We start from the raw sequence: 57,671 nt of genomic DNA on the forward strand, positions 1-57,671 counted from the left end.
ACACATCACCTGCGATGTTATGGCTGATCGCCATCGAACGGTCCATCGACATATCGAGCAAGGTCATCGCCAAATATTGCTCATTGTCGGTATTTTGAATAATTTCACCAGCACCACCCAGCAACTCCGAATGCTTCTCTTTTTGCTCTAACCAACGACCAATTTCACTGTTAGCTCGTCGCATAGATAAAACCCAAACTGAAGCCCCACGAGGTTGAGGAGAAGTAAAAGCATCAGCGTGAATAGAGATCAACAGATCAGCTTTACTGGTGCGGGCAATCTCTGAACGGCGATTCAAATTAACGAAATAATCACCCGTTCTGGTCATTACCGCCTTCATTCCGGGGGTGGCATTAATTTTTGCCGCGACCTTTTTTGCTATCTGCAGCACCACTTTCTTTTCATACATGCCTGAAGGGCCAATTGATCCAGGGTCATCTCCACCATGACCTGCGTCGATAGCGACAATGACATCACGTAAAGCTGTAGCGGGCTTACTCGGCTTGCTTTTAGCCTTAGTGCTTCCACCGTCCAAATCAACAACCAATCGGTTGCCATAAGGTGCCGTTGGTGGCAATGCAAACAGGTTTGCTTTAAGCGGTTTTGTTAAGTCAATAACAATCCTGAGTGTGCCTTTCTCTGGTGGCGAACTCTTTCTTATTCTTTTAACTAGCTTGCTGTTGTTGGCGATTTTAGCTAAATCGACTTTATTGGAAGACTTTTTTAAATCAACAACTAAGCGATACGGATTGGTTAATGTGAAATGGCTGTAGTTCGGAGATTCGCTCAAATCAAAAACAATACGTGTCGATTCAGGCGCCGCCCACACTCTTACGCCTTCGAGTTTATTCGCGCTCTGCGCAAAAAAGGAAGTACATAAGGTAAGTAATAGTAGAGCTAACTTAAATATATTATTGTTTATTATCATTATTATTTAAACACGCCAATATTTCTTCGCCCTTAGTAGAGAGAGCCTGTAATTCTATTTGTCGTCCAGTATTAACATATTTAATGTAGATATGTATATCAGCCTGCGGTAATAGACCATGTCCACGATCAGGCCACTCTACGATACACAAACTACGTTCAGTGAAATAATCACGTATGCCCATGAACTCCAACTCTTCTGGATCATAGAGGCGATAAAGGTCAAAATGAAATACGTCAATATCAGCAATTTCGTAGGGTTCAACCAAAGTATAAGTAGGGCTCTTTACTGCACCGTCATGACCTAAACTTTGGATTAACCCACGACTAAAAGTCGTCTTACCAGCCCCTAGATCGCCACTCAAATAAAGCGTCAACGGCGGCGTAATCAAGGCTGATAACTTATTGCCTAAGCTAACTGTCGCCTGCTCGTCTTTAAGATCTAAGGTGATTGATTGTATATTCATATTAATTTTAAAGGATGCCCTAAATAACACATTTCCCAGAATGCGCTACTTTAACCTAATCACCTAAATTTCTAAACTAGATTTGATTAACCAGCTGATGAATATAAGGCATGAGGTCACTTGCAAGCATTCCTCTCTCCCCTTCTTTAGCCGCCAGATCTGCAGCATCACCATGAATGACAACCGCTAAACAAGCTGCTTGCATATTGTCATAGCCTTGCGCCATCAAAGCACCAATAATGCCGGATAGAACATCACCACAGCCCCCGCTCGCAAGCCCAGGGTTACCAACGGGTGCAACAATACACTCTTTTCCATCATAAATTAGCGTACCAGCGCCCTTTAATACAATAACGCCACCGTATTTAGTCTGCAGCTGCCGAACCGCATTAAACCTATCTTGCTCGATTTCAGCAATACTGACATTTAATAGTCTAGCGGCTTCACCAGGATGAGGCGTCAGTACCCAGCTTTTACTGGTTAATGGAAACTGACTTAGTAAATTTAACGCATCTGCATCTATCACACAGGGCTTATCAGCTAGGTCGACAGCTTTCAGTAAATTGTAGCCCCAGTCAGCGGTCCCGAGTCCCGGCCCGATAACCAATACATCTGCCCAACCTAATTTTAGGTACACTTCCATATCCACTAGCTCACAACCCCAGAACATCAATTCTGGCCGGGTAGTGCAAATCACTAGCTGATGGTCAGGTCTAGAAATCACGGTGACCAAACCGGCTCCGCTTCTTAAACTAGCTTCTGAAGCCAATCTCACCGCTCCCGACATCCCCTTATCACCACCGATAACCGTAACTTTGCCGCTCTTTCCTTTATGAGAATCTCTTCTTCTTGGCTTAAACACCTTTGGCAGATCTTTGCTCACTAGCTTTTTGAGATAACTTTTAGGTAAGAAAGAGGTTAAGCCAATATCAGCTAAGGTTAACGTTCCGCAAAAGTGACGTGCCTGACTGGTCAGTAAGCCTTGCTTAATAGCGCCAAAAGTCAGTGTCATATCGGCTTCTATAGCCACCTGTCTCGCCATCCCTGTATTAGGTTCAATTCCAGATGGAACATCGAGTGACAATACCCACGCTGCACTGTTATTTACAGCATTAATTATAGAGACGAGTTCATCACTTAGCTCTCCTTTGACTCCTGTGCCTAGCAGGCCATCAACAATCACACTAGCTTGAGTAACCTCCTCGATATTGAAAGGAGAACTGTGACCACCGCTCAGCTCAAACTCAGTAATAGCTTGCAATAGTTCCTCTGAAGGCCTTTGGGCAGGTGAGGCCTGTAAACAGACAGACCAACCTGCTTTAATCAACATTGCCGCAGTGGTATAAGCATCCGCTCCATTATTGCCATGTCCAGCGAGGATCAAAACAGATTGAGTAGCAAGCTCGAGTGATTGAAGTTGTTCAAAAGCCGCCGATGCGGCTCGCTCTACGAGATTAAAAAGGTTTATATCACTATCTTTGACAGCAGTAATTTCAGCCTGCCTCACTTGCTCGACTGAATACACTGGTAATAATGCAGATAAATACTTTTCGCTCATTAAGCTTTTCCTAGAATTGAACTTCAACTAATTTAGAATATTAGTCAATAAGACTGAAACTCATATGAATTGTTCACTTATAAGACCTTTAAATCTCCATAGTTTGATCTAACACAAGTATGGCGATACTTTCATTTTCCTAGATATCAAAAAAGGCACCACTAGGTGCCTTTAGCATTAGCGTAACTGAACCACAGAATTAGATATCGTCCATACGAATACTGCTATGTACTAGACGCTGTTGTTGGATTTTCTCCACTCTAACTAAATCTTCAAGTGCGCCTTTAGTCTCGCTACAAGCTGAAGATAAAGAGGTTTTCTCAATTAAGCCTATGAGCTTATTATCGAGTTCTAGGTGCAACTCTAAAACATCATCTTCAGTCATATTGGCAGGCATAGTCTGTTTTTGACAACGAGCAACGAAATCTTCGAAAACAATATCTTTGTACCAGGTATCAAGTATTTTCTTAGGCGCTTCATCGATATAATTTTCAATTTTTTCAGCGGTCTGACGCTGATGCTGCTGAAAGTATTCCAGCATTAGTTTGACTCGAGATGAATCAGCTTGAGTATGCAAACGACTATACAACTGAGCCATCTCAAGACGGCAAGTCGCTACATAATCTAAAAGCTCACTAAGTTGTTGAATACGCATATACCGCTCTCCTATCGCTCGCACTTTAGATGACAAGCTAAAAATTAGTCTGATGCTATTATGGTCTGAACAAACAATCGAAGATTTGAAGGTTGTCATGTTTTGTCTATTCCAAACACGCCTACTTTAGAGATTATTAAAGAAACTAGCGCTCGATCACGCTATCGCAACAGACATTCCGACTCAGCCTTAACTAAAAATCAATTCAACCTCGATATATAGCTTAGCTGAACAATGACTGCGCCGAAGCAAAACCGCTGACCGCGCAACTTGGAATGCAGAAAGAAAACAAGCAAGTTCAAAGTAGTGCAGCTGTAGATTGAAGTCATGACCAACAAAAAGGGGATCAACTTTATCTGCATGCACAACTGAGCTACAGGAGTATTTTGCTCTAGTGGGTTTTGACATGATGAGGTTTTGAGGTTTTGAGGTTTTGAGGTTTTGCTAGAGGAAGATTGGAGCGACATATCGGGTTCGAACCGATGACCTATACCTTGGCAAGGTATCGCTCTACCAACTGAGCTAATGTCGCGTAATCTTTTTACTTACCGAATTTGGTCATTCCATAAGTTTGTAATTGGAGCGACATATCAGGTTCGAACTGATGACCTATACCTTGGCAAGGTATCGCTCTACCAACTGAGCTAATGTCGCTTAACACTTTTTATAGCTGTTTAGCTTTATACATTGACTAAAGGTATCGTTCCTTCCTTTAGCAACTGAGCTAATACCGCTTAAAACTTTTTTACTTACCGAATTTGATCATTCCATAAGTTTGTATTTGGAGCGACATATCAGGTTCGAACTGATGACCTATACCTTGGCAAGGTATCGCTCTACCAACTGAGCTAATGTCGCTTAACACTTTTTATAGCTGTTTAGCTTTATACATTGACTAAAGGTATCGTTCTTTCCTTTAGCAACTGAGCTAATACCGCTTAAAACTTTTTTACTTACCGAATTTGGTCATTCCATAAGTTTGTATTTGGAGCGACATATCAGGTTCGAACTGATGACCTATACCTTGGCAAGGTATCGCTCTACCAACTGAGCTAATGTCGCTTAAAACTTTTTACTTACCGAATTTGGTCATTCCATAAGTTTGTAATTGGAGCGACATATCAGGTTCGAACTGATGACCTATACCTTGGCAAGGTATCGCTCTACCAACTGAGCTAATGTCGCATTTCAACTTTTTGACTTAATCACTAAGTTTACCGCTTAGCGAAAAGTTGAGGCCGCATTATATGAGAATTTCACTGCTCTGCAACCCCTTCTTGCAAATAAACTGACTGAATGGTCAAATTTTAAATACTTTTGCGCGATAAAACTGCAATTCAGCAATAGATTCTTGAATATCGAGCAACGCTTGATGGGTATTTTGTTTAGTAAAGCCTTTCATTGCTGAAGGCTCCCAGCGACGTACAAGTTCTTTAACTGTACTGACATCAATATTTCGGTAGTGGAAAAAGTCTTCAAGTGCCGGCATATAGCGATTTAAAAAACGACGATCTTGGCCAATACTGTTACCACACATAGGCGAAGCACCAGCGGGTACATATTGCGACAAAAACTCAATTGTCTGTGCAATAGCGTCTTCTTCGCTAAATTGGCTGGCTTTTACTCGCTCTACCAGTCCAGATTCACCATGGTGTTTTTGGTTCCAATCATCCATTAATGCAAGTTGTTCATCAGTTTGATGAATCGCAATAACAGGACCTTGTGCGATAATATTTAACTCTTTATCGGTTACTATAGTCGCAATTTCAATAATCCTATCAACAGCAGGCTCTAGCCCTGTCATCTCAAGATCGACCCAAATAAGGTTGTTTTCATCTATAGCCATAAAGCGACCTGTAATCCCTGTTAGCCTAAATTCAGGCTTTTTTGTTTAAGACGGTGTATCATACTGCTTTTTTAAGCGACAAAAAATCACCTTTATCATTGAAGGCAAATTACGTGAGTAATACGTGAGCAAAAAGAAACCATTAAGCCAAGGTCAGTTACGCAGAATGCGCAACAACCAAAAAAAGAAATTGCAAAGCAGCGAAGCTAGCGACAATACGCCTGAACTACAGGACAACTCGTTAGGGCCAGAGCAGCTAGGTACCATTATTTCTCGTTTTGGGCAGCATGCAGATGTTGAGACCGAAACAGGCCACCTTGCGCGTTGTAATATACGCCGAAACATTAAAAGCTTAGTTACCGGTGACAAAGTCATTGTTCGCTTAGCCTTGACGAGTGAGTCTGGTGCTAGCCGAATTGAAGGCATTGTAGAAGCCGTCCATCCAAGGCACTCGCTTCTATCTAGGCCTGATCTGTATGACGGTGTAAAAATCATTGCCGCTAATATCGATCAGATCCTCATTGTCACTTCCGTTAAGCCTGCCTTTACTACGCAGATTATCGACCGTTATTTGGTTGCTTCTGAAGATACTGGTATTGCGCCAGTTATCGTACTCAACAAAGTTGACTTGATAACACCTGAGGAGCTACCGGAGATTGAAGCTGCACTACAGCGTTATCGTGATATTGGCTATGAGGTCTATAAAGTCAGTAGTAAAACTGGCGAAGGCGTCGAGCAAATCAACCAATTAATGGATGGTAAGGTCAGTGTATTTGTCGGTCAATCTGGTGTGGGTAAATCATCTATGATTAACGCCATGATGCCAGATGCAGAGCTGCTGACTGGCGATATATCGGAAAACTCAGGTCTTGGTCAACACACAACCACCACAGCTAAACTACTGCACATTTCAACTGGCGGTGATTTAATCGACTCTCCAGGTGTTCGTGAGTTTGCACTTTGGCATTTGCCTGCAGAAAGAGTTGGTCAGTGCTTTATTGAGTTCAGAGATTATTTAGGCACCTGTAAGTTTAGAGACTGCAAGCACTTAAATGATCCTGGCTGCTCAATAGCAGAAGCATTAGAGGCTGGAGAAATCAGCCAAGATAGATACCATAATTACCACAAAATCATTGCCAGTCTGGACGAGCAAAGACACGCTCGTCACTTTAGAGCCGGTCCAGACGAATAGAACTAGAATAGAAAGGAATTTGAAATTGGATAAAGTTAAAATTGCGCTGCAGTATATGATGCCAAAGCACCTTGTTTCACGTCTAGTTGGCAGACTAGCCGCAGCAGAAATGGGCTCAGTCACCACGGCAGCAATTAAATGGTTTATCAAGCAATACAAGATTGATATGAATGAAGCGGCACAGCCTGCACCAGAGGCTTACCCGACTTTTAATCAGTTTTTCACTCGAGCTTTAAAACCTGGCATTCGTCCGCTTTGTGAAGATAAAGATTACATCATTCACCCTGTAGATGGCGCAGTCAGTCAGTTAGGGCCTATTGAAGATGGTCGTATCTTTCAAGCTAAAGGCCATGATTACTCATCTTTGGCACTACTGGGTAACCAAGCAGCAGACGCCAAACGTTTTGAAGAGGGTGACTTCGCGACCATCTATTTAGCCCCTAAAGATTACCACCGCATTCATATGCCAATCAAAGGTACTTTGTCGAAGATGACTTATGTGCCAGGTGAACTATTTTCAGTTAATCCGTTAACTGCGCAAAATGTACCAGGCTTATTTGCTCGTAACGAACGTGTAGTGGCGATTTTCGAAACCGAAATTGGCCCGATGGCAATGGTGCTTGTGGGAGCCACAATTGTTGCAAGTATCGAGACAATTTGGGCTGGTACCGTCACCCCACCAACCGGTAAAGATGTGTTTACTTGGGACTATCCAACCGAAGGTCCTGATGCATTAACTCTTGAAAAAGGCGCTGAGATGGGTCGCTTCAAGCTAGGCAGTACAGTGGTAATGTTGTTTGCTAAAGATGCGCTCGATGAGTTTGCTGACGGTGTAGAACCGCGCAGCGTCACTCGTATGGGTCAGGCTTTTGCAAAAATAGAAGACTAAATTCACATTGAATCCCAATGATAAAAAAACAGGACTGGTTGAACTGCATTTAGCAGTGCTGCTTTTCGGTGGCACCGCTCTGTTTTCTAAGCTCATCCCCTTAAGCGCCCTGGATATCACCGTTTTACGCTGTGTTGTTGCGGCCGCGGTTCTCGCACTGATCGTCAAACTCAGTAAACAAAAAATAGCACTTGAAGCTGCAAAAGATTATCTGATAGCCATTGGGCTAGGTGTGATTGTGAGTTTACATTGGGTGACCTATTTTGCCTCTATGCAACTATCCTCAGTTGCCATTGGCATGATTGCGTTTTTTACCTACCCAGTAATGACCGTATTAGTTGAGCCTTTAGTGACTAAATCAAAACTACAACTCGCCGATGTTATAAGCGGCGTTTTAGTTTTGATAGGGGTTAGCCTGCTTATTCCTGAAGCGAGCCTTGGTAATGACGTTACTCTTGGGATAGTCATAGGCGTTGTTTCTGCAGCACTTTTCACTACCAGAAACTTATTACACAAGCGCTATTTTTCTCAATATAGCGGCCAGCAAGCAATGCTTTACCAAACTGCTGTAGCAGTGGTTTTTCTTGCACCTTGGTTGTCGGTCGAAGTCAGTACCATTGAATCTAATGTTTGGTGGTTAATCATACTTCTTGGCACTATATTCACTGCGGCTCCACACGCTCTATTCACTTCTGCTCTGCGCTTACTCAGTGCAAAAACAGTTGGCCTTGTCTCTTGTTTACAGCCCTTCTATGGCGCTGTTTTGGCTTTACTGCTTTTAGGTGAAGATCTCGATATTAAGACTATTATCGGCGGGACTCTCGTCGTTGCTACTGCATTATTTGAAACCCAACAGAGTCACAAGTCACAACGGGTTAAAAAGACTGCATAGTTCGATTTCTTTATTCTGATAACTTGGCTACTATAAGTTAGTCTTTTTCGATTTATGCAAGCTGCTAATCATGCATCGTTTTTTATTGGTTTTCCTGTGTCTATTTTGCTCCATTGCCAATGCAAACCAACCCACTTCTCTTGAAAAAAAGTTGGGGCTAAACCCTACAACTAGTGAAACGAAGACTCCGCAACAGCAGTTGCTTTTACTACAGTCAAAAATTCAAGAGCTAGCACTTACCGAAAGAAATGCTAAAACGCTGCTAAGTAATTTTGAATTACATAAAGCAAATCTATTGCAGCAAATAGCAGAAGCAAAGGGAGCGATCACGCTCTCAACAGAGCAAGATATTAGCCAGCAAGGTTCAATGGCCTACCTGCGACTTTCTGAATCCAAGGAAGTTGAAATCAGTTTGAGCAATAAAATTAATGAGCTGAATAGCACATTAAATAATTTGCCAAAAACCTTAAATAGCGCACGCGCAACGCTAAAAAAACATAAAAAAATTAAAATATCTAATGAGCAGAGTCTAGCGAATGAATTACTACTCGCTCAAAGAGAGCTATACCAGCAGCATGTTGTCACTCTTGAGGCAAGCTTAGCCAGCAGTCAGAAAGAGATTGATCTCAACCAGCTGCAGTTACAACTCGTTCGCGAGCAGTTGTTACAACAAGAGCAGTTTATTGAGCGCATCAACCAACAGCTAGATTTACAACGCCACATGCGTACCGAAGCTGCAATAGCCCAGAGTTTAGTTCCCGATTCTACCGCTACCGATCCTATTGCTCAGGCTCTTAATGAATCTAATCAACAATATGGCGAAACATTAAAAGCGCTTAACCTCAAAATAAGCCAAGCGCTGACCCAGCAAGAGCAAGCTGAGGCGCAGTACCAAGATCAAGCTAAGCAGCTCACTAATATCCAACAGCAGATAAGTTGGCTCAAGCTCAACTCCGCATTCGGTGAACGTTTTCTGCAGATGCTGCAGACATTGCCCAAACCACCAAGCCAAGATAGGGTGCAATCAGAGATTGCCGACGCACGATTAGCCCGCTATCAAATAGAACAATCACAAACCGTCAATGAACAGCAGCTTGGTGGTTCACCAAAACCAACGCAGTTGCATGCTAAACTGCTTGTTTCACAAGAGTTATTACTGCAACAACTGCTGCAAAGCTATGACCAATATTTAAGTGAGTTGGCTGATTTAAGAGTAAGTAACGAGCAACTTAACCAGCAATACATTACTTTAAGAGATACCCTAAATGAGCATTTATTTTGGGTGCCGAATGCAAATCGGATTGGTGGCTTATGGTTAACTGATCTGCATCAAAGCGTGCAATGGATGATACAACAAGCCCCCTGGAATCAGCTGCAAAACTCATTCAGTGAACAGGGTAGCTTATGGTCTTGGTGGCTAATTTTGCTTGTCATTAGCCTAGTGGCACAAGATATTCTCACGCCAAGGTTTAAAGCCGCAATGCGCCGTGAACTGCCATTTGTAGGTAACGTTACTCAAGATAAGTTTATTTATACTTGGCATGTACTACTTAACTCTGCGAGCTATAGCCTGCTCAAACCGCTGCCTATTATCCTCGCTGGTACAATTTTCTATCTATCTAGCATCAATTTTGTTTCCGCCATAGGTATGGGCATTTTAGCGGTGGGCATTTTCTATCAGCTATATCGCTTGGTGTTTTTACTCGCTTTAGATAAGGGGTTGTTAATCAATCACTTCAAAGCGCAGCGAAGCATTGTACGCGCCGGACAAGCGAAGTTTAAGCAACTTACCTTTATGGTAACCCCATTTTTAGGCATCACAGCATTTGCCGAAATCATTGATACCTCGCTAGTTAGAAATAGCTTAGGTCGCGGTGCATTTATCATTTTCTGTTTAATGTTATTTTGGTTCTATAAGGATATTTTAGAAATATCCAACCGAGAGAATAAACACCATCATGGCGATAAAAACAGAAAGCTTATCCAAAAACTACTGTGGGCAATGCTAATAATAACGCCAATAGCTTGCGCTGTATTGGCCTTCTTAGGTTACTACTACACAGCCGTACAAATGTTCCTGCAGTTGCAGCTATCATTGATTTTTGGCCTAGGATTTTTATTGCTCTATCAGTTAATAAAGCGCTGGATGTTAATAGAGAGGCGTCGTATTGCCTTTGAACGCGCTAAAACAAAGCGCGCTGAAGTACTCGCACAACGTGAAAAAGGGGAAGTTAATTCACCAGAACAACTTGATACCTATGAAGAGCCAGAGGTCGATTTAGAGACGATTTCAGGGCAATCTTTAGGTTTGGTTCGTTCGCTCTTACTATTAGCCTTTTTAGCCAGTATTGTAGGCCTCTGGACCCAAACACATACAGCATTGTTCTCTTTGCTCGATGGGGTAACCTTATGGTCTAGTAACACCACCATCAACGGTATTGAGCAGCAATTACCGATTACCTTAAAATCACTGTTACTCTCGCTTATCATTGTCGGGTTTTCGATGATGATTGCCACCAACTTACCAGGCTTGATTGAGTTAACGATTCTTCAACGATTAGATCTCAGCCAAGGCACTGGTTTTGCACTGACCACCGTTTGTCGCTATTTGGTGATTTTCTTTGGTGTATTAAGCGGGTTTTCTACATTAGGGATGGAGTGGTCAAAGCTGCAATGGTTAGTCGCGGCTCTGTCAGTAGGTTTAGGTTTTGGCCTGCAAGAAATTTTTGCTAACTTCATCTCAGGCCTCATCATCTTATTCGAAAAACCGGTTCGAATTGGTGATACGGTTACGATTAGAGATCTCACTGGCACCGTCAGTAAAATCCAGATCCGTGCCACCACCATTATCGACTGGGATCGAAAAGAGATCATTGTGCCCAATAAGGCCTTTATTACTGAGCAGCTAATTAACTGGTCGCTTTCAGATCCGATAACCCGAGTTATCGTGTATGTGTCTGTAGCGCGAGACTCCGATCCCGCACGCGTAGAGGCCGCTCTTTATCAAGCCGTGCAAGAGTGTGATGATGCACTACTTACTCCAGAACCCGAAGTATGGTTCGCAGGATTTGGTCAGCATACCCAAGACTTTGAAGTCAGAGCTTACGCAAAAGATATGGGTACACGTTGGCCGCTGAGACATAAGCTACATAAGCAGATCAGTAAGAAATTACGCGATAACAATTTGGAGCTTGCCTACCCTCAGTTAGAGGTTCATTTGTCTCCTGGACAGGCCAAAGATGTGCAAAACTTAATACGGACTTAATCCCCTATGATTAGAGAAACTCAGCAATGAAGGTATTTGCTCATCGCGGCGCCAGCGGCAGTGCCCCTGAAAATACCTTAAAGGCTTTTGAGAAAGCTATTGAGTTAGGTGCTACAGCTGTTGAACTGGATATTCATTTAGTCGAAGGAGAGCTCTATGTTTTCCACGATCGTAGGCTCGAAGCCACGAGTTCTGGTTGCGGACTTATTGATACTGTCAGCGCAGACTATTTGCATAGTATTACTGTATCCGGTGAAGCAATTCCTACACTTATGGATGTATTAGCGCTGCTCAAACCTCACAATATAGAAGTTAATATCGAGCTTAAAGGGCTATCAGTTCTGCCTGCTTTTATAGCGCTATATGCAAAATTTATCGATGAACAGATATATAATCCAGATCTGCTGTTGATCTCCTCTTTTAACCACCGCCAGCTTTATGCTTTCAAGCAACAATATCCACAAGCAAGAGTCGCCCCTCTGATTGAAGGTGTGCCTTTTGACCTGGCAAAGATTGTTACAGAGTTAAATGCTTACTCGATTCATTTGGGCCTCAGCTTTGTCACCCAAGAGATGATTGAAGACGCTCATAGACGTGGTGCAAAAGTGTACGTCTATACGGTGGATTTTATTGATGATATCGAGATGTTAGCGAAGCGAGGGGTCGACGGCATCTTCAGTAATTATCCCGATAAAGCACTTGCTACAATGACACAAATTAATGCAGCAAGCGACTGAGTATTGAGGGTATGTTATCGGTAGTCGTTACCATTCTTTACATATCGATTCCCCAAACTGCAGTATTATAATCTACACTGAAATTAACGGCTTAAACTTGTTTATTACGTTGGGCCCAGCTACCAATAGCAAAGAAAATGGCTAACACCAGTAGAAACAACCAGTGTGATGGAACACGCGCCATATATTGCGCTAGTAGCGGACTTAATTTCACTATAATTAAGCCATAACCAAATGCGTTGACGACAACAAAAATCAGCGTTCGAATAATGAAAGAACGCCCGGCAAGATAACGTCGTAAAAAGCGGTTAATATCGCTGCCAAATACAACCAGTGCACAAGCAACGATTGCCGTTGAAGCTTCTGTTAGCCAGGGGTAAATAAACGAACCTAAGTAGCTCAGAAATTCAATCAACTTGGACATAAACGTACTCTAATTTAATGACATATAGCTAGGATAAAGGGAGTCAGCATGGGACACAAGTTACTATTGCTCACCAGAGAAAATGAAAAATATCGTCAGCTTCTGACTTCTTGCCATCTACCAAATGTGCATATTTTGGATGATAATCCGCAAAACATATTTAACGCTGACATTTGGCTTGCAGAACCAAGTCTTGCAGCCCCAATACTGCCCCATGCTACAAATTTAAAATGGATGCAGTCGACTTTTGCGGGCGTCGACGCATTAGTTAAACCTAGACAGCGACGAGACTATGAACTTACAAATGTACGAGGGATCTTTGGTCCATTAATGAGCGAATACCTGTTTGGCTATTTACTCGCTTACCAACGTGAACACGGCCGCTATAAAACTCAACAAGCGCAGAAAATATGGCTACCAGGCAGCTATAAGACTTTACAAGGGCAGAACCTACTGCTTTTAGGTACCGGCTCTATTGCAAAGCATATAGCCCAAACCGCCAAACACTTTGGCATGCATGTGATTGGTATTAATCGCGGTGCAAAACCCACTAAAGGTTTTGATGAAGTCGACACCTTGGCCAACTTGACTCGTCATCTACCGAGAGCCGATGCGGTTGCGAGTATCTTACCGAGTACCCCAGAGACACGTGGTGCTCTGAACCAACATACATTATCTCTGCTAAAAAAAGAGGTGGTGTTGTTTAACTTAGGCCGAGGCGACGTACTTGATCTTGATTCACTCTATATCCAGCTGATTCAGAATCAGCAACAGCAAGCAATACTCGATGTATTTAATCAAGAGCCATTACCAGAAGATCATCCTATTTGGTCGTTAGATAATGTTGTCATCACCCCACATATTGCGGCTCCAAGTTTTCCTGAGCAAGTGGTAGAGATCTTCTCTGAAAACTACCATAAGTGGATAAAAGGCGAGGAGCTAGCCCATCGGGTTCATTTTGAACGCGGTTACTAGGCTGACTTTAAACAATCAAGAAATAGCTTTTACCACGCAAAACATGACCAAGTGCCCACACAGGTGCTTGGTTGTGATCATCCGCAATGTTTTTAATAACTACCAAACTATCGAATGATTGATAACTATTCTCATCAGTTATTAGCATTGAGAATCGTTTTCATTTATACTTCGTGCATATTCGATAGTTGGATCATTATTTATGTACGTTTGTCTTTGTCATGCGATTACAGATACTCAGATTAAAGAAGCGGTTAGCCAAGGCGATGCTTCATTAGCTGATGTAAAGAAGCGTTTAGGCGTGGGCGATCAGTGTGGAAAATGCGTTAAAATGGCCAGTCAAATTATCCAAAGACAAGTCGATATCGAACCTAACTGCTATGAAGTTGCTTAGCTAATACCAAGCAATTAATAGATAAAAAAATGCAGCCTATTGGCTGCATTTTTTATTTTAAGAAATTAGATGACAGCTTCACCATCTCCGAGCTCTACACTATCAACACGTTGTAATCCACGTGGTAGTTTAGCGCCTCTGCGGCCCCGCTCTCCTCGATAATGCTCTAGATCACTCGGCTTTAACGTTAGCTTGCGCTTACCTGCCCATAGTGTGACTGGCATATCCTCAGGGATGACGTTGAGGTGAATTAGCAACTCTTCTCGATTCTTAGCTCGCTCGGTCGGTATACCGATAATCTTGTTACCCTTACCTTTAGTTAGCTGCGGTAATGCATCTAAGGAGAACAGTAACATTCTGCCTTCGTTGGTAATGGCTAAGATTGACTGAGCTTTCGATTTATCTACTTTCTGTGGCAGTAAAACCTTAGCATTCGCTGGCAGACTTAACAGTGCTTTACCCGCCTTATTGCGCGATATCATATCTTTATTGGCAGCAATAAAGCCGTAGCCGGCATCGGATGCCAATATGTAACACTGACTTTCATCAGCAAGTAGCACATGCTCCATCGTCGCACCAGGTGCCAAATTGAAACGAGTCGTTATCGGCTCTCCTTGAGAACGTGCAGATGGAAGTGTATGGGTCTCAGTTGCAAATGCCCTACCGGAGGTATCAATAAACACACTAGGCTGATTACTGCGTCCTGGAGCGGAACACAAGAACTCATCACCCGCTTTATAAGATAAGCTCTTACCATCAACCTCGTGTCCCTTAGCACACCTTACCCAGCCCTTTTCTGACAAGACAACAGTCACTGATTCAGCAGGCACTAACTCTTGCTCAGTTAATGCTTTTGACTCACCGCGCACCACAAGTGGTGAACGGCGATCATCACCATAATCTTCGCCATCTTTGATCAACTCTTTCTTAATCAACGTCTTCATTCGACGCTCAGAGCTTAGCAATAACTGTAACTTATCTCGCTCGGCTTCTAACTCACTTTGCTCAGACTTGATTTTAAACTCTTCTAACTTGGCTAAGTGTCGAAGTTTCAGATCCAAAATCGCATCGGCTTGCTTATCAGACAGTTCAAACCGAGTCATTAACTCTGCTTTGGGATCATCATGAAAGCGAATGATCTCAATCACTTCATCGATGTTCAAAAATGCGATCATTAATGCATCAAGAATGTGCAATCGAGCTAATATTTTATCTAATCTAAACTCTAAACGGCGCTTAACCGTGGTCATACGGAAAACAAGCCATTCCGTTAACAGTTCACGTAGCCCCTTAACCTGCGGACGACCATTCAGCCCTAACACATTCAGGTTAACTCTGTAGCTCTTCTCTAGGTCAGTCGTAGCAAATAAGTGCGCCATCATCTGGTCGCAATCGACACGATTTGAGCGAGGCACTATCACCATGCGTACCGGACTTTCGTGATCAGACTCATCACGTAAGTCAGTTACCATAGGTAACTTCTTAGCCTGCATTTGCGCCGCGATCTGCTCTAAAATCTTACCGCTACTGGCTTGATGTGGTAGCGCGGATATCACCACCTCGCCATTTTCAACAGTGTAAACCGCCCGTGCTTTAATAGAGCCACGACCCGTTTGATAAATCTTGGCAATATCAGCTGATGGGGTAATAATTTCAGCTTCTGTTGGATAGTCAGGCCCTGGAACAAATTCCATTAATCGTGGTAAGTCTGCTTTAGGGTTATCGAGCAACTCAATACAGGCGCCCACAAGCTCTTTAGCATTATGTGGCGGAACATCGGTTGCCATTCCCACAGCAATACCCGTAATACCATTGAGCAGGATATGCGGCAGCCTTGCAGGTAAAACCAATGGTTCTTTCATCGTACCATCAAAGTTTACCCCCCAATCGACGGTACCTTGACCTAATTCACTGAGTAGGACTTCAGAAAATTTTGATAACCTAGCTTCGGTATATCGCATTGCCGCAAATGACTTAGGGTCATCCGGCGCGCCCCAGTTACCTTGGCCGTCAACTAACGGATAACGGTAGGAGAATGGCTGTGCCATTAGCACCATAGCTTCATAACAAGCGCTGTCACCGTGAGGATGGTATTTACCGAGTACGTCACCGACCGTACGGGCTGATTTTTTATGCTTAGAATGCGCAGACAGGCCTAACTCACTCATCGCATAAATAATACGCCTTTGAACAGGTTTAAGCCCGTCACCGATATGCGGCAAAGCACGATCCATGATGACGTACATGGAATAATTAAGATATGCCTCTTCCGTGAAGCGGCGCATTGGCATTTGCTCAACGCCGTCTAAGCTTAAATCTATCGCATCACTCATTAATCATTATCCTGTGACTGACTCTTTGGTGCATTCTTGTAAAATAAACGGTAAACGTTGCCTTTCAAATCATCCGAGATATACATGCCACCATCGGGAGCGGTGATCAATGAATAGGGTCTAGCAACTGGAAACTCACCATCTAAAAAGCTGACAACGGTACTGCGTTTGACAATCTTTTTGTTCTCAATTTCAAGCATTACCACTTGATAACCAACCTTGCTTGAGCGGTTCCAAGAACCATTTTCGGCAATGAACATTTGGTTATGATAGCGCTCAGGGAATTGCTCGCCACGATAAAAATGTAGTCCTAGAGGTGCAACATGAGCAGGTAACTCAAACTGAGGCGCTACAACCTTTAGGTTTTCAGGCTTATCATAAGCGGGTTCGATAACATCTGTTGCATGGATATAGGGAAATCCATAGTGACTACCGACCGTTTCAACCTTATTGATCTCATCCGGCGGTAAGTTATCACCCATCCAATCTCGACCGAGCTCAGAGAACCACAGCTCGCTATCTGTGACCGACCAATCAAATGCCCCAACTCGGCGAACACCGCTGACAATTTGTTCACTCTCACCGCTCTTAACATCAATAGCGATGATACTGCCAAACGGATCTTCTGGCTCACACACATTGCACGGAGCGCCAATGGCAATATAGAGCCTGCCATCTGGACCAAAATGCATTGCACGGCGGCTCTTCTTAGTATTACCAGGTAAGCGGTCATAAACCTCTTTCGGTCGACCTGGTCTCCTCAGGCGAGATTCAATCTCGACAAACCTTAATATGCGATCATCTTCTGCGACATAAAGCGCACCATCATGGAAGGCTATCGCTTCAGGATAGTGAAGCCCTTTGGCAATGATATAACGCTTATCAACTCTGCCATCTTGGTCGGCATCGACCAATGCGGTGATAATCCCCTCTTTGTGAGAACCAACAAATAGCGTGCCATTAGTACCAAGTGCTAACTGCTTTGCATCACCTAAATCAGAAGCAAATAGCGTTAAGCCAAAGCCTTTTGATACAGTGATCATTACCGGCTCAGCAGCATACGCTGCGGTGCCAAAAATAACTTGAGCGAACATGACCGATAAACCGATAAATATTTGCTTGGGGTAATTTTCAAACGTCATTATTATTCTTTTTTTAGTGCTCTATTATTGTAAACAGTCGATCTATATTTGTGCGAGATCGCCTTTGGTTTCTAGCCATACTTTTCTATCGCTAGAACGTTTCTTTGCTAACAACATATCCATTAGTGCTAATGTATCATCGGCATCATCAATGGTAAGTTGAACTAATCGGCGTGTGTTAGGGTCCATTGTAGTCTCACGAAGTTGCAAAGGATTCATTTCACCCAATCCTTTAAATCGTGTTACCTGCACTTTGCCTTTGCGTTTTTCAGCTGCAATACGATCAAGAATGCCGTCCCGCTCCGCTTCATCAAGCGCATAGAAAACTTCTTTACCAATATCGATTCTGAACAAAGGTGGCATTGCCACGTAGATATGCCCCTCTTCAACCAGAATACGGTAATGCTTCATAAAGAGCGCACAAAGCAAGGTCGCAATATGCAATCCATCGGAATCAGCATCAGCCAGAATACAGATTTTTCCATATCTTAGCTCTGAAATATCACTACTATCAGGGTCACAACCTATCGCAACCGAAATATCATGCACCTCTTGAGATGCCAATACCTGTGTTGCATCGACCTCCCAAGTATTAAGTATTTTCCCACGCAGAGGCATAATCGCCTGAAACTCTCTGTCACGTGCTTGCTTGGCACTACCGCCCGCAGAATCACCCTCGACTAAGAACAGTTCACCTCGCATGGGATCTTGGCCACTGCAATCGGTTAGCTTACCCGGTAAGGCAGGTCCAGAAGTAATGCGCTTACGCGCGACCTTCTTAGCCGCTTTTAAGCGTTTCTGTGCATTGTTAATGCACATATCCGCCAAAGCTTCAGCTTGCTCGGTATTAGTATTAAGCCACAAACTAAAGGCATCACGCACAATGCCGGATACAAACGCTGCACACTGTCGACTTGATAACTTCTCTTTCGTTTGGCCAGCAAATTGTGGATCTTGCATTTTTATCGAGAGAATAAAAGTACAACGATCCCAAATATCTTCAGGGGTTAGCTTTATGCCGCGTGGCACAAGGTTCCTAAACTCGCAAAACTCACGCATAGACTCCAGTAGACCTTGCCTAAAGCCATTCACGTGGGTTCCGCCAAGCGGAGTTGGAATGAGGTTTACATAACTCTCATTTAGGTAATCGCCACCTTCTGGTAACCAAGTGATCGCCCAATCAGCAGCTTCAAGGTTGCCTTTGAAATTACCAACAAACGGCACTTCAGGCAGCATAGGAGCGCCGTCAATTGACGACTTCAGATAATCTTCTAAGCCACTTTCATAAAACCACTCTTGGGTTTCGTTAGTTTGCTTATTGACAAACTTAATCCGTAAGCCTGGGCATAATACCGCCTTGGCCTTCAGCAAGTAACTGAGTTTGGTTATAGAGAAATTGCCGGAATCAAAATAGCTTGCGTCTGGCCAGAAGTGAACTCGAGTGCCAGTATTGCGTCGACCACATGTGCCAGTTACACGAAGGTCTTCGACCTTTTCACCGTGTTCAAAAGCCATGTCATAGACTTCAGCGTTACGCCTTACAGTAATTTCGACTCGACTAGAAAGTGCGTTTACAACTGAAATACCGACCCCATGAAGACCACCGGAGAACTGGTAATTTTTATTTGAAAATTTACCACCAGCATGCAGTTTAGTTAGGATAAGCTCAACACCTGGGATCCCCTCTTCTGGGTGAATATCGACAGGCATACCACGGCCATCATCGGTCACTTCTAGAGAGTTGTCGGCATGCAAAATCACATCGATTCGACTGGCATGCCCAGCAAGTGCTTCATCCACACTATTGTCTATGACTTCCTGTCCTAAATGGTTTGGACGCGAAGTATCGGTGTACATACCTGGGCGACGTTTTACAGGGTCAAGTCCGTTTAGGACTTCAATAGCATCTGAGGTGTATTGATTTGTCATAGCACACATTTATTTTTGTTATTCAGGCCATGTTGCGGCCCTACGGGTCTATTTGTCAAGAAAACAGGTATTCACAAATGGCAGACAGCTGGCGTTCATAACCTATAAAGCTATGGTCACCGCCAGGTTCAATCAGCAACTGGCAACAATGATACTTCTGCACAGCCTGTTTATAGTCGAGTACTTCATCGCCTGTTTGTAACAAAACATAGAAGCGATCAGGATTAATAATTACTGCAGTATCGAACTCAGCAACATCCTGTTTGTGCTTAGCTAAAACCTGATAGGTTTCGTTCGTATAGGGATTGTACTGAGTGCCAATGAATTCATCAAACAGTTCGAAGGGTTTTACCGCAGGATTAATCAAAACTGCGCGTCCGCCGTACTTTTCAGCCAAATAACTGGCGAAGTAGCCACCTAATGAAGACCCAATATAGCTTATCGACTCTCCCGCAGCTTTAGCCTTTTCGACAATATCGATCAGCATCGCCATAGCAGCAAGCGGTTCACTCGGCAGTTGTGGTTGTCTGAAATCTAAATTTGGGTAGTTTTGCTGAATAAAACTTGCAGTAACAAGTCCTTTATCCGAAAGGGGTGAACTATTAAATCCATGAATATAAAGCAGCATAGTTCCTCACGCTGCGGTTTTAACTTTGCTTAATAACCGCCAGCTTCGTTGTCAGGTGAGAAATTTTCACCTGGGACCCGGTATACGTTAGTAAGGATGCTACCATCAGACTTAAGCTCCAGCAAACGGTAACCAGGTTGTAGTGCATCTAATGCAAAATAGGGAGATTTGGGCTTAAATTGAATACAGGTTGAAGGGGTAGCCATTAACTTCACCGGTCCATTAGGCCCAAGGTGAACGGTATCAATGCTTTGATGAATATGCCCCCAAAGCAATCCTTTAACTTGTCTATAGCGTGAAACTTGTTGAATAAAGTCACTACCGTTGTCCATACAGTGCTGATCTAACCAAGCACATCCAGCCAGCACAGGATTATGATGCATAACGAGCAAAGTATGGCGGTTTGGCTCAGCTTCAATAGCTCTATCAATGAGATTTAACTCTGCCTCAGACATATGTCCACCAGGGCGCCCTCTTACGGTGGAGTCCAACATGATAATTTGCCAATTTCCCGCTAACACTCTTTTTTGGCCATGCACATTATCTCCCTGCATATGCAGATTCATAATGCGCGGATCGTCATGATTACCCGGCAAGTAATGACAAGGGATCTTCAGTGGCGCAATCGCGTCCACAAAACTATGATATGACTCATTGGAATAGTCTTGGCTAATATCTCCAGTGGCCAACATAAAGTGGGCTGGATAATCAACAGCAGCAATAGTATTTAACACTGCGTTTAAGCTTTGAGCTGTATTCACGCCTAGCAATTGAGCTTCAGGATCAGCAAAAAGGTGAGGGTCAGTGACTTGCACCATTCTCACACTTTCAGATTCAGAAATTGAATAAGAGATTGCCTCTTTTAGCAAAGTAATTACCTAAATATCAGATTCACAAATAAATTTGGTCAAGTTATCTATCTTCAACAACTCTTCAAGAAACGCATTCACTTGATACTTTTCATCACGATGATGCATATGCATATTTGGATAATCATACACTGGACGCAATTGGTAAATCTGTTGACTAGTTAACACTTCTGCTAATTTAGCGTCATGGTAAATGCGAACAGAGACTTTTGGTGTTGACACTAGGGCATGTTCTCCAACGCACCTAGAAATCTCTACCAATTGGGTATATTTGGTATTTTCCAATAGGCGAACATTCAATCGACCAAACTCGCCATCAACCTGCCAATATGTTCCTTCACTAGGCTCTTGGGTGAGCCAGCGCTGAATATGCATATAGTTTCTCGAACAAACAGCCAAAAATTGGCTGACATTTGGCTGGTACTTAGATTTTCCAGCATAAGTTACTTTTGACACGATATCATTCCAAAGTTCTTCAAAATCAAGCAATCATGATTATATTTCACAATTACTTTGAATCAAATCTCGGTAGTTTAGCTGCAGCCATTGTAAACCAATAACCGTAGAAGCATTATCAATCCGTCCATTAGTCGTCATTTTGTAGGCTAATTCCCTATCAACGACATGTACCTTTATATCTTCATGTTCCTCAGCTAAGCCGTAATGACCAGTAGCACAGGTAGAGTCGACAGCTGCCCAGTAAAAGTCAAAACGCTCACTGGTTCCGCCAGGACTTGAGAAGTACTGATTAACCTTAGTGACATTTATCGCTGTCAAACCCGTTTCCTCTTTAAGCTCCCTAACGGCAACGTTGTGCGATGTTTGACCAGGGTCAATCATCCCTGCCACTAACTCCAATAGCCACGGGGTAGATGCGCTTTCCAACACAGGAATGCGGATCTGCTCAATCAGCACGACCTTGTCGTTAACGGGATCATAAGGTAGCACTACCACGGCGTGTCCCCTTTCAAACACTTCTCTGGTAACGACGTCGCTCCAACCGCCATCGAATAAACGGTGCTTAAACTTATACTCTTCCATCTTGAAAAAGCCTTTATATAGCGTTTTTTTGCCGAGCAACTCGACATCTTTATGGCTAAAAGTACTGTTCATTTATTCTCCTAAAGCTACTTATTTATCAAAGCGTTTATGCCAAAACGAGGCAAAATAAAATTATTAATACTAAGATAAAGGCAGATCTGATTATTGCGATAAAAAACTGTTACACTTCCTAGTTGACTTAGGAATTGTAGGTTTTTACTATCTAATGCACTAAGTTTAGATGTATTGGGAAGCGTCGGGAAGCGCAAACCGCCTAACTTTCAAGATAAAAGCTAGGCATGACTAAACAAAACAAAGTTAAATTCGCTCCTCAATGGAGAATTTTGTCTAAAAAGGACAGCAAATGAAATTCAAGATCCGTTCTCTATGTGCCGCACTGACACTAGCAGTCTCAGCGCAAGTTGCCCATGCCGACGACCTTCTACAAATATACCAACAAGCCTTAACCAGTGATCCTGTTGCGCTGCAAGCTAAAGCTCAGCGTGATGCGCTTTACGAGCAAATTCAAGAGCAGCGTGCACCACTGTTACCAACAATCAGCGCTAACATTGGTTACGATAAAGCTTGGAACGATCCTAGTGAAGATACCAGTGGTATTGTCGGCGGCGTCTCACTTAAGCAAGTCATCTATGACCACAGTGCTTGGGTTGGCCTTAGCTTGGCAGAAAAAGCGGCATCACAAGCAGACTCAGCATACGCATCGTCACTGCAAAACCTGATTATTCGCGTTACGACGGCTTATTTTGACGTATTAACAGCCAAAGATAATTATGAATTCCAAGGCTCTGAGAAACGTGCAATTGAACGTCAGCTCGAGCAGACAAAACAGCGTTTTGCCGTTGGTCTTACCGCGATTACTGATGTGCATGAAGCTCAAGCTCAGTATGACCTAGCAAACGCAACAGAGATCCTTGCTGAAAACACGCTAGCTAACAGCTATGAAGCATTACGTGAAATCACCGGTATCGATCACAAGAGCATTAACATTCTCGACACCAACCGTTTTTCAGCATCGCCGGTAGCACCCGCTATGTCGACTGACTGGATTAAGATGGCAGAAACCAATAACGTTGACCTAATGACAACGCGTATTGGCAAAGATATCGCCGAAGAGACAATTACGCTTTATAAAGCGGGTCATATGCCTTCATTGAGCTTAGATGCTGGCTACAGAAAAGGTATCGAGCAAGAAGCTGCTGGTGCAAGTACTCCTGACTTTGATAATGGCACATTAGGTGTGACCTTGAGCATCCCTATTTTTGAAGGTTTCAAAGTCACTTCTCAAGTTAACCAAGCTCAATATCAATATGTTGAAGCAAGTGAAAAACTTGAACAAACACACCGTAAAGTGGTTAAAGATGTACGTAATAACTTTAACAACGTAGGTGCTTCAATCAGCTCAATCCGAGCTTATGAGCAATCAGTGATCTCATCAGAGAGCGCATTGAAGGCGACTCAAGCAGGTTTTGAAGTGGGTACGCGTACTATTGTTGATGTATTGAACCGTACACGAGACCTTTACGATTCAAAACGTAAATTGTCTGACGCACGTTATGGCTACATCAACTCAATCATTGCACTTAAGCAAGCTGCTGGTACGTTGAACGAAGATGACGTTAGTGCAATCAATAACGGTCTAAAAGCGCCACTATAGTTGCCAAAGTAAACTTTATATCGACAAAAAAGCCCAGTGTTCACACTGGGCTTTTTTATGCTTTAGCAGAGTTAAATTAACTTGTTAGCTTTTCTGCAAGTCTCGTGGCATTGCGTGCTGTTATGCCATATATCGATAACTGAGGGTTAGCGCCAAGACTTGTAGGAAATATAGAACCGTCCATCACTGACAGATTTTCAAAATAGTGTGACTCGCCATAACTGTTGACCATCGACATCTTAGGATCTTCCCCGAGTGGGCACCCACCCATCACATGAGCTGAAGCAACAACCGTTTTTAATGGCGCAAGATTCATGTTCGCAATGGCCTGTTTAGCTTCTGACCAATTACTTAAATATGGCATGCCTTCACTAATGGGCAGCACTTTATTTGCTCCCGCAGCGAATTGTAGTTCAGCCATGCTGGCATAAGCACGTCTTGCTGCCCGCCAAAATGCATCAGTTAATGGGTAATCCAATGTGCTGCCATATTCTGTTAATTTAACTTCACCACCTGGGCTATTCTCATGATAACCATCTCGAACAAGTGCGATGGTTACTTGAAGCTGATTAAAGTTCGCCATCAATTCTGCGTGGCTCTGGCCGTAACCGATAGTTTTTGACGCGATCAAAATAGGGTGAATAGGTGGTACTTCAAGCTTGTAACCTAACTCTCCATCAGCACCGTCTTTCCAAACAAACTCATCGGAATAAATTGATTGCGGCGCTCCACTATGACCATTGATAGGATCGGTAAACATCGCGCCGCTGAGTAACGTCGGGTGGAGGAAGGTTCGCTTACCAATGATCTCATAGGGATCAGGTAGCTTAGAGCGCAGCATAATTGTGGGGGTATGGATAGCGCCAGCAGCCAAAATGTAGTGCTTCGCCTTAAATACAACCTCTACAGCCAATGGTCGCATATTACTGTCTAGTGCTTGAGCTTTTAATGCATAGATTTTGTCATTATGATGCTCAAGTTGCATCACTTTAGCTTGGCTGACTAGTGTCGCGCCGCCCTCAAGTGCTGCAGGTATTGTAGTGACTAACATTGACTGCTTAGCGTTTACAGGGCAACCCATACCGCAATAACCAGTATTCCAACAGCCTTTAACATTGCGTTTAATAACCGTGTAATCCCAACCTAACTGCTCGCAGCCCTCTTTCAACGCAGCATTATTACGATTAGGATCGAACGGCCACTTACTGATGTTCAGCCGTTGCTCCATTTTTTCAAACCAAGGTGTTAACTCTTCTTTTGATAATCCCTGCACCGATTTATTCGACGCCCAAAAGGCTAAAGCGGGCTCAGGAGTACGAATTGATGTAGTCCAATTAACCGTTGTCGAGCCGCCAACTGCCCGCCCCTGAAAAATACCAATCGCCTTATCCGTTGTCTTCATGCCAGCGGCTTGCTGATAAAGATCGGGATAGGCGCTACGCTCTTCCATCACAAAGTCTTTTGATGACTTTAATGGCCCGCCTTCAACAATGATCACTGATAGGCCAGCCTTTGTTAGGATCTCAGCCGCCGTACCACCTCCAGCACCACTGCCGACAATAACCACATCTGCTTCAAGTGTTTGATTTTCTGTTAACTGCCCCGCATTAATATGCGCCCAGCCCGAATTAAGCCCTGTAACAATAGGATCTTCAATCGCCACGCACTACCCCTTAAATCCGATATGATTAACCAATGGCATTATTTCATCTCCTGCAGGAAGTTAGGCTTGGCGTAATGCAATCGACTCCAATGTTCTGGTGCAGAATAGTAGCTCGCCATCACCAATTCTCGTAAGCCTTGGTAAGCTGTCACCATCATCTCCATAAAGCTAGTGCGCCAGCTTTGCAGCATATCGATTAACTCCGCACTATTACGCATCATTAACGGCGTCATACTGCCTGTCAAAATAAGCAGTCCGAGTCTGCCCTCGAGCAAATCTAATAACTGTTCTAGTTCAAGTTGGCTCTCTTTTGGGAGTATAGATATAGTGTGTTCAATAGCATCTAAGGTGCGATTTTCTGCATCTCTTTTTAATGCAGGTACATCAGGCAAAGCACCGTCGAGAAAAACAGGCAGCAGTACACTGAATAACAATCTATGCTTGTCATCTAGTTTAGCGTTGACACTCAAGTGGTCACTTGAGCAATAATTAACGCCCAAAGCTAAGCAAGCAGTGCCAGCTAATGCGGTAGTGATAAAAGTACGTCGCTCCATCTTGTCCTCTTATTGTTATTTTTGTCTCAATATTGATTTCAATAAAGCTGCTTTCAAGTTGCTATTCAACAAACACTTTCATCATTTGCCTCCCAAGTAAAAGCCTTAGGTTTAAGCGATTTTAATAGCGATTTTCAATCTGTGTTACACTCTTGCCATAACAACAATTAAACACACGTTTTAATTTTCAGCAATAGCCAATTATGATAAGACAAAAATTCTCCCCCCCCTGGTGGGCTAGAAACCCCCACATTCAAACGATTTTACCCGTACTCACAAAAGTGGACAGACCACAGCTAGAGAGGGAAAGATTAGAGCTTTCTGACGGGGATTTCATTGATCTTGATTGGCAGGGTAAACCTAAAGCCAATCAAGCAATTGTTATTATTGTCCACGGTTTGGAGGGAAGTTCTAGTTCCCATTACGCGCGTCGGATTTTGGCTGCTTGTAAGGCACAACAGTTATGCGCCGTGGTACATCACCACCGTAGCTGCTCGGGAGAGCTTAATCGACTTGTCAGAGGCTATCATAGCGGCGACACTCAAGATATTCAGCAAACCTTGATTCAATTAAAGCAGCGTTACCCAGACTCACCGTTACTTGCTGTCGGCTATAGCCTTGGCGGCAATGTATTGGTCAAGTATCAAGGTGAACAGCAAGAAAAAAGCTTACTTGAACGAGCTGTAGCAGTATCTGCACCGTTGCACCTAGCCGCCTGCGCCAAAAGACTAGAAAAAGGTTTTTCAAAGGTATATCAGAGCTATTTGATCAAACAGCTGCAAGAAAAAATGCTGGGTAAAGTATCTACACCAGCATTGCAGCCATTAATGCCTATTGGCAAGGCCGAAATAGAACAGCTCACCACTTTTTATGCATTTGATGACAAAATCACAGCACCATTACATGGCTTTAATGGTGTCGATGATTACTACCATAGAGCCAGCGGTCTTCCCTATTTGAGCCAGATCCAAAAGCCAACGTTAGTGATCCATGCTAAAGACGACCCGTTTATGACTCACGCCGTCATTCCGACACATGACCAATTAGCTGAGCAAGTTGAATACGAGTTGCATGATAATGGCGGCCATGTTGGATTTATCGAAGGTGGTTCACCTTGGCGGCCGCGCTACTATATTGAAAAAAGAATCTTGTCATTTTTAACCTCTCACATTGATAAATCTGGAAATCATTGATGCTAGTTCCCTACGAAGCACTGAACCAATTGCCTGCAGAAACCCTCGAGAACCTCATAAAAGAGTTTCTCATTGGTCAACTTGAAGATGGCAGTTTTGCAAGCACTGGTGAAGATAGTCTGCAAACAGCAATAGCGCATTGTCGTACCGCACTTTCTCGTGGGGAATTAGTGGTCGAGTTTAGTGAAGAGGAAGAATCTATCGCTATAAGACGCAAAGAGGATATTGTCTCGGCGGACCCAGCTCAGGATTGACCTGAGTGTTACGAATACGTATAACTATACCCATTCGAATTCAATATGTGCTATTTCAGTGGGAATTAAAAGTGACTTAAACAAGGCTCTAGGCGCAGTGCAATAGCGAGTCTATTGTCTAGTCCAGTGACACAATTAGCATCGCTTTTAAACCCACCCAATGGGAGTGTCTGGAATAGGCACTTTGAAATAGAATGGGTATATAAATTCACATACAGTTTTTAAATAATCTGGTTTATTGCAGAATCAATACCGTTAGCCATATTTGGCTGTCTTCAGGTGATATTTAACTGTCTCTATTTTAGGTAAAAAAATGTCAGCAAAACATCCGATTATTGCTGTAACAGGTTCATCTGGTGCAGGTACGACAACAACAACTACAGCATTCAACCATATCTTTAGGCAGCTGGGGATCAATGCAGCCATTGTTGAGGGCGATAGCTTTCACCATTTCACCCGCCCCGAAATGGCAGTGATGATCCGTAAAGAGAAAACAGAGAATCGCAATATCAGTTATTTTGGCCCTGAAGCCAACGATTTCCAGCGTCTTGAACAATGTTTTAGTGATTATGGCAGCACAGGACAAGGGGAAACACGCGCTTACCTGCATACTTTTGATGAAGCCGTTCCTTTTAACCAGATGCCAGGTACCTTTACTCAATGGCACCCACTGCCTGAAAATACTGAAATGCTTTACTACGAAGGCTTGCATGGCGGTGTAGTCACTGATGACTGTGATGTCGCCCAACATGTTGATTTACTGATAGGCATGGTGCCCATTGTCAATTTAGAGTGGATTCAAAAGATCATTCGAGATACTTCTGATAGAGGTCATAGCCGTGAAAAGGTGATGGACTCAATCGTTCGCAGCATGGACGACTATATTAACCATATGACGCCACAGTTTTCCCGAACCCACATTAACTTTCAGCGAGTACCGACAGTCGATACCTCAAACCCTTTTAGTGCCAAGAGCATTCCCAGTCTGGATGAAAGCTTTGTGGTGATCCGTTTCCGCGGTATCAAAAATGTCGATTTCCCCTATTACCTGCGCATGATCCAAGGCTCATTTATGTCCCGAATCAACACGCTAGTAGTACCTGGAGGAAAGATGTCACTCGCCATGGAGCTTATCCTTACGCCACTAGTGAAAGACTTAATGGATAAGCGCTTACAGCTTATTTCACCGGAAAATGAGTAATAAGTTACGACAATCCATTATCTTAAGATTTGTTTAAGACAAGTTCTGTAGACTTCATTTCATCGGGATTTCAGGCGAAAGAACGATAAGTTAGCGTACTCTTGGAAGTAAATTCCCCCATCTTGATCTGTTTATTTCCTTGGGTATGCTGGCTAACCTCTAATCTCTAAATTCATTTTTAAAAGCAAATTCCATCTCCATGTTGATCTGTTTATCTCCTTGGGTATGCTGGCTAACCTCTAATCTCTAAATTCATTTTTAAAAGTAAATTCCATCTCCATGTTGATCTGTTTATTTCCTTGGGTATGCTGGCTAACCTCTAATCTCTAAATTCATTTTAAAAAGTAAATTCCATCTCCATGTTGATCTGTATGTTTCCTGGGTATTCTGGCTAACCTCTCTAAGCTAACTTTAAGAGTTAAACTCATCTTAGAAAGTAAACTCCATCTCCATATTTATCTCGTTGGGTATGCAGGCTAAACTCTAAATTCACCTCAGAAAGTAAACTCTACATCCATGCAACTCGTATGATTAAACGGCCGCATTATGGCTCTATATTTTTAGCTAATACTCTTCTTCTGCTTTGCAATACTTACGCGTGCTAACGCCTATTCAAAGAGGCCTCTACTGAATTCCAGCCATAAAAAAGCGCCCAACAAATGAGCGCTACATTTTGTCTTCAAGCATTACTTGCCGATTAGCGGGACCACTTCTCTGTATGGCTCGGAGTTCTGATAAATCTCAAGTCGCTGCATAAACTCCCCAGTCTTACTGTTATCAGATGTAACGGCTAATGCCTCAATGGCTTTTTGTTGAGTTGTAATCGCAGCGTCAAAATTCCCCAGCTCAGCATATGCAGCGGCAAGATTATCTAAGTTGGTAGGATCTTTTGCATTGGCTTCAAGTAGAGATAACGAAAGCGCTAGTGCTTGACCGCCGTCGCGGTACTTAGCTTCTGGGCAGGTTGCTAAAATCCATGCAACATTTCCCAGTGAGACTTCATCACCCACTAATTTAAACTGCTCCACAGCTTTACCACAGTTACGCTCTACCCCTTCACCACCAGAAGCATAAATAAAGCCCAATCTAAAGTCTGCCCACTTATTGCCTTGCTTACTCAGCGCTGTGTACCATTGTTTTGCGGTCGATAGGTCCCTAGATACTATGCTGCCTTCAAACGCCAAGTCAGCAACGGTTTGCTGCGCTTTAGCATGGCCTTGCTGTGCTGCACTCGTTATCCACTCCATACCAGCGCCTTGATCTTGTTCTACATAGCGGCCAGAAAGATACATAAGCCCGAGTAAATACTGTGCATCAAAATCACCTTGAGCAGCCTTTAAATGGATATGCGCGACTTTACTGGCTTCTTCAGCACCTTTAGGTTGAGGGATCGAAAAGGCTTGAACAGCTGTGCTCGCCGTCATAAAAAAGACCACTACAGTATTTAAAATCCAAGGTCTAAACTTCACGTGAGCTCCTTTAAAATCAAACCACAAACTCGCGTTTTAGTGGTTATTGCTGAAATATGCTTACTGGCAGTTAGCCAGAATTTGCCACAAATGTCGAGAATAAAGACCTAGATACAGTAATGAGAATCATTTTTATTGATGAAGTTCAAAGAATACTGCGATTAACGTCATTCACTATCTACCACTCATTGTCTGCCAGAAAGATAGCAAACAGGATGTGATATGGCTTGCAGAGTTAAGCATACTATTGCCTGAAAAGTCGTAATGAGTTGACATATATTACTAATGTATCAAAATAAAAGACTATCTTGATAGCGAGTTACCTTCATGCATAAAGTCTAAAGTAAGACTTCCATCAAGGTTTCATCAGCTTAATTGACGTAAGATGCTTAATTAGCATATTCTTACTCTTAACGTAAATCAGTCGAGGAACATAGGCATGGCTCTGATTGGAAAGCCAAAACCAGATCCTACTTTGGAATGGTTTTTATCACACTGTCACATTCATAAGTACCCAGCCAAAAGCACTTTGATCCACGCTGGTGAAGATTCAGATACGCTTTATTACATCGTAAAGGGTTCGGTTGCTGTCTTGATTAAAGACGAAGAAGGTAAAGAGATGATTCTTTCTTACCTAAACCAGGGCGACTTTATTGGTGAACTAGGTTTATTCGAAGAGCAAGCAGAGCGTACTGCTTGGGTTCGTGCTAAGCAAGCTTGTGAGATTGCAGAAATTTCATACAAGAAATTTAAGCAACTTATTCAGGTTAATCCTGAAATTTTGATGAAGCTTTCTTCGCAAATGGCTTATCGTCTCCACAGCACTAGCCAAAAAGTAGGCGATTTAGCCTTCTTAGATGTTGCTGGTCGCATTGCACAAACATTGCTTCACCTTGCTAAACAGCCAGATGCAATGACGCACCCTGACGGCATGCAGATTAAGATCACTCGTCAAGAGATTGGCCAAATTGTAGGTTGTTCTCGTGAAACTGTTGGTCGCATCTTGAAAATGCTTGAAGAACAAAACCTTATCCAAGCTCACGGTAAGACTATCGTAGTATACGGTACTCGCTAATACAGTATTAAGCTCGGTTTAAGACAGCTTCTATAAAGTGGCCTGAGAGTTATCTCAGGCCATTTTTTTAGGAGTATCGCTTGAAAGCTGTCATTTATTTAAGCGTTTTAGTTTGCTGTCTAAAACTCTCAACCTCGGCATTCGCTAATCAAATTGAAGAAGTGCAGCACTATCAAGCGCAACATCTGGTGAACGGCGGTGAGATTTTGTCACTTGATGTAACACTTGCAGGTGTTCAAGCTATCTGTCACGGCAAACTCATTGACGCCCATTTATATCAACAAAATGGTAAATTACGCTATGAATTACAGATCCGCACTCAAGAAAACCAAATTGTTGAGTTAACCCTGAACGCTAGTAATGGCCAATTGATAACACCAGCGAAGTTACCCAGTAGTTGCGTTGCAAAGCCATTGTAGTATTGGCTTATAAATCAGATCGCTTTACACTGTTCATATTACTTTTGAGTTAATACTCCTGTCGAAATCAACGTGTTCAATACTCTGCAGGCATCACTGAGAGCATACTTTATGAAATTACTCCTTGTTGAAGATAACGCGCTACTTGTGGAAGAACTGCTAAAACAGCTTAAACAAGCTGGCTATGTAACTGACACAACAGACAAAATTAGCGAAGCTGATTATCTAATTAAGGAGACCAACTATGATTGTGTCATCCTTGATATTGGATTACCCGACGGTAATGGCCTTGAGCTACTTGAACGCTGGCGTGAACAAGGCATACATACACCAGTGATCATGCTAACGGCACGTAGTCAGTGGCATGAGAAGGTTGAAGGTTTTAACTCTGGTGCTGATGACTATTTAGGTAAACCGTTTCATACTCAAGAGCTCTTGGTCAGGATTCAAGCCTTAATTCAACGTGCTCACGGCAAAGCAAATACACCTAATAAGCAACTAACTTATGCTGGTGTTGCGTTGGATGAAAGCCAACAATCCGTTACCGTCGCCGATAATACTTTTGAACTGACGGCAATGGAGTTTAGGCTATTAAAGATCTTCTTAATGTCACCTAAAAAGCTGTTATCGAAAGCCCAGTTAACAGATAAGCTATATCAATTTGACGACGAGAAAGAGAGTAACGTTGTTGAAGTCTATGTTACTCACCTGCGTAAAAAGTTAGGTAAAACTGCGATAGAAACTCGCCGCGGCCAAGGGTATATTTTTCACGGCATCGTTCAATGATCTCAATCCGTAGCAAACTAAGCCTGTGGTTAACAGGCTTAGTCGTTATCGCCACGATTGTGGCAATTATCTTTTTCGAGTCGATGTTACGCCAAGCTTTTCATGATTCAATTATTGCCCGATTGCAGGAAGATCTACAGCAAGTCCTGCTTGCAACCCATATTGAAGACAGCACCTTTAGAATAGATCAAAGCCAACTTTCAAATTTCTATAAGCCGGTATACTCCGGCCGCTACTATCAGCTTGATCTTCCTGAGCAAGAATTAAGATCACGCTCACTGTGGGATCAACGTTTAGAAGTCGTTGATTTAGAAAAGGGCGAAACCCGCGCTTGGCAAACAAAAGGCCCGCAAAACCACGATATTCAATTATTGTCCATTGGCCTAGAATCTGAAACATCAGGGCTTAATGCGACGCTTACTGTTGCACAGGACTTAAGTATTGGCCGTAAGGTCTTTTCTGAGATCTATGGCACTAAGCTCATCGTTAATCTTGTCATGCTGATGACTATGATAATGGGGATTTTTTTAGTTCTGCGCCAATCCTTTAAACCGGTAAACCAGATGAAAGATACCTTAGCGAAATTACGCGAAGGTGAAATATCCTCTTTCGATCTCAATACCATTCCACTCGAACTGCAACCTCTTGCCTCCAACTACAATGAGCTTTTGCAATATTCAAGCAAGCAGATCGAACGCAGTCGTAATAATCTCGGTAACTTAAGCCATGGTCTTAAAACTCCACTAGCGGTAATGCAGCAACAGGTAGAAGCTTTAGGGTTAAAAGATCCTCAGTCTGCTGAGGCGTTACAAAAGCAGCTCGATCTAGTTCATAAAATGATAGAGAGAAAACTCGCTGCAGCTCGAATTACCGGAGACATGTTGCCTGCGGCCCAAATGCAGTTACCGAAAGATATTGAAGATCTGACACAAACCCTCAAAAAGGTTCATCGTACTAAAAGCATTAATTGCCGTTTTAATATTCCTGCTGATATAAGCCGCTTACCTATGCACCGTGAAGACGGCATGGAACTACTCGGTAACTTGCTAGACAATGCCTTTAAATGGGCTGACAGTGAGATCAGAGTCTGCATTAGCAATCACAATCAGCAGCTACTACTGACGATTGAGGATGATGGCCCAGGGGTTAAGACAGAAGAGCTGGCACAGCTCACTCACCGTGGTAAACGTTTAGACGAAGCAACCATGGGGCATGGGCTAGGCCTATCGATTGTCAAAGATATTGCAGAGCAATACAAAATTGCCTTGCGGTTCGAACACAGTCAGACCCTACCGGGCTTGAAAGTCACACTCGATTTTAGTGATTAGCAAAAAGGTTCAGCCACAAAAAAGCCGGAATGATTCCGGCTTTTTTGTTTGTATCGTTCTAAGCAACTAACGGGCTGTTTAGTTTACGTTAGTACTTTCAAAAATCTTGTCCGCAGACGCAGCCACAAAGCCTGTGTAAAGCTCTCCGTCGGCTTTAGGATAGCGGATGGCAAATTCATAAAAACAGCTAGGGATCTCAACCACAGCGTCTGAGAAGCTAACATTGATCTTGTCCGCCATTGTTGAAGATTGTTCTAGCAATACTTCAGGGCTGCCCTTAACTTCGCCACCAACGGCATTGAGTACAAAGCCTGCCTCTTTAAGTGCATCATTAACTTCAAAAATAGTGTCGAAATTAGGTAGGTGATTAATTGAAACCGTAAAGTGGTTGGCTCGATAACCCAAAGCCGCGACCCAAGCAGCATACTCACTTTCAGCTAATAACGACTCATAGGTCTTGGCGTCTAAATCCCAGTGACGACCCGAGTAAAGGAAGTTATCTGCAGTTGTAGCTGCTGCATCAACCTGCTCAATCAAGCCTTTAATCGTTGTCTGAAGCTCATCGCTGAACTCTTCTACCAACAACTCAGAGATAAATACTTTTGGTTGAGTGCTGTCAGGATGCTCAAAATGCTTAGCGTTAAGCTTCTTAGCTTCAAATTTATAGTCACCGCAAGCAACATAGCCGATAGATTCAAAATGTGCAGCGAGTACATCAAGGTTAACCTTGCTGATATTAAACGTTCGCAGCGCAATATGATCATTGATGATCGTTTCGCCCTTTGAAAGTAACTGATGGACTTTAGCGGCTGATGGGGTCATCTCAATATAATCTTGCCAAAGTGCTTCAAATAACGCGTTTACATTAGTGTGCATCGTTAACTCCTTTACGCCAGCGTGCTTATTGTTTGTTTATGTCACGCGGCTGTACACATTTGAGGGATTTAGCAGCCCCACCTAGGTTGGTAGGTGAAGCCGCTAGTACTTGCTAGATTTGCATTGCATCAACAGTGTTGATACTTGCTCAACCGCTTTAATGGTTCATAAAAGCTGTTGATATAAACAAAAGGGAAGTGCCCCGAGCACTTCCCTTATGATTTAACCGTAAAACTAAATACTCAAACCTGGGCTTAGTTTTGCTGGTAGGCTGACCGCGTCGGCTTCTACTGAAGCAACGGGGTAAGCACAGTAGTCAGCGGCATAAAATGCGCTAGCTCTATGGTTACCCGATGCGCCAACACCGCCAAATGGCGCAGCACCTGAAGCGCCTGTTATCTGTTTATTCCAGTTAACAATACCGGCGCGAATGCGCGCTAAGAAGTAATCATAATCTTCGCGGCTATCAGCCAGTATGCCTGCAGAAAGACCATAGCGAGTCGCATTAGCCAGTCTGATTGCTTCGTCGAAATCGCTATAACGAACCACTTGTAGTAGCGGGCCAAAATACTCTTCATCAGGCAGTTCAATCACGTCAGTGACATCAATAAGACCTGGAGATACAAGACCTGTTCCCGCTTCTAGGTGCGTGAGTTCAACCATTGGTGTAGCGCCTAGGTTGACTAAGTTACGCTGTGCTTCAACCATGCCTTTGGCGGCAGTTTCTGAAATCATAGATCCCATAAACGGCTGTGGCTGTGCATTCCACGCGCCTACTTGAATGTTGTTAACTGCTATTGTTAGTTGCTCAAGCAGTGCATCACCGGCTGCGCCTTTCTCGACATATAAGCGACGAGCACAAGTACAACGCTGGCCTGATGAAATATAAGCAGACTGGATAATGTCATGCACGGCCGCTTTAGTGTCTTCAACACCTTTGATGATCAGCGGGTTATTACCGCCCATTTCTAGCGCTAGAATTTTACCCGGATCGCCAGCATATTGCTGATGCAGGATATGACCAGTGCGAGAGCTACCAGTGAAGAACAGGCCATCGATTTGTGGATGAGACGCCAATGCCTTGCCTGTTTCAACTTCGCCTTGAACAAGGTTAATGACACCCACAGGCAAACCTGCTTTTTCCCAAAGCTTAAGCATAAGCTCAGCCACTTTTGGTGTTAACTCTGATGGTTTAAATACCACAGTATTACCTGCTAACAATGCAGGTACGATATGACCATTTGGTAAGTGACCTGGGAAGTTATAAGGACCAAATACAGCAACCACACCATGTGGCTTATGGCGCAATACGGCACGGCCAGCAGGAGTGTCATTTTCAGAGGTGCCGGTACGCTTGTGAAAAGCCGCTACAGATAAGCCGATTTTGCCAATCATAGCGCCAGCTTCAGTGGCGGTTTCCCACTGTGGTTTACCGGTTTCTTGTGCAATCACTTCAGCCATGTCAGCTTTGTTTGCTTCAAGTTGGTCACGGTATGCTTCAACAATGGCTAAACGTGCTTCAAAGCCAAGCATAAACCAATCAAACTGTGCCTTACGCGCAGCATCGACAGCAGTATTGACCTGCTCTGGCGTCGCCGTTTTGCTGTTCCAAATCACTTCTTGGTTAGCTGGGTTAATTGATGTCACTTCATGACCTAAACCAGCAGTCCATTTACCTTCAATAAATTGTGTCATTTTCTAATCCTACATTGCCAAGACACGGATCTGCTCACCCTCTGCAACCATAAGGCCTGCAGCGGTTTCAGCATCTAAGATCACGTTGTCGTTGTCGTCTGATACAGCTAACTCTGCAGCTGTAGCGCGGTAATTTTCAAGTTGAGTATTTGAAACGATATAGCTGGTTGCAGCCGCTGGTGTATCACCAATGGTCACTGTAAGCAGTCGGCTTTCGCGTACCGAGCGAATATCATTTAGGTTGCACTCTACAGTCGGCCCACCGTCGAAGATATCGACGTAGCCACGGCATCTAAAGCCTTCAGCTTGCAACAAGTTCAGTGCTGGACGTGTATTAGCATGTACTTCGCCAATCACTTTCTGCGCTTCTTCTGGCAGCAAACAAACATAAACTGCATTCTTTGGCATCATCTCTGCCATAAATGCTTTTTGCCCTAAGCCGGAAAGGTAATCAGCTTCAATAAAATCGATACCTAAGAAGTGCTTCTGCAACCAACCATAAAAAGGCGAGTTGCCCTCGTCGTCGCTTTCACCACGCATTTCAGCAATCACAGTTTCGCCAAAACGCTGTGCATGTTGCGCTAAAAATAGGAAGCGGCTGCGTGATAACATGCGGCCATTGTTGTTCTTACGGTAACTTCCTCGTAGGAACAAGGTACACAGCTCTGCCGCGCCAGTGTAATCATGGCATAAAGTCAAAGTCTCAACTTCATTGCGCACATCAATCTGCTCTGAGTGGTAAACTTCGGTGCCAAGGCGGTAATGGTAGAAAGCATCTTCCATACCTACTGCTGCTTCAATACCACAAGTACCGACAACTTCGCCGGTAGTCGTATCTTCAAGCACCATTAGATAGCCTTCATCAAAAGGCTTATCAACCTGTTTTGTAAACGATGCTTCAACTCGCGCAATCTTGCGGCGAAGCAGATCCTCGTTTACTGGTAAAGATGTGAATCCATGGCCTGACTCTTCTGCTATTTGATATAGCGCATCAAAGTCAGTGGATCTAATTGGACGTATAACTAACATCTAGGAGTCTCCTCACTATCACTTGCTATATAACTCTGCAGCACTTTAAAAGCCGCTATTACGAGCTAGCAAACAAGTATCCTAAAGACAAAAAAGAAGCGCTAGAATGATCTAGCGCTTCGTTTGCCAATTAGGCTGCGACTACTTTAGCGACTGCTCGCTCGAAACGCGCTAGGCCTTCCGCGATGTCTGCTTCTGGAATAACCAGAGAAGGAGTGAAACGTACCACGTTTGCACCCGCTACCAAGCTCATTACGCCCTCTTGGATACCGGCTACTAAGAACTCTTTAGCGCGTCCTTGGTACTTTTCATTAACGACCGCGCCAAGCAATAGACCTTGACCACGTACTTCAGTGAATACGTCATACTTGTCATTGATTTTGTTTAGACCGTCACGTAGCAACTGCTCACGCTTTTTAACGCCATCTAACACTTCAGGAGTGTTAACAACGTCAAGTACTGCATTACCAATTGCACATGCTAGTGGGTTACCACCGTATGTCGAACCGTGAGTACCAATCTTAAGATGATCTGCGATCTCTTTAGTTGTCAGCATAGCTGCGATTGGGAATCCACCGCCAAGTGCTTTAGCTGTAGTCAGTACGTCAGGTACCACATCGCCGCGCATGTAAGCATAAAGCTCACCAAGACGACCAACACCAGTTTGAACTTCATCAAATACCAGCAGCGCATTGTGCTTATCACAAAGTGCACGTACCGCTTTTAGGAATTCAGGATCGGCATCGATAATGCCGCCTTCACCTTGAAGTGGCTCCATCATCACAGCACAAGTCTTGTCAGAAAAGACCGCTTCTAGAGCAGCAATATCATTGAATGGTACGTGAGTAATGCTTTGTGGCTTTGGACCGAAACCGTCTGAGTATGCCGCTTGACCACCAACACTTACGGTGAAGAAGGTACGACCATGGAATGCTTTATCAAATGCGATGATTTGATCTTTCTCAGCACCAAACTTATCCATCGCGTAACGACGAACTAGCTTAAGCGCTGCTTCGTTTGCTTCTGCACCAGAGTTGGCAAAGTAAACACGATCAGCAAATGTTGCTTCAACAAGCTTGGTTGCTAGTTCAAGCGCAGGCTCGTTAGTCATAACATTAGATAGATGCCAAAGCTTTTCGCCCTGCTCTTTTAACGCACCAACCAAAGCTGGATGACAATGACCTAAACAATTAACCGCAATACCACCAGCGAAGTCGATAAACTCTTTACCTTCTTGATCCCAAACTCGGCTACCTTCGCCACGAACAGGGATTACAGCTGAAGGCGCATAGTTAGGCACCATAACTTCGTCAAATTGGGCACGTGTAAGATTAGTGTTAACGCTCATTCTTTCTCATCCTTTCTAATTTGCGACCACTTTTATGCAGTCGTTTTCCGCTTGATGCCTTTATCTTATGTAGGTGACATCGCGGTTGTTTGTTTTGCTAGGAGGACATTATTAGCGAAAATGTGATCAAAATACCAGTTTTTCACAACCTTCTAAGAGCTGTTCAGCCTTAATAGTGCATAAAGATTTGCAGAACTGAATTATCAACGCAGATATGGCGTGGGTTTAAGCATATTTAGTCATAAAAAAGTTATCTAGAGCCAATAAACACTAACTATTCAAACTAATTGAATAATTAGCATGGCAAAATAGGCCGTTATAGGCTCTACTAGCGTAAAACTGTTACTTTTTTAACCTTAGTTTGACTAACTAACCATTACAGTCAAATTGATAAAAAATTGTATACATTTTTACAAAGGAAAGTAGCGGAAGTATGGATGTCTATCACCGCTAACCAACAAGGTTGAAACCACTGCATGTTTTGTGCACAGATTGCCAATATCATGCCGCTCGATACTTGTTCTAAAAGAGCGCTAACTTACGATAATCCTGCCCGTTCAGGCGGATCAACTCTTGCTCCGAGAGTTCATAATAATCATACATTGTGCGTCGTTCTGCAGCGCTAATATTGCCAGCCTCATTTAGCAGATAGACACGGGCAAAACAGTTAGCTCTTTCCAACAGCTTTGCATCCTCGTCTAAATCTGCGTATCTCATGCAAGTATCAATCGCTTTGAATGTTGTGGTTAGGCGACTTTGTTCAAAATCAAGCAACTCAAGTAGCTGCCAGTTGAGCGAGTCACTATGACTCAACGCCTGCTGATATACATCGGTGGCGGGAAACTCTGTTGTCATAACGGCGTCATAAAGCTCTTTATCGCGACTAGCACTCGCCTCTCTTAGCCAAGTGCCCCAAGTGGTATCAAACATTTTGGCACAGTTACTAATAACACAAGTGTTTCCTAACTGACTCATCAAGCTACAGCTGTAAAAGAAAGCCCGATCTTTGCCGTGCAACTCAACCAACGTCTGAGCCGCTATCGCACTGATAATACTGTAACGCCATAACTTACGAGTGACCCACAATAATTGAGGTTGGCCGCTAGGCATTAGATGGCGCAGACAAAAATAGGGGATTAGCGCTTGTAGGTTCTCAATACCGATATAGTTAAGCGCCAATTTAATCTCCGTCACTTGTACGTCAGAAGACTTTGGGCGACGGTGCCTGAAGGTTGGACTGTTGATCATATTAAGCAGATCACGTTGTAGCCAAGGTAGACCAATCACTAATGGACGGATCTTTGCTAAATCGATCTGCATTGAATACAACATTTCCAGCAATAGAATTTGCTTTTCATCAAGCCGAGAGTGCTCAAGTACCAACTCTACTGACGAAAGTTGATGCTCAATGGTTCGATTAACACTATTGATAAGTTGTGACGACACCGCCTCATATAAAGCCTGTGCTTGATTCTGTTTATCGAGTCGCGCTCGAATAGCTTCCCTTTCGATTTCGAGTTTATTTGCATCATCTTCAAGCTCAGTATAGATCTCATCAGCAATAGCAACAGGTTTGCCCTTGCCAACAATCAACTGTTGCTGCAGTCGATGCTCTAACTCAATAATTTTACCAGGCTTTACTCCACCCGCTATCGAAATTGCCACAGATAAACCTATTGTTAACGATCTATGTTTTTGGAGGTAATAAATACATAGCAAGTATCATCACCACGATGAGCACCTATAAAAAATCCAGAGAGTCTCTGGATTCTTATCGGCTCAATAACAAACTAATTTAATTGTTAGCGCATTTCCCAGGCGCGATATGAACGCCCTTTCAATTTACCATTAACTATTTTGTGCAGTGCACGCTTGGCAACTTTACGATTAACAGCAACATATGCGCGGTAGTCAGTGATTTTGATTTTCCCCACTTCACTGCCTTCGATACCGTCTTCACCCGTCAGCGCACCTAAAATATCGCCAGGACGCAGCTTCTGCTTTTTGCCACCATCAATTTGCAAAGTAATCATGCTTGGTTGTGTAGGGAAAGTATCGAGTAGATTCTCTGATGGCAGCCCTTCGCTGACGATATCTCGTTCAAGATAATCTTCAAGCAGCGCCACTTTGTAGCCATCTTCATCGCTATAAAACGTATGTGCAGCCCCTTTACTGCCCGCACGACCGGTACGGCCAATACGGTGAATATGAACTTCAGTATCAAAGGCAATATGGTAGTTAATAACCGCATCTAGCGCATCAATATCGAGCCCTCGCGCTGCAACATCCGTTGCCACCATTATCGACACACTCTTATTGGCGAACTGCAGTAAGGTTTGATCTCTGTCTCTTTGCTCAAGATCGCCATGCAACGCCACAACACTAAACCCATCATTCTTTAGCTGCGCCGCCACATCTTTGGTTTCGCGTTTAGTGTTACAAAAAACCACTGCGCTTTCAGGGCGGTGCTGCAATAGCAATAATTTCAATGCACGCATGCGGTCATTATTATTGCCCACTTCATAGAAGTGTTGTTCAATAGTGCTTGTTTCATGCGTCGAAGCGACCTTAACCAACACTGGCTTGAACATTATCGAATCTGCAATAGATTTAATCTGTTCAGGGAATGTCGCGCTGAAAAGTAACGTCTGACGTTCAACCGGAACCTGTTCAACAATGGCTTCAAGTTCAACCTGAAAACCCATGTCTAGCATACGGTCAGCTTCATCTAACACTAATGTGTGCACATCATCTAGATGTAAACGGCCACGATCTAAGTGGTCGATAATACGTCCAGGGGTACCAACAATAATGTGTGCGCCATGCTCAAGCGATCCGATTTGTGGCCCCATTGGCACTCCACCGCAAAGGGTAAGCACTTTAATATTATGGATACCACGGGCTAATGTACGGATCTCTTTAGCCACTTGATCAGCAAGCTCTCGAGTGGGACACATCACCAAAGACTGAATACGAAAACGCTTAACATCTAGCTTGTGCAGTAGACCTAAACCGAAGGCGGCAGTTTTACCCGAACCCGTTTTGGCTTGGCCAATGACATCTTCCCCATTAAGGATTGCCGGTAAGCTCTGTGCCTGAATTGGCGTCATCGACTCAAAACCCATGGTGGTTAAGTTGTCGAGTAACTCAGTTTTGAGCTTTAGGGTTGAAAACGGCACTTGGCCATCGGTATCGAGGACTGATTGAGTCAAAGTTTCTTTCCTAAGTATTCACCGCGAGAATGAAGCTCATTGCTGGCTAATAACAACTAACCAGCTCAATACAAACGGCGGTTTTGCCGATTCTCTGCAGCGATAAAATATAGTGACAAGGGCCTTTTATACACAAGGCCTAAATTGTCGATGATGAATGCTAACTATTATAGCGCGCTATTGTAGCAGTTATTACAATAGATGCAGCATACCCTGGTGTTTTCAGCAATAAAGATTAAAGCCTGCGCTTTACCTTTAACGCTTCGCCGCTTATGTTAAAAATAACTTCTTCAATTAACTCATTATCATGCCCATTAAAACAGCTGTTATGCCTTATCTTGCACAGTGCTTATCCAGCAATGGGTTGCTTAACAGTAAACGCTATCTTATTGAGCTTAAACGCAAGCTGCTACGCCAGCCTCACAATCTAAAAGTGTTTATTAAGATTGATGACCCCTACAGCTATATTTTACTGCAAGTGTTGCCGAAGTTTATCGCTCGCTACAACGCATCTATGCCACTGAGCTTGTCCTTTCACCCAATTGCTTCACATACTCAAAACGCCTTCCCAGAACCACTACTCTGGCAAAAAAATGCCTTCAACGACTGTCAGTATTTGGCCGAGCTATATGATTTGAATTTTCCCAACACAGATTTAAGCTGCGACGCACAAAAAATTACGGCAACTAAAGCACTGATAGCTTGCGGCACCTCAACCACTGATGTTCAGCAATTAGTCACGATTTTTGAGCAGTTTTGGCAGGGAAAACTCGCCAGCAACAACGCTAACTTGAGTCTCGTAGAGGATGAAGCTGTAGCTCGCAATAGTGCATTACTGAAAGCCCTTGGTCATTATCAGGCTGGCACCATTTATTATGGCAACGAATGGTATTGGGGCGTTGATAGGCTCGCCTATTTAGAGCAGCGTTTGATTGCATTAAGTCCTCAGAATCTAACTCCGCGATTGACTAAAACCAGACTCAAACTTGATCTATTGCCGCCACCAAGCAAAACCAATCGTTTCAAGCGGCCCAGCTTAACGCTGTATTTCTCAATTCGCAGCCCATACTCCCATTTAGGGTTAGAGCAAGCTGTGAAGTTTACCAAAAAATATCAAATGCCACTGATTATCAAACCGGTACTGCCGATGGTGATGCGCGGTTTAGCCGTTCCAACAGCCAAAAAAATGTATATCTTTCACGACACCACTCGCGAAGCACGTCGATTAAACATAGATTATGGCAAAGTAGCCGACCCTCTCGGTAAAGGCGTGGAGAGATGTTACGCACTGTTTGAATATGCAGAGCAACAAGGAAAAGCAACCGAGTACCTATTAAATTACTCGCGAGCGGTCAATAGCCTAGGGATACACAGCGATACCGATGCGGGTCTTAAGCGTATTGTTGAGCATAGTGGCTTAGATTGGCTGCATGCCCAAAGCCTGATAGAACAGCCAAACTGGCGTCAATGGGCACAACAGAATCTCGACGAGATGCTAGCGCTCGGTCAATGGGGAGTACCGAGCTTTCATTATCAAGATAACCATCAACAAATTAGTGTCTGGGGGCAAGATAGGCTAGCAAGAATTGAGCAGTTCATTCGCCGTCAAAGCGAATAAAGGAATTGCGCCTAAGCGTTTTTCAGCAGCCCTTGCATGAGCTTACTATTTGCGACTAACAACCGATGTTGGTCTACTCAGGATTAAAGACACCAATGACTGCACCAGTCGCTTTTTTAGCAACTTTTTCATCAGTTTGTTGTTCTCGATAATCACACTCAACACACTCGACCGTTTCAATGCCATTATCTTTAAACAGCACGATAGATTCCTGTGCTTTACACTTTGGGCATTTAGCACCAGCAACAAATCGTTTCTTCACTTTCTTGGTCTTGGTCGTCATCAATTAGATCCCTAAGGGTAAATTCGCGGCTATTTTGCCACAAAAGAACAAATAAGCCGATACATAGCCAGAGTTTTGCCTGTTGGTCATAGCAGTCAGACTAGATTCTAGGCTATTATCCCCTGCATTAATTGCGTTAACTCAGACTCAAGTCGGCATAAATGATCACCATCTCTCAAGCTCAACTCGTTCGAGGGTCTAAAACCCTACTCGACGAAACCTCGTTAACCGTTTATCCGGGCCACAAAGTGGGCTTAGTGGGTGCCAACGGTACCGGTAAGTCATCCTTGCTTGCACTTATCTTAGGTAAGATCTCATTAGATAAAGGTGACTTCTCCATGCCGTCAGGCTGGCAGACCGCAACGGTTGCTCAAGAAACACCTGCACTTGAAGTGGCAGCGATTGAATATGTGATTGATGGAGACACTGAATACCGTGCACTAGAAGCAGAGCTACATAAAGCCCAAGAGGCTGATGATGGCCATAAAATCGCTTTGTTACACGGTAAAATTGACGCCATTGGCGGCTACGCAATCCATAGCCGTGCAGCGAGTCTATTAGCTGGTCTTGGCTTTAGTGAAGCTGAACAATCAAATCCGGTGAAGAGCTTTTCTGGTGGCTGGCGCATGCGCTTAAACTTAGCTCAAGCATTATTATGCCGCTCTGATCTATTGTTACTCGATGAACCCACCAACCACTTGGATTTAGACACCATGTACTGGTTAGAGGGCTGGATTAAGGCGTATCAAGGCACATTGATTCTGATCAGTCATGACCGTGACTTTATCGATGGTATTGTTGACGAAATTGTCCACGTAGAGAACCACAAACTAAATTACTACAAAGGCAACTACACTGCCTTTGAGCACGTCCGTGCAGAGCGCATGGCACAGCAACAAGTTGCCTTTGAGCGTCAACAAAAAGAACGGGCACACATGCAGTCATTCGTTGACCGCTTCCGTTATAAAGCCAGTAAAGCTAAACAAGCTCAGAGCCGCTTAAAAGCACTTGAACGCATGACAGAGCTCTTGCCATCGCAAGCTGACAGCCCATTTCATATGGCCTTTAGAGAACCTGAGGCACTGCCTAACCCGTTAGTCACCATGGAGCAAGTTTCTATCGGCTATGGTGAGGCTGAAATCCTAAAGAAGGTTCACCTGAACTTAGTGCCTGGCGCGCGCATCGGTTTGCTGGGTAGAAATGGTGCGGGTAAATCAACCTTAGTAAAGTTGCTGTCTGGCGAACTATCGCCAATGAAAGGTAAGTACGAAACCAATCCAGGTCTCAATATCGGCTACTTTGCCCAGCATCAATTAGAACTTCTGAGCTTAGATGATACGCCGCTGCAACACCTCGCTCGCCTTGCACCCAACGCTAAAGAGCAAGAGTTACGTAACTTTTTAGGCTGTTATGGCTTTAACGGTGATATGGCCGTTGCACCAGTACGCCCATTCTCTGGTGGTGAAAAAGCCCGCCTAGTGTTGGCACTACTGGTTTGGCAACGCCCAAACCTATTACTGCTCGATGAACCCACTAACCACTTAGATTTAGAGATGCGCCACGCGCTGACGATGGCACTACAGTCATTTGAAGGCGCGATGATTATCGTCTCGCACGATAGGCATTTACTGCGACTCAGTTGTAGCGATTACTACTTAGTCGATCAAGGTGAAGTGAAGAGCTTTGAAGGCGACCTAGACGATTATCATCAATGGTTACTGGATGCAGCAAAGACCGCCAATAAAGACGATGCCGCAATAACAGCTAAACCTGTTCAAGACAAGAAACAGCAAAAGCGTTTGGAAGCCGAGCTTAGGCAAAAGCTATCGCCAATGAAAAAAATCCAAACCAAGCTAGAAAAAGAGCAGCAAAAAGCCAGTGACCGTTTGAGTGAGTTAGAAGAGATGTTAGCGGACACCAGCCTCTATGATGCAGATAATAAACCCAAGCTTACCCAGGTACTAAATGAACGCACTAAGCTCACTCAAGGTCTAGAAGAAAGCGAGATGGAATGGTTGGAAGTTCAAGAACAGATAGAAGAAATTGAACAAAGTGTGCGAGCTTCTGTCTGAGTAGGTAATGGAATAATTTAAAGGGGCATTAGCCCCTTTTTCAATGGACAATGAAGATGACATTTCTCAACAAGCTTGATGGGCTACTTTGGCAAAATTGTGATGATATCTATCTAAAGCATCAACAAATATGCCTAGAGCTACAAGATAAGCACCAAGTAAACGTGAATCTATTGCTGCTGGCGATCTGGCTCGATCAACAAAGCCATTTACTTTCGTTGCAACAGTGGCAAACGCTGCAACAAGATACTTTAAAATGGGAATCACGTGTATTGCTTCCCTATCGAAAGCTGCGCCGTTTAAGTAAATCTTGTTTAGCTGCAGATGAGTATCAACAGATGCTGGATGTGGAACTGATGCTAGAGCGTAAATCACAAAAGCTTATTTTACACAGCCTCAATCAATTGGCGTGGCTTGGAGAAAGTCATAATTTGGCAAGCTACCTTTCGCTATTTAATTTAAGCGATAAAGACTACGCTGTTTTAGCTAGCTAAGCATTTTAGACATTTAGCATTAAATACAAAAATGCCAGTCCTAGAGACTGGCATTCAATTAAGTCATGCACTGTTTAACTAATTTTAAAGGCTAGTTTAGAAAACCAGTTCTACACCGGCAAAGTAACCTTTAAATTGCATGTCTGCAGTCACACCGTCAAAACCATTAACATCAAATTTGAAGTCACGGTAACCGGCACGGATTCGGTAATCGAGTGCTGTGCCATCGAAGTTCCAGCCTAGACCCACTGAATAATCGTAAACGTTTGACTCGTCTACGCCCATCATAATATCTGCAAAACCATAAAGACCAAGACCAGGTATGCCCACTTGTGCATCAACATAGCCCATCACAATGCCGCTATCGATATCTTTTCTTTCAGGATGGCCAGCGTCGGCTACACGGAATTCACCATGCATAAGCTTGTATGCAGCACCAATATCTAACGCAACGATATCGTTATCTAGAATCTCGTAGTAAAGCACAAAATCAGTATTACTTAGGTCAGTCGTTGCGTTTACATCACCGATGAAGTTATGACCATTAAAGTTAAAATCAGCACCAGACATGCTGCCTTTACCTTCTAAGCTATTCTCACGGATCTTAACATTCGGGACCAATGGAATTGGATGCTCAATTGCAACCCAGATACTGCCTTGTGAAGAGTCTTTATAGTTAAACTCTTGTTGCGGCTGGCCTCTTTCAGCAAAAGTACCACTGGTATCAGCTTGCCAGTAATCACCACCCACTTTAAAACCAATAACAGAAGCAGCATGAGCAGAAGTGCCGACTAGAGAGCCTAATAGTGCACACGCTAATAATGTCTTTTTCATAGTTAACCTTGAGTCAATAAGTTAGTTAAATCGATAACCGCGGCATTTGCACGCGAGATATAGTTTGCCATCACTAAAGAGTGATTAGCGACAACCCCAAAGCCCGAACCATTAAGGATCATAGGGCTCCAAACGGATTGCTGAGTTTCTTCGAGTTCACGAATGATTTGTCGCAAACTCACTTGAGCATTCTTTTTCTTTAACACGTCAGCAAAATCAACTTCTACCGCTTTCATGAAATTAAGCAGTGCCCATGTTGCACCACGAGTTTCATAAAACACGTCATCAATTTTCCACCAGCTGGTTTTAATCTCTTGTGCTACATAACCAGGTGTTGATTGTCTTGCCGAACTATCACCAGATAGGTCGGTATTGAGCCTCTCTTGACCAACACTTGCAGAGAGTCGCTGTGACATGCTGCCAAGGCGCTTTTGCACCTCTTTTAGCCATTCATTTAGGTTATCTGCTCGCGCATAAAACTGCGCATCAGGGTTTTCTGTTGCGATCATGCGAGCACGGTACAGCTTCAATAACTTAACAGCATCACGGTACTCACTTTCAGCACTTGGCACTAGCCAACTCGTATGCTCAATATTGAGTTTTGAGTGCGCCGCCAGTAAGTCTTTATCTGCTGTAGATTGAGACTGAGAACGGCTAAACTCTTTACGCATAATTAGCGCTAAATCACGGGCCTGTTCAATGGCACCAAATTCAAATGCTGGCATGTTGTCCATCAGAATTGAAGGCGGTGTGACATCATTCGACAACCAACCTCCCTGCTTGTCTAACAAGGCTTCGACAGTTAAAATTAGCGACGTTGTCGTGGCGTAACCGGTCACTTGGCGACCATTATCTTGTTTATAAACCTCTTGTTCAATAACATCAGGCTCAACGCTCCACCAAATCGCAACAAGGTAGCCAATCAAAAAGATCACCGCGGCGAATCCGACGCCTTTCTTCCATGTCATTTGCATTTGCTGTTACTCCTAATGATGGTGATGATGATGTTCAGACTCTGCAGAGCCGGCTTGTTTTTTTACTGGCAGTGAAATCACTTGCTGCTGGCCATCAGCAAAGCTTAAGGTTAGCTCCACTTTGCTATCTTCAGCTAGAGGTGCATGTAAGCCCAACAGCATTATGTGATTACCTGATTCCGACAAAATCAAACTGCCATGTGAGTCTATGTCAAAGCCATCAACTTGGCGCATTTTTATCATGCCGTTTTCATCGACAAGTGTGTGCAACTGAGCTTCTTTGGCAAATGGAGCTGTAACCGAAACAAGGCGAGTGGCAGGGCCATGGTTTTCTAAAGTGATATAAGCCGCGGTATTGGGCACGCTGGCAGGCATTGCACGAACATAACCATCAGTGAGCATCACCTGTGCAAAAGCCGTGAATGAAAAACAGCTTAACAGAGTAATGTTAAACAGTTGTTTGAATATTTGCTTCAATGTCTTAAACTCCATTTTAAAATCCAATTCGCAACATGAGGACATAACGAATGAGTACGATTCAAGTTAAGGACGATAACGGGGTACGCATTATTACGTTTAACCGTCCTGACAAGCGCAATGCACTTAACCTTCAAATGTATACACAGCTAACAGAATACCTTATCCAAGGTGAATCGGACAATGAAATTCGAGCCTTTATGTTCCGTGGTCAAGCACAATGCTTTACATCTGGTAATGATGTAGCTGACTTTTTGAAAAATAGTAACTTAGGTGTAGATCATCCTGCATTTAGATTCCTTTTTTGCCTACTCGATTTGAAAAAACCAGTGGTTGCTGCAGTCACAGGCGCAGCGGTCGGTATCGGCACAACCTTACTGCTTCATTGCGATTTGGTTTACGCCGACAACACAGCAAAATTTCAGCTGCCCTTTGTCAAACTTGCGTTAGTGCCAGAAGCGGGAGCCAGTCTTTTACTGCCTCAAGTCGTCGGTCACGTAAAAGCCGCAGAGTTACTCATGTTAGGTGAAAGTTTCGATGCGAAATCGGCACATCAATATGGATTAATTAATGATGTGATTGCTAATGAAGATATTTTTGAGTTTTCGTTAAACCAAGCGAAGAAGCTTGCTCAGCAACCACCGATTTCATTGCAAACAACTAAGCAGCTTATGCGCTACAACAAAGAAGCGATCAGGGCGCAAATGGAGAAAGAGCTAGTAGAGTTTGGTGCTAGACTTGCAAGTGATGAAGCAAAATCTCGTTTCGCTGCATTTTTAAAAAAATAGCTTAGCGGCTGCATATAGGTAAATTTGGCAAAGTATGCTTGGATCTGTATCTCGATTAACAAGCATACTTTTAAATAAAATGGCCAAAATTGCCGCCGTTCAAATTCGCGTAATCACAGCCTTTACCGGCTTTAACTTCCATCGGCACAGACTCTTTTCCTTTAGCTGCGAATATCAGCATTGTTTTTCCCATTTAGGCAACAACAAGGCGAGAACAAAGTAGATAACTAATCCCATTGCTGGATTACAAAAAACCGCCACGGCGCACACGATACGAGTCCACAAACACGACCATTCAAACTTATCGGCCATTGACGCTGCCACACCACAAACCAATGACGATGGGTCTTTTAACCTGCTAATTAAATCAGCCATTTCAATCTCCCTATTATTTATCTATGAGCGTTTCTATATTAGAAATTTTACTCATTCAAAACAGTTCTAATGAATCAGTTATTGGTAGCAACAGTGCTAAACCAATCACTTGAACTTAATCTTTCAACTTGTGCCACTGCAGCGAGCAAACAAGACAAGCAAACATCGCTAAACTAATCACAGGCAGCAAGAGCAAGCCAGCAAACTGAGCAATAAACCACATAATTAGTCCTTAATTAGTGCGCTTGTTACCAGTGGGGTTTCAACCTTTTCTGCAGCCAGAGTACTTGCTTCAAGTTCTTCACTGCTATCCAATTCGAACATCATTTCTGACATTTGAGATTGAATAGAAAGACTCAATTCTGTTTGCGCTTTAGCAACAATATCTTGCATTTGAGCGCTGATATTTTGTTCAATATTACTTGCCACTTCCGAGACTAACGATGTCTCAGCTTGAGCAGATAAACTTGCACCTAATAGCGCAACAGTGAGTACAGAGGTCTTTACAGTCTTCATAACAATAGAATTAAACATAATGGATTCCTTTTCGAGTTTCGCCTAATTGCATAGAGACTAATACAAGTGGCGTGCCAACTTTCAAAATAAAACCTAATCTATTGAATATGATGATTTTTATTGATTTACAGCGAAAAGAAATATTAAAAGGAATAACGGGGAGTATCGAAGGTTAGTGAAACTCACCATGCACAGGTGAATTTCACTACATATGATCTTTGAGTAGAATAATATAGTGAAAATTACAGACTAACGACTGCTTTCATCTCTTGCCTAGCCTGGGTTACGACCTCTATGCCAGCACCTGATTTATGTGCATTTTCACTGATATATCGACGCCATACACGTGAACCAACTTCGCCTTGGAATAAACCAATGATATGCCGAGTAACATGATTTAACTTGCCACCCGCTTGCAAATGTTTCTCTATATAAGGAAGTAACTTCTCCAAAACAGCATCTCGGCTCAGTACCGGTTTATCTATACCACATAGCTGCTGATCGACTTCGGCCAATATATAAGGGTTCTGGTACGCTTCACGTCCAACCATGACACCGTCAAGCTGCTCAAGGTGAGTCTTACACTCAGCAAGTGTTTTCACGCCACCATTAATGCTGATGCTAAGATCGGTGTAATCACGCTTTAGCTGATATACCCGCTCATAGTCTAATTCAGGTATTTCCCGATTCTCTTTCGGGCTTAGGCCTTGTAACCAAGCTTTGCGAGCATGAATGATAAAATCATTACAACCAACGGCTTTCACGGTATCAATAAATTCGGTTAAAAATTCATAGCTGTCTTGTTCATCAATACCAATGCGAGTTTTCACTGTCACCGGAATATCAACAACCTGCTTCATGGCATCAACACACTCGGCAACCAATTCAGGCTCTGCCATCAAACAAGCACCGAAACGACCATTTTGAACTCGGTCTGACGGGCAGCCTACATTGAGGTTGATTTCATCATAGCCGCGCTCAGCAGCAAGTTTGGCGCAGGTTGCAAGATCGGTAGCATTTGAACCTCCTAACTGCAACGCAACAGGATGCTCCTCTTGGTTGTATGCAAGGTAGTCTCCGCGACCATGAATAATCGCCCCGGTTGTCACCATTTCGGTGTACAACAACACTTCAGCAGACATCAATCGTGCAAAGTAACGATAATGGCGATCAGTCCAGTCAAGCATGGGAGCGATGGAGAAAGTGCGGTTGAGTTGGGTTTGCATATAATTACCAAATAAAACGAGAACAAGAGCCGATCCGGGCGCGCATTTTACACTGCCACTAACTAAAACGACAGCACTACCTTGTATTGTCACTTAGGCGTAGCGCAACCAAAAATAACTAATAATGATAAATGAGCATTAATAACAATATGTTTAAAGTGTAGCAAGTGAAAAGGAGCTCTTTGAATATAGCCATTAATCGTAAATTGTCAGAAGTGAGGCTAGGTTACAAGCTTCTTTAGCAACCCACTGCAAAGTTAAGTAAAGGTGTCTAAAAACCTTTTCTATAACCAACAAAAAACATCACTCAACAACAAAATAACAGATGTACAGACCAGCATCACAGCTTATAGATCTTAGTATCAATAACTGTTGCAGAGCTTGTATTTGCTGGCTAATTTGTAAAAATCCGTTTGTTTCTGAGACAAAAAGGCATTGGGAAATGACAATAAAAAAACAGAAAAAAATTTCAACCGTCTCAGCATGGAAGCCATCACTAACCAAAGAAAAATGTAACCACTTAAAAGGAGGCGATCTGATCCAACACCGTTCTTCTGCTAAAAGCGTCTATCGCATTTGCTCTGCATTCGATAGTGCCATTGCAGAGGGAAGTAACCCCATTGCTGTTTTTCACGATCTTAGCAGCAAGGGAAAGCCATGTTTTTGGTTAGAAAAGCAAGCTGCTAAACCAGAGCAAAGTTATCTCACGCTTGAAGATAATGCTGTTATCAAATTTCATGGCCAATATTTTACCTTAAACAACACAACAGGCATATTGCAACTGCTACCGATGGCTCAACCTCTCAGTCAATTAAACTCCCTTGACGAGATTAAGCAGGCACTGGCGAGAGCTCGAGAAAGAAGTGCAGAGCAAGCAAAACAACATTACCCTTTAGTTCGCAGTCGAGGTATCAGTATCACGGCTCAAGGTAATAATGGCTTGCCGATTACAAATTTTGAGGTGACTAAATTTACCTGCAAGCATCAGCTAGATAAGGCCATACACATTGCCAAAGCAGACCATCAAATTGAAACGATTAGCCTATCGGGAGGTTATGATGGCCTTAATAGCATTGGCGATCCTCATGCGGCACCTTTAGTCAGTCAGTTCTCACTACCCGTCTGGTCTAAAACACTGGGTTATCTCAACATTATCTGCGACTAACACATAGAGCGGTGGCTTCTAACCTCCGCTTTAGCAAGTGTTTGCAACTGATTGTATAGCTTTATCACCAGTTCAATGTTTCCTTGCAGATGAATACTGTTTTCATTACTAGTGAGCTTTTTTGCAAAGCGATTCGCTAGGGACACAATCTGCTGCTCGCCTTGACTTAAATCAGTCCCCTGCACTTGCTTTACAAATAGTACTCTCAGGCAAGTAAATAGCGAATTAAACATCAATAAATCGCTCATCGGGCTGACTTCTAACAGCTCAGGTGCTTCACTACCAACAACAGCGGCAATAATGTGACTAGTGGTTTCCAATGAGGTGGCGGCACTAAATAGATCGCGTATTTCATTTTCGGCAACCAAGTGCTTTACAACCTCCTCGGCAAAAGCACTCTTCTTAAATTGTAATCTTGTTGCCGCTATAACACTCATTAGTGCCGACTCTTTACATGCACCGCAGACAGGATATTTAGCTCGGTGGTTAAGACATTTAACAGATCTTTTAATAACAATGCCATACCACGATAAAACTCGGTTTTTGCATTATCAATACTTGCTTGTAAAAATGGCTCAGACCAAGTCAGTAGATGATTTGATAACAGCAGGGTCAATACCTGCTTTGACTCAATGTGCTGACTTTCTTTTGTTGGATCAGACATGACTGTTAGCAGCTGTGAAATCACTGATAAAAAGATGCCAATATGATCGGCTGGTTGATTTTTATCTAGTTGTAACTCAATACCATGGTCACCGTAGAAACGAAGCAACTCGTGGGTACTGGTATCATTAAGCAAGCGCTGCTCAGTTAACCAGCAAGAGCCCCAGGGTAGAGCCAAAGGCATACTCGCACCGAAATAAAGATCGCCATAATCAAGCATTAACTCTGTTAATTTATCATCGCTCCAGCTCTCTAAGTAGCTTGAAAGGTGACTGACTCCTAAACGATAATCTTCACTGTCGGCAAACATATGCCAAGTTTTGCTGATCTCATTTTGCGCCAGTAAGTTTATGAAATCGGCACTTGGGTAAGCGAAATAGACGTTATGCAGCAACTTGGCAATGCCAGCGGCTTCCTCAATATCAAAAACAGCAGCAGGCTTTTCACTACGCGTGCTTGTCATTGGGCTTAAAGTGGTTTGTTTTAACTCTGTCATTTTTACCTCACATCAAGTAAACAGGGCGCCCTAGGCGCCCCGTGCTATCGATTATACTTCTCTGCTATTAATAACAGCGCCGCCTTTGCCGGCATGGCGGTTATTCTTAACAATGAGGTTAGGCTTGGTTACAGAAAAATCAGGTAAGGGTTTAAGGTGAGTATCGCCTTTGCCATATTTAGCTTCTAGATTTTCCATGGTGTCAAAATCAAGCGCATGCAACGGGCAAGACTCAACGCAAATAGGCTTTTTACCTAGCTCTAAACGATCAGAACAACCATCACACTTGGTCATCTTTTTACGCTCAGTATCCATTTGCGGAGCATCATATGGACAAGCTTGGGCACACATATTACAACCGATACATTTGTCATCATTGGTTTTCACCAGGCCTGTATCTTGCTCTTTATGCATAGCGCCTACTGGACAAGTACTGACACAAACAGGCTCGCTACAGTGGTTACAACCAATAGAGGTGTAGTGAGTATGAATGTCGTTACTATAGCTACCATCAGCATTTTCACTGAAACTGCCACCAACAAACTCATAAACCCGACGCTGAATAATACCATCAGGAAGATCACCACGTGATTTACACGATACATGACAGGTTTTACAGCCAGTACATTTAGAGCTATCGAAATAGAAACCGTATTGAACTTGTTCCGCTTCAGTTGTTTGAATTAAATTAGTCATGATCTACTCCCCTACTTAGCCTTTACCTGAACACGGTTGGTATGTTGTGGATTACCTTTCGCATAAGGCGATGGCTGGTAACGTGTTACCGTGTTAATACAGCCCCCTTCATCGATTGGATTGCCATTGGCATCTAAACGGCTCTTGTTCGGTGCATACCAAGCGCCTTGTCCAAGCGCTGCAACACTCGGCATAACGCGAAGTGTTATACGCACAGGAACTTCTAAAGTGCCGTACTGGTTCGTCACTTGTGTCATGTCGCCATCTTTCAGTCCACGAGCAGCGGCATCAACCGGGTTCATCCACACAGCATCTTCTACCGCTTCACGGAGCCATGGCACATTATGGTAACTTGAGTGTGTACGACCTTTGGTGTGGTACCCCACGAGTTGTAACGGGAAGTCAGTATCCACATTCTCAGTGCTATCTTCATACCCCCCCCAAGTACGTTGATACTTAGGTAAAGCAGAAACGTAATCACCTTGAACATCTTTATCGAATGTACGTTCAACACCAAACTGAGCCATGGCAACTGAGTACATCTCAATTTTGCCACTTGGAGTGCCAAGCGCCTCACCACCATTGACAAAAGAGTCCATCGATATCACGGGCTCTGGGTTGCTATAGTGGAAAATACCGATATCTTGTGCTTCTTTAAAGGTCGCAGGCAAAGCTGGAATAGCATTAGCATTGTTAGCATTAGTTACCGCTTTGCCATAAGCTTCTTCCATCCATTGCTCTTCAGTTTTACCTTCGGTGTATTCACCCTCTTTACCCATGGCTTTGGCTATCGCTAAGCCCTGTTCAAAGTAGTTACGACACTCAAACATTGGCTTAATACCGCGCATGGCAGTCAAGTACCCTGTGTTACCAGCAGCGTATGATGCCGATGCAAAGTCATCAGTTTCCAACCAACTAGTATCTGGCAGCAGGATATCGGCAAACTTAGCACTTGGTGTCATCCAGCAATCACTGACGACGATAAACTCACATAAGCTTTCATCTTCCAGCGTTTTAGCTGTCAGACTTGTCTCTGAATGCTGGTTAATGAGTGCGTTTGAGTTAAGCGCAAAAATGGACTTAACCGGTGTTCTAAGTGGCGTATCTAAATCTTCAAGCCCTCTTACATCGTGGCTTCTGCCGGTCATGTTTTCATGATTACGGATGGCTTCTTCCCAATTGTAGAAGCTGATGGTTGTATCGATTGGGTTTGAAAGGCCTGAGATGCCGGAAGCACTTAAGCCTGAACGACCTTGTGACGGCATCGCACCATTTGAAGTTCCTAAGCGACCAACTTGATTAAATACCCATGGCAACATGTAGCATGAACGCATTGCTTGCTCACCGTTAGCATGGCGATTCACACCTGCGCCAGTAACGATAAAGGCATTTTTAGCCGACATGATCTTTTGCGCCACTGACTTAATCGCATCTTCTGAGATCCCACATATGGCCGCTGCCCATTTTGGTGTTTTAGCACCTTCTGCAACAAACTTACCCACACCCATAATGTAGTCGTGGAAGTTCTCTTCAACATCAACGTACTGGGCAAGATCTTTCTTGTCTGCGTCAGCTTCAAGTGCAACTTTTAAAGTTTCTAATGACGCTTTGTCATAACCAGAAACATGCTTGTCCATAAATGCTTGGTCAACATGTCCTTGAGAAATAGCCTCATACATTAATGCTTCAGCAAATGCTGAATCAGTGCCAGGGCGGATACCATGCCACTCGTTTTCTTTACCTAAACAAGAGTCGGTATAACGCGGGTCGACCATGATAACTTCACAGCCTGGGTTTGCTTTTAGTGCTTCGGAGAAGTCACGGCCTTCACCAGAACCTGATTGACGCATCTCATTCGGGTTGTAACCTATGCCTAAAAACAGATCTGAATTGACTAAGCCATTAAGTGTTGAACCACTGGTGCCATAATGCCCAGTTGCTTTTGAGGCAAAGTTAAGCTGCTGCCATGAATAGTTACCTTGAATTTTTAAGAAGCCACCATTAAGGTTCAAAACTCGATTAAACCAGTTTGATGATTTAACGGAGTAATATGCACCGGTGCCGTAAAGCTTTAAAATCGAGTCGTTTCCATACTGCCCTGCAATGCGCTGTAATTCACTGGCGATTTCAGCAGCAGCTTCATCCCAAGTAATAGGCACAAACTTACCTTCGCCTCGCTTACCAACACGCTTCATTGGTTGCTTTAAACGATCCGCAGCATAAGTGCGCTGCTTAAGCGAACGACCACGAGCACAAGCACGAACTTGATGCAGCTTGCCCGCTTCATCTTCTATATTGTGGTCAGTTTCAATATTTGCGATAGAACCATCTTCATTGGTAAAAACTTTTACTGGGCAGTTTGATCCGCAGTTCACCAAACAGGCACTGTAGCCGTAAGGGGCAGTTTTATCTGGATCGGGTGGGATAGGTTTACCAGGTTCAATAGGAGTCCAATCAATAGAGTCATCATCACTACCACAGCCAACAAGCACAGCTCCAGCAGTTAGGGCACTGGTTGCCTGCAAAAAAGTACGTCTTTTCATTTTGCGTTACCTCGACATTTAACAACATTGTCACGCCTAAATGGCGCATTTTAAGTGCGTGTTTGCCCACACTTTTAATAAGGTAATTGTCTGCCTAATGTTGAAAATTAAAAAAACTTGCAGAGAGAAGTGTGATATTGACGTGTGGTTTTCAACATAATGTTCAACATTTCGTGAGCAAGTTCGCTAAATGTTTTTCGCTTGTTTAACCTAAGCTAACTAACTTTACTAAGCAGATCACATTCGTGAATACGACTGTGAGATACAACTGGAGACATCTTTAAATAACCATAAATAACATACACTTACTTTTAAAGCGTAATTTCAAAAAGTATTTATTAAGGAATGGAAATCAGTTTCATTCGGTTTTTTATTCGATAGCTTTACCACTATTTAAATATTAACCGCTCTCTGTTTTCTATAAGATAAAGTTTAATTAACTGCGGCTGTATCTGCTATGTAGAAATAGTAATATCGACGTTCGCGCTCTTTCTTTGCCATTGCGATGCTT

At 43.3% G+C, this 57,671-nt stretch carries 53 protein-coding genes and 5 tRNA genes (1 of these 58 only partly in view); 20 read left to right on the forward strand and 38 right to left on the reverse strand.

The genetic code is table 11. From position 1 onward, the window contains the following. The 10 genes from K5R16_RS05565 to orn all read right to left on the reverse strand — a co-directional run. A protein-coding gene (locus tag K5R16_RS05565) for an N-acetylmuramoyl-L-alanine amidase (protein ID WP_220736554.1) crosses the window boundary here: on the reverse strand, nucleotides 1–928 show its 5' portion. The gene continues 392 nt to the left of window position 1, outside the view; 928 of the gene's 1,320 nt are visible here — the first part of the coding sequence; the start codon lies at nucleotides 926–928; its stop codon lies beyond the left edge, outside the window. Continuing rightward, nucleotides 912–1,388, reverse strand: coding sequence for a tRNA (adenosine(37)-N6)-threonylcarbamoyltransferase complex ATPase subunit type 1 TsaE (tsaE, locus tag K5R16_RS05570; protein ID WP_220736660.1), 477 nt, complete (start codon nucleotides 1,386–1,388; stop codon nucleotides 912–914). The genes K5R16_RS05565 and tsaE overlap by 17 nt, the downstream gene beginning before the upstream one ends. 82 nt (nucleotides 1,389–1,470) lie before the next feature. Further along, nucleotides 1,471–2,952: an NAD(P)H-hydrate dehydratase gene (locus tag K5R16_RS05575; RefSeq protein WP_220736555.1), complete on the reverse strand. Its 1,482-nt coding sequence runs from the start codon at nucleotides 2,950–2,952 to the stop codon at nucleotides 1,471–1,473. A gap of 199 nt (nucleotides 2,953–3,151) precedes the next feature. Continuing rightward, complete coding sequence (locus K5R16_RS05580) at nucleotides 3,152–3,607, reverse strand: hypothetical protein (RefSeq protein ID WP_220736556.1); 456 nt, start codon at nucleotides 3,605–3,607, stop codon at nucleotides 3,152–3,154. Between the two features lie 456 nt (nucleotides 3,608–4,063). After that, nucleotides 4,064–4,139: transfer RNA gene (locus tag K5R16_RS05585), tRNA-Gly, on the reverse strand. A gap of 46 nt (nucleotides 4,140–4,185) precedes the next feature. Beyond that, a tRNA-Gly gene (locus tag K5R16_RS05590) sits at nucleotides 4,186–4,261 on the reverse strand. A gap of 128 nt (nucleotides 4,262–4,389) precedes the next feature. Continuing rightward, nucleotides 4,390–4,465: transfer RNA gene (locus tag K5R16_RS05595), tRNA-Gly, on the reverse strand. 128 nt (nucleotides 4,466–4,593) lie between these two features. After that, a tRNA-Gly gene (locus K5R16_RS05600) sits at nucleotides 4,594–4,669 on the reverse strand. A gap of 47 nt (nucleotides 4,670–4,716) precedes the next feature. Next, nucleotides 4,717–4,792, reverse strand: a tRNA-Gly gene (locus K5R16_RS05605). A gap of 115 nt (nucleotides 4,793–4,907) precedes the next feature. Further along, the gene (orn, locus tag K5R16_RS05610) at nucleotides 4,908–5,453 is read right to left on the reverse strand and encodes an oligoribonuclease (RefSeq protein WP_220736557.1); all 546 of its coding nucleotides are present in this window, start codon (nucleotides 5,451–5,453) and stop codon (nucleotides 4,908–4,910) included. A 124-nt stretch (nucleotides 5,454–5,577) separates the two neighbouring features. On the opposite strand from orn, the gene rsgA reads away from it, so the two are divergent. The 5 genes from rsgA to K5R16_RS05635 all read left to right on the forward strand — a co-directional run bounded on the left by rsgA (nucleotide 5,578) and on the right by K5R16_RS05635 (nucleotide 12,428). After that, nucleotides 5,578–6,645, forward strand: a complete 1,068-nt coding sequence (gene rsgA / locus K5R16_RS05615; protein WP_220736558.1) for a small ribosomal subunit biogenesis GTPase RsgA — start codon at nucleotides 5,578–5,580, stop codon at nucleotides 6,643–6,645. A 25-nt stretch (nucleotides 6,646–6,670) separates the two neighbouring features. Next, complete coding sequence (asd, locus tag K5R16_RS05620) at nucleotides 6,671–7,534, forward strand: archaetidylserine decarboxylase (RefSeq protein ID WP_220736559.1); 864 nt, start codon at nucleotides 6,671–6,673, stop codon at nucleotides 7,532–7,534. A gap of 7 nt (nucleotides 7,535–7,541) precedes the next feature. After that, on the forward strand, nucleotides 7,542–8,426 hold the full coding sequence (locus K5R16_RS05625; RefSeq protein ID WP_220736560.1) for a DMT family transporter: 885 nt from the start codon (nucleotides 7,542–7,544) through the stop codon (nucleotides 8,424–8,426). A 70-nt stretch (nucleotides 8,427–8,496) separates the two neighbouring features. Next, nucleotides 8,497–11,691, forward strand: a complete 3,195-nt coding sequence (locus K5R16_RS05630) for a mechanosensitive ion channel domain-containing protein (protein WP_220736561.1) — start codon at nucleotides 8,497–8,499, stop codon at nucleotides 11,689–11,691. A 26-nt stretch (nucleotides 11,692–11,717) separates the two neighbouring features. Continuing rightward, on the forward strand, nucleotides 11,718–12,428 hold the full coding sequence (locus tag K5R16_RS05635) for a glycerophosphodiester phosphodiesterase family protein (RefSeq protein ID WP_220736562.1): 711 nt from the start codon (nucleotides 11,718–11,720) through the stop codon (nucleotides 12,426–12,428). A 91-nt stretch (nucleotides 12,429–12,519) separates the two neighbouring features. On the opposite strand, the gene K5R16_RS05640 is transcribed toward K5R16_RS05635, so the two are convergent. Continuing rightward, nucleotides 12,520–12,852, reverse strand: coding sequence for a DUF3392 domain-containing protein (locus tag K5R16_RS05640; protein ID WP_020910966.1), 333 nt, complete (start codon nucleotides 12,850–12,852; stop codon nucleotides 12,520–12,522). Nucleotides 12,853–12,900: 48 nt separating this feature from the next. Here K5R16_RS05640 and K5R16_RS05645 point away from each other — a divergent pair, with 48 nt between their 5' ends. Both K5R16_RS05645 and K5R16_RS05650 read left to right on the forward strand, forming a co-directional pair. Beyond that, nucleotides 12,901–13,827, forward strand: coding sequence for a D-2-hydroxyacid dehydrogenase (locus K5R16_RS05645; protein WP_220736563.1), 927 nt, complete (start codon nucleotides 12,901–12,903; stop codon nucleotides 13,825–13,827). Nucleotides 13,828–14,029: 202 nt separating this feature from the next. Further along, entirely contained in the window at nucleotides 14,030–14,221 is a 192-nt protein-coding gene (locus tag K5R16_RS05650) for a bacterioferritin-associated ferredoxin (RefSeq protein ID WP_220736564.1), read from the forward strand. A gap of 65 nt (nucleotides 14,222–14,286) precedes the next feature. On the opposite strand, the gene parC is transcribed toward K5R16_RS05650, so the two are convergent. The 7 genes from parC to nudF all read right to left on the reverse strand — a co-directional run bounded on the left by parC (nucleotide 14,287) and on the right by nudF (nucleotide 22,235). Then, entirely contained in the window at nucleotides 14,287–16,554 is a 2,268-nt protein-coding gene (gene parC, locus K5R16_RS05655) for a DNA topoisomerase IV subunit A (RefSeq protein WP_220736565.1), read from the reverse strand. Beyond that, the gene (locus tag K5R16_RS05660; protein ID WP_259649779.1) at nucleotides 16,554–17,648 is read right to left on the reverse strand and encodes a sorbosone dehydrogenase family protein; all 1,095 of its coding nucleotides are present in this window, start codon (nucleotides 17,646–17,648) and stop codon (nucleotides 16,554–16,556) included. The genes parC and K5R16_RS05660 overlap by 1 nt, the downstream gene beginning before the upstream one ends. A 90-nt stretch (nucleotides 17,649–17,738) precedes the next feature. After that, the gene (gene parE / locus K5R16_RS05665) at nucleotides 17,739–19,625 is read right to left on the reverse strand and encodes a DNA topoisomerase IV subunit B (protein ID WP_220736567.1); all 1,887 of its coding nucleotides are present in this window, start codon (nucleotides 19,623–19,625) and stop codon (nucleotides 17,739–17,741) included. 55 nt (nucleotides 19,626–19,680) lie between these two features. Further along, nucleotides 19,681–20,253 carry a YqiA/YcfP family alpha/beta fold hydrolase gene (locus K5R16_RS05670; protein WP_220736568.1) on the reverse strand — a complete coding sequence of 191 codons (573 nt, stop codon included), beginning with the start codon at nucleotides 20,251–20,253 and terminating at the stop codon, nucleotides 19,681–19,683. Between the two features lie 29 nt (nucleotides 20,254–20,282). After that, nucleotides 20,283–21,122, reverse strand: coding sequence for a 3',5'-cyclic-AMP phosphodiesterase (cpdA, locus tag K5R16_RS05675; RefSeq protein WP_220736569.1), 840 nt, complete (start codon nucleotides 21,120–21,122; stop codon nucleotides 20,283–20,285). 9 nt (nucleotides 21,123–21,131) lie between these two features. Further along, entirely contained in the window at nucleotides 21,132–21,578 is a 447-nt protein-coding gene (locus tag K5R16_RS05680; RefSeq protein WP_259649773.1) for a DUF1249 domain-containing protein, read from the reverse strand. Nucleotides 21,579–21,617: 39 nt separating this feature from the next. Further along, nucleotides 21,618–22,235, reverse strand: coding sequence for an ADP-ribose diphosphatase (gene nudF, locus K5R16_RS05685; RefSeq protein ID WP_220736570.1), 618 nt, complete (start codon nucleotides 22,233–22,235; stop codon nucleotides 21,618–21,620). A 292-nt stretch (nucleotides 22,236–22,527) separates the two neighbouring features. On the opposite strand from nudF, the gene tolC reads away from it, so the two are divergent. Continuing rightward, nucleotides 22,528–23,838 (forward strand): outer membrane channel protein TolC, encoded by a 1,311-nt coding sequence (tolC, locus tag K5R16_RS05690; protein ID WP_220736571.1) that lies wholly within the window; start codon nucleotides 22,528–22,530, stop codon nucleotides 23,836–23,838. A gap of 76 nt (nucleotides 23,839–23,914) precedes the next feature. On the opposite strand, the gene K5R16_RS05695 is transcribed toward tolC, so the two are convergent. Beyond that, nucleotides 23,915–25,501: a GMC family oxidoreductase gene (locus K5R16_RS05695; RefSeq protein WP_220736572.1), complete on the reverse strand. Its 1,587-nt coding sequence runs from the start codon at nucleotides 25,499–25,501 to the stop codon at nucleotides 23,915–23,917. A 38-nt stretch (nucleotides 25,502–25,539) separates the two neighbouring features. Continuing rightward, complete coding sequence (locus tag K5R16_RS05700) at nucleotides 25,540–26,055, reverse strand: TAT leader-containing periplasmic protein (RefSeq protein WP_220736573.1); 516 nt, start codon at nucleotides 26,053–26,055, stop codon at nucleotides 25,540–25,542. A 203-nt stretch (nucleotides 26,056–26,258) separates the two neighbouring features. On the opposite strand from K5R16_RS05700, the gene K5R16_RS05705 reads away from it, so the two are divergent. From K5R16_RS05705 to K5R16_RS05715, 3 genes are all read left to right on the forward strand, one after another. Beyond that, nucleotides 26,259–27,248, forward strand: coding sequence for a hydrolase (locus K5R16_RS05705; protein ID WP_374758380.1), 990 nt, complete (start codon nucleotides 26,259–26,261; stop codon nucleotides 27,246–27,248). Beyond that, nucleotides 27,248–27,502 (forward strand): YheU family protein, encoded by a 255-nt coding sequence (locus K5R16_RS05710; RefSeq protein WP_220736574.1) that lies wholly within the window; start codon nucleotides 27,248–27,250, stop codon nucleotides 27,500–27,502. The genes K5R16_RS05705 and K5R16_RS05710 overlap by 1 nt, the downstream gene beginning before the upstream one ends. Before the next feature lie 313 nt (nucleotides 27,503–27,815). Beyond that, nucleotides 27,816–28,703 (forward strand): phosphoribulokinase, encoded by an 888-nt coding sequence (locus K5R16_RS05715; protein ID WP_220736575.1) that lies wholly within the window; start codon nucleotides 27,816–27,818, stop codon nucleotides 28,701–28,703. A gap of 686 nt (nucleotides 28,704–29,389) precedes the next feature. On the opposite strand, the gene K5R16_RS05720 is transcribed toward K5R16_RS05715, so the two are convergent. Next, on the reverse strand, nucleotides 29,390–30,172 hold the full coding sequence (locus K5R16_RS05720; RefSeq protein ID WP_374758381.1) for a tetratricopeptide repeat protein: 783 nt from the start codon (nucleotides 30,170–30,172) through the stop codon (nucleotides 29,390–29,392). A 439-nt stretch (nucleotides 30,173–30,611) separates the two neighbouring features. Here K5R16_RS05720 and crp point away from each other — a divergent pair, with 439 nt between their 5' ends. The 4 genes from crp to K5R16_RS05740 all read left to right on the forward strand — a co-directional run bounded on the left by crp (nucleotide 30,612) and on the right by K5R16_RS05740 (nucleotide 33,780). Next, the gene (gene crp, locus K5R16_RS05725; protein WP_012156707.1) at nucleotides 30,612–31,247 is read left to right on the forward strand and encodes a cAMP-activated global transcriptional regulator CRP; all 636 of its coding nucleotides are present in this window, start codon (nucleotides 30,612–30,614) and stop codon (nucleotides 31,245–31,247) included. Nucleotides 31,248–31,327: 80 nt separating this feature from the next. Next, complete coding sequence (locus tag K5R16_RS05730; RefSeq protein WP_374758382.1) at nucleotides 31,328–31,666, forward strand: PepSY domain-containing protein; 339 nt, start codon at nucleotides 31,328–31,330, stop codon at nucleotides 31,664–31,666. 111 nt (nucleotides 31,667–31,777) lie between these two features. Then, nucleotides 31,778–32,452, forward strand: a complete 675-nt coding sequence (locus tag K5R16_RS05735; protein WP_220736576.1) for a response regulator transcription factor — start codon at nucleotides 31,778–31,780, stop codon at nucleotides 32,450–32,452. After that, complete coding sequence (locus tag K5R16_RS05740) at nucleotides 32,449–33,780, forward strand: ATP-binding protein (RefSeq protein ID WP_220736577.1); 1,332 nt, start codon at nucleotides 32,449–32,451, stop codon at nucleotides 33,778–33,780. The genes K5R16_RS05735 and K5R16_RS05740 overlap by 4 nt, the downstream gene beginning before the upstream one ends. A 78-nt stretch (nucleotides 33,781–33,858) precedes the next feature. On the opposite strand, the gene K5R16_RS05745 is transcribed toward K5R16_RS05740, so the two are convergent. The 6 genes from K5R16_RS05745 to dbpA form a co-directional block, all read right to left on the reverse strand. Then, nucleotides 33,859–34,656: a DUF1338 domain-containing protein gene (locus tag K5R16_RS05745; RefSeq protein ID WP_220736578.1), complete on the reverse strand. Its 798-nt coding sequence runs from the start codon at nucleotides 34,654–34,656 to the stop codon at nucleotides 33,859–33,861. A gap of 234 nt (nucleotides 34,657–34,890) precedes the next feature. After that, complete coding sequence (gene astD, locus K5R16_RS05750) at nucleotides 34,891–36,351, reverse strand: succinylglutamate-semialdehyde dehydrogenase (protein WP_220736579.1); 1,461 nt, start codon at nucleotides 36,349–36,351, stop codon at nucleotides 34,891–34,893. Between the two features lie 9 nt (nucleotides 36,352–36,360). After that, nucleotides 36,361–37,380, reverse strand: a complete 1,020-nt coding sequence (gene astA, locus K5R16_RS05755) for an arginine N-succinyltransferase (protein WP_220736580.1) — start codon at nucleotides 37,378–37,380, stop codon at nucleotides 36,361–36,363. A gap of 130 nt (nucleotides 37,381–37,510) precedes the next feature. After that, complete coding sequence (locus K5R16_RS05760) at nucleotides 37,511–38,728, reverse strand: aspartate aminotransferase family protein (RefSeq protein ID WP_220736581.1); 1,218 nt, start codon at nucleotides 38,726–38,728, stop codon at nucleotides 37,511–37,513. A 522-nt stretch (nucleotides 38,729–39,250) separates the two neighbouring features. Beyond that, nucleotides 39,251–40,393: an HDOD domain-containing protein gene (locus tag K5R16_RS05765; RefSeq protein ID WP_220736582.1), complete on the reverse strand. Its 1,143-nt coding sequence runs from the start codon at nucleotides 40,391–40,393 to the stop codon at nucleotides 39,251–39,253. Between the two features lie 137 nt (nucleotides 40,394–40,530). Then, entirely contained in the window at nucleotides 40,531–41,907 is a 1,377-nt protein-coding gene (dbpA, locus tag K5R16_RS05770) for an ATP-dependent RNA helicase DbpA (protein WP_220736665.1), read from the reverse strand. Between the two features lie 361 nt (nucleotides 41,908–42,268). On the opposite strand from dbpA, the gene K5R16_RS05775 reads away from it, so the two are divergent. Then, on the forward strand, nucleotides 42,269–43,558 hold the full coding sequence (locus K5R16_RS05775) for a DsbA family protein (protein WP_220736583.1): 1,290 nt from the start codon (nucleotides 42,269–42,271) through the stop codon (nucleotides 43,556–43,558). A 73-nt stretch (nucleotides 43,559–43,631) separates the two neighbouring features. On the opposite strand, the gene K5R16_RS05780 is transcribed toward K5R16_RS05775, so the two are convergent. Further along, nucleotides 43,632–43,841: a YheV family putative zinc ribbon protein gene (locus tag K5R16_RS05780; protein ID WP_220736584.1), complete on the reverse strand. Its 210-nt coding sequence runs from the start codon at nucleotides 43,839–43,841 to the stop codon at nucleotides 43,632–43,634. A gap of 161 nt (nucleotides 43,842–44,002) precedes the next feature. Between K5R16_RS05780 and K5R16_RS05785 the strand changes: the two genes are divergently transcribed. Both K5R16_RS05785 and K5R16_RS05790 read left to right on the forward strand, forming a co-directional pair. Continuing rightward, nucleotides 44,003–45,913, forward strand: coding sequence for an ABC transporter ATP-binding protein (locus K5R16_RS05785; RefSeq protein WP_220736585.1), 1,911 nt, complete (start codon nucleotides 44,003–44,005; stop codon nucleotides 45,911–45,913). Nucleotides 45,914–45,969: 56 nt separating this feature from the next. Then, nucleotides 45,970–46,407, forward strand: a complete 438-nt coding sequence (locus K5R16_RS05790; protein ID WP_220736586.1) for a TIGR02444 family protein — start codon at nucleotides 45,970–45,972, stop codon at nucleotides 46,405–46,407. Nucleotides 46,408–46,503: 96 nt separating this feature from the next. Here K5R16_RS05790 and K5R16_RS05795 read toward each other — a convergent pair whose 3' ends face one another. The 3 genes from K5R16_RS05795 to K5R16_RS05805 are packed head-to-tail and all read right to left on the reverse strand — an operon-like array spanning nucleotide 46,504 to nucleotide 48,707. Next, nucleotides 46,504–47,241, reverse strand: coding sequence for a TIGR04219 family outer membrane beta-barrel protein (locus K5R16_RS05795; RefSeq protein WP_220736587.1), 738 nt, complete (start codon nucleotides 47,239–47,241; stop codon nucleotides 46,504–46,506). A 2-nt stretch (nucleotides 47,242–47,243) separates the two neighbouring features. Then, nucleotides 47,244–48,215 carry a DUF2333 family protein gene (locus tag K5R16_RS05800; RefSeq protein WP_220736588.1) on the reverse strand — a complete coding sequence of 324 codons (972 nt, stop codon included), beginning with the start codon at nucleotides 48,213–48,215 and terminating at the stop codon, nucleotides 47,244–47,246. A gap of 12 nt (nucleotides 48,216–48,227) precedes the next feature. Next, the gene (locus tag K5R16_RS05805; RefSeq protein ID WP_220736589.1) at nucleotides 48,228–48,707 is read right to left on the reverse strand and encodes a copper chaperone PCu(A)C; all 480 of its coding nucleotides are present in this window, start codon (nucleotides 48,705–48,707) and stop codon (nucleotides 48,228–48,230) included. A gap of 35 nt (nucleotides 48,708–48,742) precedes the next feature. On the opposite strand from K5R16_RS05805, the gene K5R16_RS05810 reads away from it, so the two are divergent. Further along, nucleotides 48,743–49,480 (forward strand): enoyl-CoA hydratase-related protein, encoded by a 738-nt coding sequence (locus K5R16_RS05810; RefSeq protein WP_220736590.1) that lies wholly within the window; start codon nucleotides 48,743–48,745, stop codon nucleotides 49,478–49,480. A 174-nt stretch (nucleotides 49,481–49,654) separates the two neighbouring features. Here the strand turns inward: K5R16_RS05810 and K5R16_RS05815 are convergent, their stop codons facing one another. The 3 genes from K5R16_RS05815 to dusA all read right to left on the reverse strand — a co-directional run bounded on the left by K5R16_RS05815 (nucleotide 49,655) and on the right by dusA (nucleotide 51,597). Continuing rightward, nucleotides 49,655–49,855 (reverse strand): PspC domain-containing protein, encoded by a 201-nt coding sequence (locus K5R16_RS05815; protein ID WP_220736591.1) that lies wholly within the window; start codon nucleotides 49,853–49,855, stop codon nucleotides 49,655–49,657. A gap of 225 nt (nucleotides 49,856–50,080) precedes the next feature. After that, complete coding sequence (locus tag K5R16_RS05820) at nucleotides 50,081–50,389, reverse strand: hypothetical protein (protein WP_220736592.1); 309 nt, start codon at nucleotides 50,387–50,389, stop codon at nucleotides 50,081–50,083. Nucleotides 50,390–50,613: 224 nt separating this feature from the next. Further along, nucleotides 50,614–51,597 (reverse strand): tRNA dihydrouridine(20/20a) synthase DusA, encoded by a 984-nt coding sequence (dusA, locus tag K5R16_RS05825; protein WP_220736593.1) that lies wholly within the window; start codon nucleotides 51,595–51,597, stop codon nucleotides 50,614–50,616. 442 nt (nucleotides 51,598–52,039) lie between these two features. Here dusA and K5R16_RS05830 point away from each other — a divergent pair, with 442 nt between their 5' ends. Beyond that, complete coding sequence (locus K5R16_RS05830; protein WP_220736594.1) at nucleotides 52,040–52,762, forward strand: hypothetical protein; 723 nt, start codon at nucleotides 52,040–52,042, stop codon at nucleotides 52,760–52,762. Here the strand turns inward: K5R16_RS05830 and K5R16_RS05835 are convergent. Genes K5R16_RS05835 through K5R16_RS05850 form a run of 4 tightly spaced genes read right to left on the reverse strand, consistent with a single transcriptional unit; the run spans nucleotide 52,759 to nucleotide 57,160 of the window. Beyond that, complete coding sequence (locus K5R16_RS05835) at nucleotides 52,759–53,199, reverse strand: hypothetical protein (RefSeq protein ID WP_220736595.1); 441 nt, start codon at nucleotides 53,197–53,199, stop codon at nucleotides 52,759–52,761. The genes K5R16_RS05830 and K5R16_RS05835 overlap by 4 nt on opposite strands. Then, nucleotides 53,199–53,921 (reverse strand): molecular chaperone, encoded by a 723-nt coding sequence (locus K5R16_RS05840; RefSeq protein ID WP_220736596.1) that lies wholly within the window; start codon nucleotides 53,919–53,921, stop codon nucleotides 53,199–53,201. The genes K5R16_RS05835 and K5R16_RS05840 overlap by 1 nt, the downstream gene beginning before the upstream one ends. Before the next feature lie 51 nt (nucleotides 53,922–53,972). Continuing rightward, on the reverse strand, nucleotides 53,973–54,617 hold the full coding sequence (locus tag K5R16_RS05845) for a DMSO/selenate family reductase complex B subunit (protein WP_220736597.1): 645 nt from the start codon (nucleotides 54,615–54,617) through the stop codon (nucleotides 53,973–53,975). 11 nt (nucleotides 54,618–54,628) lie between these two features. Next, entirely contained in the window at nucleotides 54,629–57,160 is a 2,532-nt protein-coding gene (locus K5R16_RS05850) for a DMSO/selenate family reductase complex A subunit (protein WP_220736598.1), read from the reverse strand. Between the last annotated feature and the right edge of the window lie 511 nt (nucleotides 57,161–57,671).

This window comes from Shewanella sp. c952 (genome assembly GCF_019654975.1).
In the GTDB taxonomy this organism is placed as follows: domain Bacteria; phylum Pseudomonadota; class Gammaproteobacteria; order Enterobacterales; family Shewanellaceae; genus Shewanella.

Excerpts from the sequence above, each read along its gene's own strand:
- K5R16_RS05575 (WP_220736555.1), bottom strand. The coding sequence starts at position 2,952 with ATGAGCGAAAAGTATTTATCTGCATTATTACCAGTGTATTCAGTCGAG.
- K5R16_RS05580 (WP_220736556.1), bottom strand. The coding sequence starts at position 3,607 with ATGCGTATTCAACAACTTAGTGAGCTTTTAGATTATGTAGCGACTTGC.
- orn (WP_220736557.1), bottom strand. The coding sequence starts at position 5,453 with ATGGCTATAGATGAAAACAACCTTATTTGGGTCGATCTTGAGATGACA.
- K5R16_RS05630 (WP_220736561.1), top strand. The coding sequence starts at position 8,497 with ATGCATCGTTTTTTATTGGTTTTCCTGTGTCTATTTTGCTCCATTGCC.
- K5R16_RS05635 (WP_220736562.1), top strand. The coding sequence starts at position 11,718 with ATGAAGGTATTTGCTCATCGCGGCGCCAGCGGCAGTGCCCCTGAAAAT.
- K5R16_RS05640 (WP_020910966.1), bottom strand. The coding sequence starts at position 12,852 with ATGTCCAAGTTGATTGAATTTCTGAGCTACTTAGGTTCGTTTATTTAC.
- K5R16_RS05645 (WP_220736563.1), top strand. The coding sequence starts at position 12,901 with ATGGGACACAAGTTACTATTGCTCACCAGAGAAAATGAAAAATATCGT.
- K5R16_RS05650 (WP_220736564.1), top strand. The coding sequence starts at position 14,030 with ATGTACGTTTGTCTTTGTCATGCGATTACAGATACTCAGATTAAAGAA.
- parC (WP_220736565.1), bottom strand. The coding sequence starts at position 16,554 with ATGAGTGATGCGATAGATTTAAGCTTAGACGGCGTTGAGCAAATGCCA.
- K5R16_RS05660 (WP_259649779.1), bottom strand. The coding sequence starts at position 17,648 with ATGTTCGCTCAAGTTATTTTTGGCACCGCAGCGTATGCTGCTGAGCCG.
- parE (WP_220736567.1), bottom strand. The coding sequence starts at position 19,625 with ATGACAAATCAATACACCTCAGATGCTATTGAAGTCCTAAACGGACTT.
- K5R16_RS05670 (WP_220736568.1), bottom strand. The coding sequence starts at position 20,253 with ATGCTGCTTTATATTCATGGATTTAATAGTTCACCCCTTTCGGATAAA.
- nudF (WP_220736570.1), bottom strand. The coding sequence starts at position 22,235 with ATGAACAGTACTTTTAGCCATAAAGATGTCGAGTTGCTCGGCAAAAAA.
- tolC (WP_220736571.1), top strand. The coding sequence starts at position 22,528 with ATGAAATTCAAGATCCGTTCTCTATGTGCCGCACTGACACTAGCAGTC.
- K5R16_RS05700 (WP_220736573.1), bottom strand. The coding sequence starts at position 26,055 with ATGGAGCGACGTACTTTTATCACTACCGCATTAGCTGGCACTGCTTGC.
- K5R16_RS05705 (WP_374758380.1), top strand. The coding sequence starts at position 26,259 with ATGATAAGACAAAAATTCTCCCCCCCCTGGTGGGCTAGAAACCCCCAC.
- K5R16_RS05710 (WP_220736574.1), top strand. The coding sequence starts at position 27,248 with ATGCTAGTTCCCTACGAAGCACTGAACCAATTGCCTGCAGAAACCCTC.
- K5R16_RS05715 (WP_220736575.1), top strand. The coding sequence starts at position 27,816 with ATGTCAGCAAAACATCCGATTATTGCTGTAACAGGTTCATCTGGTGCA.
- crp (WP_012156707.1), top strand. The coding sequence starts at position 30,612 with ATGGCTCTGATTGGAAAGCCAAAACCAGATCCTACTTTGGAATGGTTT.
- K5R16_RS05735 (WP_220736576.1), top strand. The coding sequence starts at position 31,778 with ATGAAATTACTCCTTGTTGAAGATAACGCGCTACTTGTGGAAGAACTG.
- K5R16_RS05740 (WP_220736577.1), top strand. The coding sequence starts at position 32,449 with ATGATCTCAATCCGTAGCAAACTAAGCCTGTGGTTAACAGGCTTAGTC.
- K5R16_RS05745 (WP_220736578.1), bottom strand. The coding sequence starts at position 34,656 with ATGCACACTAATGTAAACGCGTTATTTGAAGCACTTTGGCAAGATTAT.
- astD (WP_220736579.1), bottom strand. The coding sequence starts at position 36,351 with ATGACACAATTTATTGAAGGTAAATGGACTGCTGGTTTAGGTCATGAA.
- astA (WP_220736580.1), bottom strand. The coding sequence starts at position 37,380 with ATGTTAGTTATACGTCCAATTAGATCCACTGACTTTGATGCGCTATAT.
- K5R16_RS05760 (WP_220736581.1), bottom strand. The coding sequence starts at position 38,728 with ATGAGCGTTAACACTAATCTTACACGTGCCCAATTTGACGAAGTTATG.
- K5R16_RS05775 (WP_220736583.1), top strand. The coding sequence starts at position 42,269 with ATGCCTTATCTTGCACAGTGCTTATCCAGCAATGGGTTGCTTAACAGT.
- K5R16_RS05780 (WP_220736584.1), bottom strand. The coding sequence starts at position 43,841 with ATGACGACCAAGACCAAGAAAGTGAAGAAACGATTTGTTGCTGGTGCT.
- K5R16_RS05785 (WP_220736585.1), top strand. The coding sequence starts at position 44,003 with ATGATCACCATCTCTCAAGCTCAACTCGTTCGAGGGTCTAAAACCCTA.
- K5R16_RS05790 (WP_220736586.1), top strand. The coding sequence starts at position 45,970 with ATGACATTTCTCAACAAGCTTGATGGGCTACTTTGGCAAAATTGTGAT.
- K5R16_RS05795 (WP_220736587.1), bottom strand. The coding sequence starts at position 47,241 with ATGAAAAAGACATTATTAGCGTGTGCACTATTAGGCTCTCTAGTCGGC.
- K5R16_RS05800 (WP_220736588.1), bottom strand. The coding sequence starts at position 48,215 with ATGCAAATGACATGGAAGAAAGGCGTCGGATTCGCCGCGGTGATCTTT.
- K5R16_RS05805 (WP_220736589.1), bottom strand. The coding sequence starts at position 48,707 with ATGGAGTTTAAGACATTGAAGCAAATATTCAAACAACTGTTTAACATT.
- K5R16_RS05810 (WP_220736590.1), top strand. The coding sequence starts at position 48,743 with ATGAGTACGATTCAAGTTAAGGACGATAACGGGGTACGCATTATTACG.
- K5R16_RS05815 (WP_220736591.1), bottom strand. The coding sequence starts at position 49,855 with ATGGCTGATTTAATTAGCAGGTTAAAAGACCCATCGTCATTGGTTTGT.
- K5R16_RS05820 (WP_220736592.1), bottom strand. The coding sequence starts at position 50,389 with ATGTTTAATTCTATTGTTATGAAGACTGTAAAGACCTCTGTACTCACT.
- dusA (WP_220736593.1), bottom strand. The coding sequence starts at position 51,597 with ATGCAAACCCAACTCAACCGCACTTTCTCCATCGCTCCCATGCTTGAC.
- K5R16_RS05830 (WP_220736594.1), top strand. The coding sequence starts at position 52,040 with ATGACAATAAAAAAACAGAAAAAAATTTCAACCGTCTCAGCATGGAAG.
- K5R16_RS05835 (WP_220736595.1), bottom strand. The coding sequence starts at position 53,199 with ATGAGTGTTATAGCGGCAACAAGATTACAATTTAAGAAGAGTGCTTTT.
- K5R16_RS05840 (WP_220736596.1), bottom strand. The coding sequence starts at position 53,921 with ATGACAGAGTTAAAACAAACCACTTTAAGCCCAATGACAAGCACGCGT.
- K5R16_RS05845 (WP_220736597.1), bottom strand. The coding sequence starts at position 54,617 with ATGACTAATTTAATTCAAACAACTGAAGCGGAACAAGTTCAATACGGT.
- K5R16_RS05850 (WP_220736598.1), bottom strand. The coding sequence starts at position 57,160 with ATGAAAAGACGTACTTTTTTGCAGGCAACCAGTGCCCTAACTGCTGGA.